This window comes from Streptomyces sp. NPDC047014, assembly GCF_040644195.1.
Classification (GTDB): domain Bacteria; phylum Actinomycetota; class Actinomycetes; order Streptomycetales; family Streptomycetaceae; genus Streptomyces.
Genome location: NZ_JBEYVX010000051.1, coordinates 1 through 41767, shown reverse-complemented (window position 1 = coordinate 41767; position 41767 = coordinate 1). Strand labels below are relative to the sequence as shown.

The 41767-nt window shown below is 74.0% G+C and carries 37 protein-coding genes; 19 read left to right on the top strand and 18 right to left on the bottom strand.

The window, feature by feature from the left end; translation table 11 throughout:
• The 6 genes from ABZ873_RS23720 to pulA form a co-directional block, all read left to right on the top strand.
• Positions 1–1031: sugar ABC transporter permease (locus ABZ873_RS23720; RefSeq protein WP_360875456.1), on the top strand; the 1031-nt coding region annotated here is incomplete at its 5' end.
• Positions 1032–1033: 2 nt separating this feature from the next.
• Entirely contained in the window at positions 1034–1882 is an 849-nt protein-coding gene (locus tag ABZ873_RS23715) for a carbohydrate ABC transporter permease (protein WP_360875455.1), read from the top strand.
• Positions 1883–1932: 50 nt separating this feature from the next.
• Positions 1933–3582 (top strand): glycoside hydrolase family 13 protein, encoded by a 1650-nt coding sequence (locus ABZ873_RS23710; protein WP_360875453.1) that lies wholly within the window; start codon positions 1933–1935, stop codon positions 3580–3582.
• Positions 3579–4583, top strand: coding sequence for a LacI family DNA-binding transcriptional regulator (locus ABZ873_RS23705; RefSeq protein ID WP_360875451.1), 1005 nt, complete (start codon positions 3579–3581; stop codon positions 4581–4583). The genes ABZ873_RS23710 and ABZ873_RS23705 overlap by 4 nt, the downstream gene beginning before the upstream one ends.
• A 262-nt stretch (positions 4584–4845) precedes the next feature.
• Positions 4846–6576, top strand: a complete 1731-nt coding sequence (locus ABZ873_RS23700) for a carbohydrate-binding module family 20 domain-containing protein (RefSeq protein ID WP_360875449.1) — start codon at positions 4846–4848, stop codon at positions 6574–6576.
• Positions 6577–6622: 46 nt separating this feature from the next.
• Positions 6623–11971, top strand: a complete 5349-nt coding sequence (gene pulA, locus ABZ873_RS23695; RefSeq protein WP_360875447.1) for a pullulanase-type alpha-1,6-glucosidase — start codon at positions 6623–6625, stop codon at positions 11969–11971.
• Here the strand turns inward: pulA and ABZ873_RS23690 are convergent.
• From ABZ873_RS23690 to ABZ873_RS23655, 8 genes are all read right to left on the bottom strand, one after another.
• Positions 11958–12494 (bottom strand): GNAT family N-acetyltransferase, encoded by a 537-nt coding sequence (locus ABZ873_RS23690; protein WP_360875445.1) that lies wholly within the window; start codon positions 12492–12494, stop codon positions 11958–11960. The two genes, pulA and ABZ873_RS23690, sit on opposite strands and share 14 nt — an antisense overlap.
• Before the next feature lie 25 nt (positions 12495–12519).
• Entirely contained in the window at positions 12520–13236 is a 717-nt protein-coding gene (locus tag ABZ873_RS23685; protein WP_360875443.1) for a TetR/AcrR family transcriptional regulator, read from the bottom strand.
• A 52-nt stretch (positions 13237–13288) separates the two neighbouring features.
• Entirely contained in the window at positions 13289–14335 is a 1047-nt protein-coding gene (locus ABZ873_RS23680; RefSeq protein WP_360875441.1) for a PDR/VanB family oxidoreductase, read from the bottom strand.
• A complete protein-coding gene (locus tag ABZ873_RS23675) occupies positions 14332–15228 on the bottom strand; it encodes a metal-dependent hydrolase (RefSeq protein ID WP_360875439.1) in 897 nt (298 codons plus the stop codon). Before ABZ873_RS23675 ends, ABZ873_RS23680 begins: the two co-directional genes overlap by 4 nt.
• A 77-nt stretch (positions 15229–15305) precedes the next feature.
• Positions 15306–16739, bottom strand: a complete 1434-nt coding sequence (locus ABZ873_RS23670; protein WP_360875437.1) for a hypothetical protein — start codon at positions 16737–16739, stop codon at positions 15306–15308.
• A gap of 167 nt (positions 16740–16906) precedes the next feature.
• Positions 16907–18847, bottom strand: coding sequence for a hypothetical protein (locus ABZ873_RS23665; RefSeq protein ID WP_360875435.1), 1941 nt, complete (start codon positions 18845–18847; stop codon positions 16907–16909).
• A gap of 125 nt (positions 18848–18972) precedes the next feature.
• Positions 18973–19767: a tyrosine-protein phosphatase gene (locus ABZ873_RS23660; RefSeq protein WP_360875433.1), complete on the bottom strand. Its 795-nt coding sequence runs from the start codon at positions 19765–19767 to the stop codon at positions 18973–18975.
• Positions 19764–20384 (bottom strand): rhomboid-like protein, encoded by a 621-nt coding sequence (locus ABZ873_RS23655; protein WP_360875431.1) that lies wholly within the window; start codon positions 20382–20384, stop codon positions 19764–19766. The genes ABZ873_RS23660 and ABZ873_RS23655 overlap by 4 nt, the downstream gene beginning before the upstream one ends.
• A 63-nt stretch (positions 20385–20447) precedes the next feature.
• On the opposite strand from ABZ873_RS23655, the gene ABZ873_RS23650 reads away from it, so the two are divergent.
• Together ABZ873_RS23650 and ABZ873_RS23645 are read left to right on the top strand one after the other, a co-directional pair.
• A complete protein-coding gene (locus ABZ873_RS23650; protein WP_360875429.1) occupies positions 20448–21257 on the top strand; it encodes a hypothetical protein in 810 nt (269 codons plus the stop codon).
• Positions 21258–21322: 65 nt separating this feature from the next.
• Positions 21323–22771, top strand: a complete 1449-nt coding sequence (locus tag ABZ873_RS23645; protein ID WP_360875427.1) for a PepSY domain-containing protein — start codon at positions 21323–21325, stop codon at positions 22769–22771.
• Positions 22772–22862: 91 nt separating this feature from the next.
• On the opposite strand, the gene ABZ873_RS23640 is transcribed toward ABZ873_RS23645, so the two are convergent.
• The 3 genes from ABZ873_RS23640 to glnII form a co-directional block, all read right to left on the bottom strand.
• Positions 22863–23465 (bottom strand): winged helix-turn-helix domain-containing protein, encoded by a 603-nt coding sequence (locus ABZ873_RS23640; RefSeq protein ID WP_360875425.1) that lies wholly within the window; start codon positions 23463–23465, stop codon positions 22863–22865.
• Between the two features lie 354 nt (positions 23466–23819).
• On the bottom strand, positions 23820–24149 hold the full coding sequence (locus tag ABZ873_RS23635; RefSeq protein WP_360875423.1) for a hypothetical protein: 330 nt from the start codon (positions 24147–24149) through the stop codon (positions 23820–23822).
• Between the two features lie 90 nt (positions 24150–24239).
• On the bottom strand, positions 24240–25259 hold the full coding sequence (gene glnII / locus ABZ873_RS23630; protein ID WP_360875422.1) for a glutamine synthetase: 1020 nt from the start codon (positions 25257–25259) through the stop codon (positions 24240–24242).
• Between the two features lie 258 nt (positions 25260–25517).
• On the opposite strand from glnII, the gene ABZ873_RS23625 reads away from it, so the two are divergent.
• Positions 25518–26447 (top strand): Gfo/Idh/MocA family oxidoreductase, encoded by a 930-nt coding sequence (locus tag ABZ873_RS23625; RefSeq protein WP_360875420.1) that lies wholly within the window; start codon positions 25518–25520, stop codon positions 26445–26447.
• A gap of 25 nt (positions 26448–26472) precedes the next feature.
• Here the strand turns inward: ABZ873_RS23625 and ABZ873_RS23620 are convergent, their stop codons facing one another.
• The 3 genes from ABZ873_RS23620 to ABZ873_RS23610 all read right to left on the bottom strand — a co-directional run bounded on the left by ABZ873_RS23620 (position 26473) and on the right by ABZ873_RS23610 (position 29055).
• Positions 26473–27024 carry a hypothetical protein gene (locus ABZ873_RS23620; RefSeq protein WP_360875418.1) on the bottom strand — a complete coding sequence of 184 codons (552 nt, stop codon included), beginning with the start codon at positions 27022–27024 and terminating at the stop codon, positions 26473–26475.
• A gap of 106 nt (positions 27025–27130) precedes the next feature.
• Positions 27131–28510: a PLP-dependent aminotransferase family protein gene (locus ABZ873_RS23615; protein WP_360875462.1), complete on the bottom strand. Its 1380-nt coding sequence runs from the start codon at positions 28508–28510 to the stop codon at positions 27131–27133.
• Positions 28511–28620: 110 nt separating this feature from the next.
• Complete coding sequence (locus tag ABZ873_RS23610) at positions 28621–29055, bottom strand: MarR family transcriptional regulator (RefSeq protein WP_360875460.1); 435 nt, start codon at positions 29053–29055, stop codon at positions 28621–28623.
• A 113-nt stretch (positions 29056–29168) separates the two neighbouring features.
• Here ABZ873_RS23610 and ABZ873_RS23605 point away from each other — a divergent pair, with 113 nt between their 5' ends.
• Positions 29169–30020 carry an alpha/beta hydrolase family protein gene (locus ABZ873_RS23605; protein WP_360875416.1) on the top strand — a complete coding sequence of 284 codons (852 nt, stop codon included), beginning with the start codon at positions 29169–29171 and terminating at the stop codon, positions 30018–30020.
• Positions 30021–30051: 31 nt separating this feature from the next.
• Here ABZ873_RS23605 and ABZ873_RS23600 read toward each other — a convergent pair whose 3' ends face one another.
• Positions 30052–30669: a hypothetical protein gene (locus tag ABZ873_RS23600; RefSeq protein ID WP_360875414.1), complete on the bottom strand. Its 618-nt coding sequence runs from the start codon at positions 30667–30669 to the stop codon at positions 30052–30054.
• A 169-nt stretch (positions 30670–30838) separates the two neighbouring features.
• Positions 30839–31213, bottom strand: a complete 375-nt coding sequence (locus ABZ873_RS23595; RefSeq protein WP_360875412.1) for an ArsC/Spx/MgsR family protein — start codon at positions 31211–31213, stop codon at positions 30839–30841.
• Between the two features lie 106 nt (positions 31214–31319).
• Here ABZ873_RS23595 and ABZ873_RS23590 point away from each other — a divergent pair, with 106 nt between their 5' ends.
• Positions 31320–31571, top strand: coding sequence for a hypothetical protein (locus ABZ873_RS23590; RefSeq protein WP_360875410.1), 252 nt, complete (start codon positions 31320–31322; stop codon positions 31569–31571).
• Here the strand turns inward: ABZ873_RS23590 and ABZ873_RS23585 are convergent.
• A complete protein-coding gene (locus tag ABZ873_RS23585) occupies positions 31558–32703 on the bottom strand; it encodes a PP2C family protein-serine/threonine phosphatase (RefSeq protein WP_360875408.1) in 1146 nt (381 codons plus the stop codon). The genes ABZ873_RS23590 and ABZ873_RS23585 overlap by 14 nt on opposite strands.
• An 89-nt stretch (positions 32704–32792) precedes the next feature.
• Between ABZ873_RS23585 and ABZ873_RS23580 the strand changes: the two genes are divergently transcribed.
• From ABZ873_RS23580 to ABZ873_RS23570, 3 genes are all read left to right on the top strand, one after another.
• Positions 32793–33506 (top strand): VIT family protein, encoded by a 714-nt coding sequence (locus ABZ873_RS23580; RefSeq protein WP_360875407.1) that lies wholly within the window; start codon positions 32793–32795, stop codon positions 33504–33506.
• Between the two features lie 594 nt (positions 33507–34100).
• Complete coding sequence (locus ABZ873_RS23575; protein ID WP_360875405.1) at positions 34101–34991, top strand: TIGR01777 family oxidoreductase; 891 nt, start codon at positions 34101–34103, stop codon at positions 34989–34991.
• Positions 34992–35168: 177 nt separating this feature from the next.
• Positions 35169–36440: an FAD-dependent oxidoreductase gene (locus tag ABZ873_RS23570; protein ID WP_360875403.1), complete on the top strand. Its 1272-nt coding sequence runs from the start codon at positions 35169–35171 to the stop codon at positions 36438–36440.
• Positions 36441–36519: 79 nt separating this feature from the next.
• Here ABZ873_RS23570 and ABZ873_RS23565 read toward each other — a convergent pair whose 3' ends face one another.
• On the bottom strand, positions 36520–37962 hold the full coding sequence (locus ABZ873_RS23565) for a regulator (RefSeq protein WP_360875402.1): 1443 nt from the start codon (positions 37960–37962) through the stop codon (positions 36520–36522).
• Between the two features lie 173 nt (positions 37963–38135).
• Here ABZ873_RS23565 and ABZ873_RS23560 point away from each other — a divergent pair, with 173 nt between their 5' ends.
• From ABZ873_RS23560 to ABZ873_RS23540, 5 genes are all read left to right on the top strand, one after another.
• Positions 38136–38417: a hypothetical protein gene (locus tag ABZ873_RS23560; RefSeq protein WP_360875400.1), complete on the top strand. Its 282-nt coding sequence runs from the start codon at positions 38136–38138 to the stop codon at positions 38415–38417.
• A 75-nt stretch (positions 38418–38492) separates the two neighbouring features.
• Positions 38493–39284 (top strand): lipoyl(octanoyl) transferase LipB, encoded by a 792-nt coding sequence (lipB, locus tag ABZ873_RS23555; protein ID WP_360875398.1) that lies wholly within the window; start codon positions 38493–38495, stop codon positions 39282–39284.
• Positions 39285–39403: 119 nt separating this feature from the next.
• On the top strand, positions 39404–40357 hold the full coding sequence (gene lipA, locus ABZ873_RS23550; protein ID WP_360875396.1) for a lipoyl synthase: 954 nt from the start codon (positions 39404–39406) through the stop codon (positions 40355–40357).
• Positions 40358–40642: 285 nt separating this feature from the next.
• The gene (locus tag ABZ873_RS23545; RefSeq protein ID WP_360875458.1) at positions 40643–40840 is read left to right on the top strand and encodes a hypothetical protein; all 198 of its coding nucleotides are present in this window, start codon (positions 40643–40645) and stop codon (positions 40838–40840) included.
• Between the two features lie 9 nt (positions 40841–40849).
• Positions 40850–41548, top strand: a complete 699-nt coding sequence (locus tag ABZ873_RS23540) for a DUF4191 domain-containing protein (RefSeq protein WP_360875394.1) — start codon at positions 40850–40852, stop codon at positions 41546–41548.
• The last annotated feature ends 219 nt before the right edge of the window (positions 41549–41767 follow it).

Below are 41767 nucleotides of genomic sequence, written 5' to 3'. Positions count from 1 at the left end.
GCGGAGTCGGGAACGACTCCGCCGTCCGCGGCCGGACCCGCAGGACTGACAGCGGGAACACAGGCACGACGGGCAAGGCGGGCAAGGCCGGCGGGCAGGGCTCCAAGGGCGGCCTGAGCCGCGCCCTCGCCACCCACTGGTACGCCTGGGCCATGGTCGCCCCGGTGGTGCTCGTCCTCGGCGTGATCATCGGCTGGCCGCTGGTCCGCGGCGTCTACCTGTCGCTGACCGACGCCAACGAGCGCAATGTCGCCCGCGACATCGGCGCCCGCCACATCGACGCCACGTACGAGTTCATCGGACTCGACAACTACACGGCGGTGCTCGGCGACCCGGTGTTCCTGCAGCGGCTGGTGTGGACGGTGGTGTGGACGGTCGCCTGCGTGTCCATCACGTTCGCGCTCGGACTGGGCCTCGCCACCATGCTGAACCGGCAGTTCCGGGGCCGCGCCGCCTACCGGATGGCGCTCATCCTGCCCTGGGCCGTGCCCGGCTTCGTCTCCGTCTTCGCCTGGCGGTTCCTCTTCAACCGCGACAACGGCATCCTCAACAAGGTCCTCGACGGGGGCGGCATCGCCGCCGTGCCCTGGCTCGACGACCCCACCTGGGCGAAGTTCTCCGTCATCGCCGTCAACGTCTGGCTGGGCATCCCCTTCATGATGGTCGCCCTCCTCGGCGGCCTCCAGTCCATCTCCGGAGAGCTCTACGAGGCCGCCGAGATGGACGGCGCCGGCCCCTGGCAGCGCTTCCGCCACATCACCCTGCCCGGGCTGCGCGCGGTCAGCATGACGGTGATCCTGCTCTCCACCATCTGGACCTTCAACATGTTCCCGGTGATCTTCCTGCTCACGCGGGGCGGACCGGGCGACTCCACCGAGATCCTGGTGACCCAGGCGTTCCGGGAGGCGTTCATCACCAGCCCGCGCGACTTCGCCGTCTCCGCGACCTGGGGTGTGCTGATCCTCCTGCTGCTCATGATCTTCGCGCTGGTCTACCGGCGCTCGCTGCGCAAGCAGGGAGAGGTGTGGTGACCATGACCACGACCCGCACGCGGACCCGGGGCAGCCGCTCCCCCCTCGCCTCCGCCGGCCTGCACGCCACGCTCCTCGTGGCCGCCGTCATCGCCGTCTTCCCGGTCCTGTGGATCCTGCTGACCTCGCTCAAGCCCGCGCAGTACGCGATCAGCACGGACTTCGTGAAGGAACCGACCTTCGCCAACTACCGCTACCTGCTGGAGTCCAGCCACTTCATCGACTGGTTCCTGAACTCCGTCCTGGTCGCCGGCGTCACCACCGTCCTCGGTGTGTTCATCGCCGCCACCACCGGATACGCGGTCAGCCGCTTCAAGTTCCCCGGTATGCGGCCGCTCATGTGGACCCTGCTCATCACGCAGATGTTCCCCATGGCCATCCTGATCGTCCCGCTCTACAACCTGATGGGACAGCTCGGTCTGCTCAACCAGCCGATCGGCCTGATCATCACCTACCTCACCATCGCCGTGCCGTTCTGCGCCTGGATGATGAAGGGCTTCTTCGACACCATCCCGGTGGAGATCGACGAATCCGGCCGCGTCGACGGGCTCAACCCCTTCGGCACCTTCTGGCGGCTCATCCTCCCGCTCGCCAAGCCCGGCCTGGCCGTCACCGGCTTCTACGCCTTCATCACCGCCTGGGGCGAAGTCGCGTACGCCTCCGCCTTCATGGTGGGCGAGGAGAACCTGACCCTGGCCGGCGGCCTCCAGACCTTCGTCACCCAGTACACCTCCAACTGGGGTGCCATGAGCGCCGCCTCGGTGCTCATCGCCATCCCCGCGGCGATCTTCTTCGTATTCGCCCAGCGTCACCTCGTCGCCGGGATGACGGCAGGCGCCACCAAGGGCTGACCACCCGCGCCCGCCCGCTCCCCTCCCGGCCCGATCTCTCCAAGGACGACATGACCCAGCACCTCGCCGACGCCCTCCCCACCTCAGCCGGTACCACGCCCGGCTGGTGGAGAGACGCGGTGATCTACCAGGTCTATCCGCGCAGCTTCGCCGACTCCGACGGGGACGGCATGGGGGACCTCGAAGGGATCCGCAGCCGGCTGCCCTACCTCAAGGAGCTGGGCGTCGACGCCGTCTGGCTCAGCCCCTTCTACGCCTCCCCGCAGGCCGACGCCGGCTACGACGTCGCCGACTACCGGGCCATCGACCCGATGTTCGGCACCCTCCACGACGCCGACGCCGTGATCCGCGAGGCCCATGGCCTGGGCCTGCGCATCATCGTCGACCTCGTCCCCAACCACTGCTCCGACCAGCACGAATGGTTCAAGCAGGCACTGCGCGAAGGCCCCGGTTCCCGGCTGCGGGAGCGCTTCCACTTCCGGCCGGGCCGGGGCGCGGACGGCTCCGAGCCGCCGAACGACTGGGAGTCGATCTTCGGCGGGCCCGCCTGGACCCGGGTCGCGGACGGCGAGTGGTACCTGCACCTCTTCGCGCCCGAGCAGCCCGACTTCAACTGGGACCACCCGGCCGTCCGCGACGAGTTCCGCTCCATCCTGCGGTTCTGGCTGGACCTCGGCGCCGACGGCTTCCGCGTCGACGTGGCCCACGGCCTGGTCAAGGCCCCCGGCCTGCCCGACCTCGGCGCCCGGGACCAGCTCAAGCTGCTCGGCAACGACGTCATGCCCTTCTTCGACCAGGACGGCGTGCACGAGATCTACCGCTCCTGGCGGCGGATCCTCGACGAGTACGAGGGCGACCGCGTCCTCGTCGCCGAGGCGTGGACCCCGACCGTGGAGCGCACCGCCCGCTACGTCCGCCCCGACGAGATGCAGCAGGCGTTCAACTTCCAGTACCTGACCAGCGACTGGGAGGCCGGGGCGCTGCGCGAGGTCATCGACGGCTCGCTGGCCGCGATGCGGCCCGTCGGCGCCCCCACCACCTGGGTGCTGTCCAACCACGACGTCACCCGGCACGCCACCCGCTTCGCCAACCCCGCCGGGCTCGGCACCCAGCTCCGCGAGCCCGGTGACCGCGCACTCGGCCTGCGGCGGGCCCGCGCGGCCAGCCTGCTGATGCTGGCGCTGCCCGGGTCGGCGTACGTCTACCAGGGCGAGGAGCTCGGCCTGCCCGACGTCACCGACCTGCCGGACGAGGTGCGCCAGGACCCGTCGTTCTTCCGCGCGGCGGGCCAGGACGGCTTCCGCGACGGCTGCCGGGTGCCGATCCCGTGGTCCGGTACGCAGGCCCCGTACGGCTTCGGCACCGGCGGGAGCTGGCTCCCGCAGCCGGACTCCTGGGCCGGGCTGAGCGTGGAGGCGCAGACCGGCGACCCCTCCTCCACCCTGGAGCTGTACCGCACCGCCCTGCGGCTGCGCCGCGAGCACCCGGACCTGGGCGCGGGCGAGTCGGTGGACTGGCAGGAGGCCCCGGAGGGCGTCCTGGTCTTCCGGCGCGGCCGGTTCCTGTGCGCGGCCAACACCACGGGCGCGGCGGTACGGCTGCCCGTCTCCGGCGAGGTGCTGCTGTCCAGCGGCGCCCCGGCCGAGGACGGCGTACTGCCGGCCGACACCACGGTGTGGTGGCAGGTGACGTCGGGGTGACCTCGCCCTTGCGGCTGACGGACATCGCCGCGCAGGCCGAGGTCAGCGAGGCGACCGTCAGCCGTGTGCTCAACGGCAAGGCGGGCGTCGCGGCCGGCACCCGGCACAAGGTGCTGGCCGCGATGGACCTGCTGGGCTACGAGCGGCCCGTACGGCTCAAGCGGCGCAGCAACGGGCTGGTCGGGCTGCTGATCCCGGAGCTCACCAATCCGATCTTCCCCGCCTTCGCCCAGGTCATCGAGCAGGCCCTCGCCGGGCACGGCTACACGCCGGTGCTGTGCACGCAGACGCCCGGCGGGGCCACCGAGGACGAGCTGGTGGAGCAGCTGGAGGAGCGCGGTGTCACCGGCATCGTGTTCCTGTCCGGCCTGCACGCCGACGCCCACGCGGACCCGGCCCGCTACCAGCGGCTCGCGGCGCGGGGGCTGCCGTTCGTGATGATCAACGGCTTCAACGAGCACGTGAACGCCCCCTTCATCTCCCCGGACGACCGGGCGGCCGCCGACATGGCCGTCCGGCACCTCCAGGACCTCGGGCACCGGCGGATCGGGCTGGCCATCGGGCCCACCCGGTACGTGCCCTCCGCCCGCAAGGAGCAGGGCTTCCGGGCGCTGCTGCCCGAGGCGGAGGAGCAGGGGCTGATCCAGCGCACGCTGTTCACGGTCGAGGGCGGCCACGCGGCCGGTGTCGCCCTCCTCGACCGGGGCTGCACCGGCATCGTCTGCGGCAGCGACCCGATGGCACTCGGCGTGATACGGGCCGTGCGCGAGCGGGGGCTGCGGGTGCCGCAGGACGTCTCGGTGGTCGGCTTCGACGACTCCCCGCTGATCGCCTTCACGGACCCGCCGCTGACGACGGTCCGCCAGCCGGTCCGCGCGATGGCGACGGCGGCGGTGGGCGCCCTCCTGGAGTCGGTCTCCGGCACGCCGGTCCAGCGCACGGAGTACGTATTCCAGCCGGAGCTGGTGGTGCGCGGCTCGACGGGAGAGGCACCGGCGTAGGGGGCTGAGCGGCCGGCCGCCGCTCGGCCCGCGGCCCGCGGCCCCGGTCTCCAGCGCAAGCGGGGCCGGGGCGCCTTCATGTCCGCGTGCCTACAGGCGCGTTGAACGGCTCATCGAGCAACATCCCTCCCGGAAGCGGCACAAGGCGGCCGCCGGCGGCGAAACAATTCTGCAATCTCTTGCGCAAGGTCTTGCAACAGTCTGGGGTGCCGCCCTACGGTCGCCTGCAATCCCCACACCTCTTCCGCCAGGAGGACCCCCCATGTCTGTCAGAGCCGCCAGACCCGCAAGAGCATCCAGAACCGCCCGCGTCGCCGCCCTCGCGGCCCTGGCCGCCCTCGCCGGCGGGGTGCAGGCGCCGCAGGCCGTGGCCGCCGCGCCCGGGACCAAGGACGTGACCGCCGTCCTCTTCGAGTGGCGCTTCGACTCCGTCGCCAAGGCGTGCACCGACTCGCTCGGGCCCGCCGGATACGGCTTCGTGCAGGTGTCGCCCCCGCAGGAGCATGTCCAGGGCAGCCAGTGGTGGACCTCGTACCAGCCCGTCAGCTACAAGATCGCCGGCCGGCTCGGTGACCGGGACGCCTTCCGGGCCATGGTCGGGGCCTGCCACTCCGCCGGGGTCAAGGTCGTCGTCGACTCCGTCATCAACCACATGGCCGGCCCCGCCGACGCGAACGCCACCCTCACCGGGACCGGCGGTTCGACGTATACGAAGTACAGCTACCCCGGCCTCTACTCCGGCGCCGACCTCGACGACTGCCGGGCCACGATCACCGACTACCGCAACCGCGCGAACGTCCAGAACTGCGAGCTCGTCCAGCTCGCGGACCTCGACACCGGCGAGGACTACGTGCGCGGCCGCATCGCCGGCTACCTCAACGACCTGCTCTCGCTCGGCGTGGACGGCTTCCGCATCGACGCCGCCAAGCACATGCCCGCCGCCGACCTCGCGAACATCAAGTCCCGGCTGACCAACCCGTCCGTCTACTGGAAGCAGGAGGCGATCTCCGGCGACGGCGAGGCCGTCTCGCCCACCGAGTACCTCGGCACCGGCGACGTCCAGGAGTTCCGCTACGCCCGCGACCTCAAGCGGGTCTTCCAGAACGAGAACCTGGCCTACCTCAAGAACTTCGGCGAGCCCTGGGGTCATATGGCCAGCGGCAGCTCCGGTGTCTTCGTCGACAACCACGACACCGAACGCCTCGGCGACACGCTCAGCTACAAGGACGGCTCCGCCTACACCCTCGCCAGCGTGTTCATGCTGGCCTGGCCCTACGGTTCCCCCGATGTGCACTCCGGCTACGAGTGGACCGACAAGGACGCCGGCCCGCCCAACGGCGGTACCGTCAACGCCTGTTACAGCGACGGCTGGAAGTGCCAGCACGCCTGGCGCGAGATCTCCTCGATGGTCGCCTTCCGGAACACGGCCCGCGGTCAGGGCGTCGTGAACTGGTGGGACAACGGCGGCGACCAGATCGCCTTCGGCCGCGGCTCCAAGGCGTACGTCGCCCTCAACCACGAGGGCTCGGCCCTCACCCGGACCTTCCAGACCTCCCTCCCGGCCGGCGGCTACTGCGATGTGCAGAGCGGACGCACGGTCACCGTCGGCGCGGACGGCCGCTTCACCGCCACCCTCGGCGCCGGCACCGCGCTCGCCCTGCACACGGGCGCCCGTACCTGCTCCGGCACCCCGGCGGGCTCCGCCGGGGCCTCCTTCGCCGCGAACGCCACCACCAGCGTCGGCCAGAACATCTTCGTCACCGGTGACCGGCCCGAGCTCGGCGGCTGGAACACCGGCAGCGCCCTCAAGCTGGACCCGGCCGCCTACCCCGTGTGGAAGCTCGACGTCGCCCTGCCGCCCGGCACGGTCTTCGCGTACAAGTACCTGCGCAAGGACGCCGCCGGGAACGTCACCTGGGAGGGCGGGGCCAACCGGACCGCGACCGTCCCCGCGAGCGGCAGGGTCACGCTGAACGACACCTGGCGCAACTGACTCCCCGCCCCACCACCCGCGCGACACGTACCCAAGGAGACCCGCCTTGATACGCCCTGCCGCAGGAGTGCTCGCCGCCGCCCTGGCCGTGACGCTCCTGCCCGCCCTCCCGGCCGCCGCGGCCCCCGCGAAGCCGCCCGCCCCGCCCTCGGACGCGAAACTGGCCTCCGAGCCCGCCCGGCACGACCTGACCCGCGAGCAGTTCTACTTCGTGCTCCCGGACCGGTTCGCGAACGGCGACCCGCGCAACGACCGGGGCGGTCTGACCGGCACCCGTCTGGAGACCGGTCTGGACCCCACCGACAAGGGCTTCTACCAGGGCGGTGACCTCAAGGGGCTCACCGACCGGCTGGACTACATCAAGGGGCTCGGCACCACCGCCATCTGGATGGCGCCGATCTTCAAGAACCAGCCGGTGCAGGGCAAGGGCGAGGACGTCTCCGCGGGCTACCACGGCTACTGGATCACCGACTTCACCCAGGTCGACCCGCACTTCGGCAGCAACGCCGACCTGGAGCGGCTGATCGACAAGGCCCACGCCAAGGGCATGAAGGTCTTCTTCGACGTCATCACCAACCACACCGCCGACGTCGTCGACTACCGCGAGGCGTCCTACTCCTACCTGTCGAAGGGGGCGTTCCCCTACCTGACCAAGGAGGGCGTCCCCTTCGACGACCAGGACTACGCCGACGGGAGGACCACGTTCCCCAAGGTGGACGCGGAGTCCTTCCCGCGCACCCCCTTCGTGCCCGACGCGAAGAAGAACCTCAAGGTCCCGGCCTGGCTCAACGACCCGGCGATGTACCACAACCGCGGGGACTCCACCTTCGCCGGGGAATCCTCCGAACAGGGCGACTTCTTCGGCCTGGACGACCTGTGGACCGAACGCCCCGAGGTCGTCAGCGGCATGGAGAAGATCTACGAGAAGTGGGTCCGCGACTTCGGCATCGACGGCTTCCGGATCGACACCGTGAAGCACGTCAACACCGAGTTCTGGAACCAGTGGGCCACCGCCCTCGACGCCTACGCGGCCAAGCGCGGCCGTGAGGACTTCTTCATGTTCGGCGAGGTCTACTCCGCCGACACCGCCGTCACCTCCCCCTACGTGACCCGCGGCCGCCTGGACGCCACCCTCGACTTCCCGCTCCAGGACGCGATCCGCGCGTACGCCTCCCAGGGCGCGGCGGCCTCCCGGCTGGGCTCCGTCCTCGCCGACGACTACCGCTACACCACCGACAAGGCCAACGCCTACGAGCAGGTCACCTTCCTCGGCAACCACGACATGGGCCGCTTCGGGACCTTCCTCGAGCAGGACCACCCGCAGGCCACCGAGCAGGAGCTCCTGGACCGCTACCGGCTCGCCAACGAGCTGATGTTCCTCTCCCGCGGCAACCCGGTGATCTACTCCGGCGACGAGCAGGGCTTCACCGGAGCCGGCGGGGACAAGGACTCCCGCCAGCCGCTCTTCGCCAGCCGTGTCGCGGACTACCTGGACGACGACCAGCTCGGTACGGAGCGCACGCACGCGAGCGACGCCTACGACCCGGGCCACCCCCTCTACCGGCAGATCAGCGCCCTGTCGAAGCTGACCAAGGCCCACCCGGCCCTGCGGGACGGCGTCCAGAGCGAACGCCTCTCCGACGGCTCCGCCTACGCCTTCGCCCGTACCGACCCCCGGACCCGCACCGAGTACCTGGTCGCCGCCAACAACTCCGCCGCCTCCCGCACCGTGGAGATCGACGCCCCGGCCGGCGCCCAGTACCGCACCCTGTACGGCGGCACCGCGCTGCTCCGCGCCTCCGCGGCCGGGAAGCTCACCGTCGTCGTCCCCGCCCTCGGCTCCGCGGTCCTCCAGGCCGTCACCCCCGCCGCCAAGCCCGCCACCAAGCCGAATCTGACCCTCAAGGCCCCGGCCCCCGGCGCCACCGGCACCGTCGAGCTGTCCGCCGACGTCAGCGGCGGCGGCCTCAACCGGGTGGTCTTCGCCGCGCAGACCGGCAACGGCCCCTGGCAGGTCCTCGGCTCCGCCGACCACGCCCCCTACAAGGTCACCCAGCACCTCGACGCGAAGACCCCGGCCGGAACCGCCCTGCGCTACAAGGCCGTCGTCATCGACTCCGCCGGCCGCACCGCGAGCGCCCTCGCCGCCTCCGCCACCGGCCAGGCCCCGCCCCCGGCGGTCCCCACCGCCACCCAGCGGGACTACGCGGTCGTCCACTACCACCGCCCCGACGGCGATTACACGAACTGGCGGCTCTACGCCTGGGGCGACCTCGCCGAGGGCGAGGCCACCCCCTGGCCCGAGGGCCACGCCTTCACCGGCCGGGACGCCTACGGCGCCTTCGCGTACGTCCGCCTCAAGCCCGGCGCCTCCTCCGTCAACTACCTCGTCATCGACAAGGACGGCACCAAGGACGTCGCCGCCGACCGCACCATCGACGTGACGAGGACGGGCGAGATCTGGCTGGAGCAGGGCAAGGAGCCCGCCCGCACCGACCGCCCCGCCCACCCGCCGCAGGACCAGGGCAAGGCCGTCCTGCACTACCAGCGCCCCGACGGCGCCTACGACGGCTGGGGCCTGCACGTCTGGACCGGCGCCGCGAACCCGACCGACTGGTCGAAGCCGCTGCTCCCCGCCCGCTCCGACGCCTACGGCGCGGTCTACGAGGTCCCGCTCGCGCCCGGCGCCACCAGCCTCAGCTACATCCTGCACAAGGGCGACGAGAAGGACCTCCCCTCCGACCAGTCCCTGGACCTCAAGGCCACCGGCCACGAGGTGTGGATGCTGGGCGGCCGGGAGAAGTACCTCCTGCCGCAGCCCGCCGGATCCTCCGCCGCCCTCGACCTCGGCAAGGCCGAGGCCGTCTGGATCGACCGCGACACCGTGGCCTGGAACGCCCCCGCGGCCGCCGCCTCCGTCCAGCTCCTCGCCTCCCGCGAAGGCGCCGTCAAGGCCGACAACGGCACCCTGACCGGCACCGCCGCATGGCTGCGGCTGAACCGGACCGAGCTGACCGCCGCCCAGAAGCAGAAGTTCCCGCACCTGGCCGCGTACGCCGCGTACTCCGTCGACGCACGCGACCGCGACCGGGTACGGGAGGCCCTGCGCGGGCAGCTCGTCGCCAGTGCCCGCGCCGCGAACGGCGCCTTCCTCGCCGCCACCGGGGTCCAGCTCGCCGGGGTCCTCGACGACCTGTACGCGACGACCGCAGCCCTCGGCCCCGTCTTCAAGGACGGCCGCCCCACCCTCTCCGTCTGGGCCCCCACCGCCCAGCAGGTCGCCCTCGAACTCGACGGCCGCACCGTCGCCATGCGCCGCGACGATGCCACCGGCGTCTGGTCCGTGCGCGGCGAGCGCTCCTGGACCGGCAAGCCCTACCGCTTCGCCGTGACCGTCTGGGCGCCCAGCACCCGCCAGGTGGTCCGCAACCTCGTCACCGACCCCTACTCCACCGCCCTCACCGCCGACTCCGTCCAGAGCCTGGTCGTCGACCTCGCCGACCCCAAGCTGGCCCCGCCCGGCTGGAAGACGCTGCGCAAGCCCGCGCCCGTCCCCTTCACCTCCGCGCAGATCCAGGAACTCCACATCCGCGACTTCTCCGTCGCGGACCGCACCAGCGGCCACCCCGGCCAGTACCTCGCCTTCACCGACACCGGCTCCGCGGGCATGCGGCACCTGCGCGGGCTGGCCGAGGCGGGCACCTCCTACGTCCACCTGCTGCCCGCCTTCGACATCGGCACCATCCCGGAGAAGGCCGCCGACCGCACCGAACCCGCCTGCGAGCTCACGGTGTACGCCCCGGACTCGCAGGAGCAGCAGGCGTGCGTGGCCGCCGCCGCCGCGAAGGACGCGTACAACTGGGGCTACGACCCGCTGCACTACACCGTCCCCGAGGGCAGCTACGCCAGCGACCCCAACGGCACCGCGCGCACCGTCGAGTTCCGCAGGATGGTCCAGTCACTGAACGGCGCCGGGCTGCGCACCGTCATGGACGTGGTCTACAACCACACCGTCGCCGCCGGGCAGTCCGACAAGTCGGTGCTCGACCGCATCGTCCCCGGCTACTACCAGCGCCTGCTGGCCGACGGCTCCGTGGCCACCTCCACCTGCTGCGCCAACACCGCGCCCGAGAACGCCATGATGGGCCGCCTCGTCGTGGACTCCCTCGTCACCTGGGCCAAGGAGTACAAGGTCGACGGCTTCCGCTTCGACCTGATGGGCCACCACCCCAAGGCCAACATCCTGGCCGTCCGCGCCGCCCTGGACGCCCTGACCCCCGCCAAGGACGGGGTCGACGGCAAGCGGATCGTCCTCTACGGGGAGGGCTGGAACTTCGGTGAGATCGCCGACGACGCCCGCTTCGTCCAGGCCACGCAGAAGAACATGGCCGGCACCGGCATCGCCACCTTCTCCGACCGGGCCCGCGACGCCGTCCGCGGCGGCGGCCCCTTCGACGAGGACCCGCGCGTCCAGGGCTTCGCCTCCGGCCTGTTCACCGCCCCGAACGCCTCGCCCGCCAACGGCACCCCCGAGCAGCAGCGGGCCCGCCTCCTGCACGCCCAGGACCTGATCAAGGTCGGCCTCTCCGGCAACCTGGCCGGCTACACCTTCACCGACAGCATCGGCCGCCGCGTCAAGGGCTCCGAGGTGGACTACAACGGCGCCCCGGCCGGCTACGCGGCCGCCCCCGGCGACGCCCTCGCCTACGCCGACGCCCACGACAACGAAACCCTCGCCGACGCCCTGAGCTTCAAGCTCCCGGCCGGTACGAGCCCGCGCGACCAGGCCCGTATGCACATCCTCGCGATGGCCACGGCCACCCTCTCGCAGGGCCCGTCCCTCTCCCAGGCGGGCACCGACCTGCTGCGCTCCAAGTCCCTGGACCGCAACTCCTACGACAGCGGCGACTGGTTCAACGCCATCCACTGGGACTGCCGCGACGGCAACGGCTTCGGGCGGGGCCTGCCCCCGGCCGCCGACAACGCCTCCAAGTGGAGCTACGCCAAGCCCCTGCTGACCGGCCCGGCCCCCGGCTGCGCCGAGACCGGCGCCACCGCCGCGGCCCACCGCGACCTGCTGAAGATCCGTACCACCGAACCGGAGTTCCGCCTCGGCACCGCGGAAGCCGTCCAGTCCCGGCTGGCCTTCCCGCTCTCCGGCACCGCCGAAACCCCCGGCGTGATCACCATGACCCTGGGCGACCTGGTCGTCGTCCTCAACGCCACCCCGCAGACCCAGGCCCAGCGCATCCCCGCCCTCGCGGGCACCGCCCACCGCCTGCACCCGGTCCAGGCGGCCGGATCCGACCCCGTCGTCCGGCAGTCCGGATACGACCGGCAGACAGGAGAGTTCACCGTCCCCGCCCGCACCGTCGCCGTCTTCACACGGCGCTGAGCCGGTCCAGCCGCCTCTCCAGCAGGATCACCCCGTAGGTCCTGCCGTCCTTCCCCTCCTTGTGGGGGAACTCCCCGACCACCCGGTAGCCCGCGCCCCGGTAGTACGTGAGCAGCCGGGGGTTGGTGGAGAGACAGTCCAGCCGCGCCCGCTCCCGGCCGGTCCTGGCGATGCGCCGCTCGGCATGTCCGAGCAGCCGTCTGCCGGTTCCGGCGGGAGCGGTCTCGCGTGCCACCATCAGCCGGTGCACATAGCCCGCGACGGGCGGCTGGATCCCCCAGGCGTCCTCGTCGGACCACCACAGCTCGTACGCCCCGCAGACCCGGCCGTCCTCGTCCGCGCCGAGCCACACCTCGCCCGCGCGCATCGTCGCCCGGAAGTGCGCGGCGTCCTTCTCCCCGGGCTTCCACTGGTCGATCCCGTGCTTGCGCATCCAGCGGGCGGCCTGGTCGTACAGCCGCACCAGCGTGCCGGCGTCCTTCTCCTCGGCCTGCCGGAACACGATCCCGTCATCAATGATCACGCGGGCATTATCGCCACACGCCCGGTCAACGGGGGCCGGGCACCCCGCCCGTGACCAGCAGCGCCAGCCGCGACACCAGCTCCCCGAAGGGACCGTCCGCCGGCTCGTCCGCCAGGATCCGTACGAGGATCCCCGCCATCTCCTCGTCATAGGCGGCGCTCACCCCCGCCAGCGCCGCGAAATCGTGCACGAGCTGCAACTCCAGCTCGGCGCGCGGGATCCGGCGGCCGTCCAGCCAGATCAGCGCGGTGGACTCGGCGAGCGAGACCCAGGAGCGCACCACCAGCTCCATGCGCGCCGGCGGGTCCTCCAGGCCGATGCCCAGATGCGTGAGGATCTGCTCGTAGGCCGCCTGCCGGACCTCGTCGATCATCGCGTTGGCCCGGCTGCTGCCGCCCGCCGGACCGCCGCGCATCAGCGCCGAGAAGCCCGGACCGTGATCGTCGACGAAGGCGAAAAAACGTCCCATCACACGCAGCAGCCGCGCCCCGAGCGGCCCCTCGTGGGGCTCGACGAAGCGCAGCGCCAGGTCGTCGGCGGCCCGGCGCAGCGCGGCCTCGTACAGACTCAGCTTGCCGGGGAAGTAGTGGTAGACCAGCGGCCGGGATATCCCCGCCGCCGCCGCGATCTCGTCGATCGACACGTCGTCCGGGGACCGGTGGCTGAACAGCTCCAGGGCGACCCCGATCAGCTGCTGCCGCCGCTCCTCGACACCCATCCTGCGTCGCACCCCGGTCGTCATGCGGAACACCCTACTGGGGAGCGTGCGGAGGTCCAGGCCGCGGAGGGCGGGCTCAGAGGTCCAGGACCAGGCGGTCCCCCTCCGCGCGCGAGACGCACAGCAGCATCGAGTCCTCGCGCTCCTGGTCGGTGAGGAGGGTGTCGCGGTGGTCCACCTCGCCCGCCAGCACCCGGTGCTGGCAGGTCCCGCAGAAGCCCTGCTCGCAGGAGTACGGGGTGTCCGGCAGCTCCCGGCGCACCGCGGCGAGCGCGCTCTCGCCCGCGGCCACCTCCACCACCCGCTCCGAGCGCCGCAGTTCGACGGTGAAGGGCCGCGCGGGGGCGGGCCCGGCGGCCGGGGCGAAGCGTTCCAGGTGCACGGCGTCCGGGTCCGGGGTGGCGGCGGTGACGGCCCGCATGAGGGCTTCCGGGCCGCAGCAGTAGACGGCCGTACCGGGAGCCGCCGAGGCGACGGCGGCCAGGTCGGGCAGGCCCGTCTCCTCCTCCGGGAAGAGCCGCACCCGGTCGCCGTAGCGGGCGAGTTCGTCCAGGAAGGGCATCGTGGCGCGCGAGCGGCCCCCGTAGAGCAGGGTCCAGTCCGCGCCCGCCGCGCTCGCGGCCCGCAGCATCGGCAGCACCGGGGTGATGCCGATGCCCCCGGCGACGAACAGGTAGCGGGGCGCCGGGACCAGCTCGAAGCGGTTGCGCGGCGGGCGCAGTTCCAGTTCGGCGCCCTCGACCAGCTGGAGGTGCGCCTCGCGGGAGCCGCCCCGGCCGTCCTCCACCCGCCGGATCGCGACGGTGTACCGGCCGTGCTCCGCCGGGTCCCCGCACAGGGAGTACTGGCGCACCAGCCCCGAGGGCAGGGTGAGGTCCACATGCGCGCCCGGGGTCCACGCGGGCAGGTCCGGCGCCTCCAGGACCAGCCGCAGCACGCCCTCGGCCGGCTCGGTGCGCGAGACGATCAGCGCGCGCAGGGTGCGGCGCGGCGAGTGGCCCGACACCGGCTCCTCCAGGGCGGGCAGCGGCCACAGCGGAGAGCCGCCGATGCGCCGGTTCAGGGCCCGGCGGGCCGTCCAGGCCGCCGCGGCGACCGCCGTGACCGCGAGCAGGCGCCTCATGAGCGCACCCCGCCGTTGGCGCCGGGGGAACTGGCCAGGTAGGCCACCGCCTGCTCCGTCGAGCCCTCCTGCGAGGGGTGGTACGTACGGGCCAGGTACTTGGGGATGGAGCGGAGCATCGCGCCGGAGGTGGGGAGCACGCCCTGCCGTCCGGCGCGCAGGAACTGCCCGAAGGAGGCCCGGCCGTCCACCAGATGGGGGTCGTTCTCCATGAAGAAGCGGACCCCGCGCTGCCAGAGGAAGACCAGGGCGGAGAAGGCGGTGGCCCAGGTGCGGGCCCGGCGCCGGTAGCCGCCGTCCAGGTGCATGAAGAGGTCGAAGGCCACCGAGCGGTGCTCGACCTCCTCCGCGCCGTGCCAGCGCAGCAGGTCCAGCATGGTGGGGTCGGCGCCGCGCCGGTCGAGGGCCTCGGCGTTGAGCACCCAGTCGCCGAGGAAGGCGGTGTAGTGCTCGATGGCCGCGATCATCGCGACCCGTTCCATGAGCCACCAGTGCCGGGCCCGGCCGGGCGGCAGGGTGCGGTCCCCGAGCAGCTTCTCGAACAGCCAGTCCACCTGCGCGGTGTAGGGGGTCGGGTCCAGCCCCAGCCGTTTCAGGTGCGGGAGCACGTCGTCGTGGGCGGCGGCGTGCATGGCCTCCTGGCCGATGAAGCCGACCACGTCCTCGCGCAGCCGCTCGTCCGTGATGTGCGGGAGCGCCTGCTTGTAGACGTGGACGAACCAGCGCTCGCCCGCGGGGAGCAGCAGGTGCAGGACGTTGATCATGTGCCCGGCGAAGGGTTCGCCGGGCAGCCAGTGCAGGGGGGTGTCCTTCCAGCCGAAGGACACGTTCCGCGGCCGGAGGTCCACGTGTTCCGACGCCACGGGGGCGGGCGCGAGCGGCGTATTAGACATGGCGTCAATGTACTGATGGGTACAGGAGGTGAGAAGCCCCCTGCACGGAGTTCTCGCGCACGCCCCCGGCGGGTCCGCTACTGCCCGGCGCGCCCGCTCGCCAGCGGCCACTCGCGGTTGAGGCTGCCGAGCGGGATGCGCCGCTCGAACAGGGGCGTACCGAATAGCGACAGCTGGAGCTGGAGGTTCCCGCTCAGGTCGAAGCCGCCGTAGAGGGCCCACGAGCCGGTGAGGGAGGTCTTGCCGTCGCTGGACGCGGTGGCCTTGGCCTCCGCCTCGCCGCGCACGTAGGGGGCGAAGTCACCGGTGACGCCGACGGCCCCGTACAGGCCGACCGAAGCCTCGGCGCCGAGCGCGCCCTTGACCCGCCCGGAGGCGGTGACGGCCGCGCGGACCGGGGTGCTCTTCACGTTGGACGCGCTCACCGGGGTCCAGCCCTTGCCCACCGCGTAGCTGCCGCCGACCGTGAAGTCGCCCTTGACGTCCTGCTGGACCTCGACGGTGACCTTGCCGTCGGCCTCCACCTGGATGTAGCAGGTCAGGTCGAGGTTGACCACGACCGGCACCGGCCCGACCTGGATCACCGGCGAGCTGTGCAGCTTGGCGAAGGGGATCCGCTTGGGGGCGCCGGTGCTCGCGGCGGCCCGGCCCTGGAGCTTCCACTGCGAGGACCAGTCGCCGCTCATCCCGAGGAAGGCGCCGCGCGGGCCGGAGCCGCCGCCGGGCGCGCCGTCGTACGCGAACTCCACGCGCGGGGCGAGCTGGACGAAACCGGAGACGGAGGCGCCGGCCGAGGCGGGCGCGTCGGGGGCGGTGTCGACGGCGGCGTTCACGTCGAGCCGCAGGTTGCCCAGGGGCAGCTTGGCGCCCTCGGGACCGAATTTCAGGCCCTCGCTCTTCGCCCAGGAGAGGGTGACGCCCTTCATCAGGGGCTCGACGCTGACGGCGGAGGGGTCGACGGGGACCTTGCCGTCGGCCTTCTCGTCGTTGAGGACGGAGGCCAGGGTGGTGGAGGCGGTCTTCACCTCGGTGCCGCGGTCGGTCTTGCCGACCACCTCGGTGACCTTGGCGAGCAGGCCGTTCGGAGCGCCGGGGGCCGGCGCGCTGGCTATCACGTCACCGACGGCCACGGGCTTGTCGGCCTCGGGGGAGCCGCCGGGCGAGGGGGCCTGGGAGGGGTCCTTCGAGGGGCCCTTCGAGGGCTTGGCCGGTGCCTTCGGGGCGTCGGCTATGACGGCCCGTCCGCTGGCCGCGTCGTAGGAGGCGACCTTGAGCGCGGACTTCTCGGTACGGCCCTTCGCGCCGCCGCGGGCCACGGCGGCGGGCGTGGACGCGTCCTGCGGGGCGGCGGCCACCTCCAGCCGCTGCGAGACGCCGTCGGCGGCGGGCGTGGGGGAGGCGGGCGCGGCGGGTGCGGCCGCGCCGGTGTGGGGTGAGGAGGAGCAGCCGGTGGCGGTGAGCGCGAGGGCGGTCAGGCCGGGGAGGAGGAGGCTGCGGGCAAGCGTGCGCACGTGAGGGACCTTCGAGGGGGCGTGGGGTGTGGGGGATTACCGAGCGGTAACCGGAATCTGATCATGCCATGTACGCCCGGTGTCCGTCATGCCCGGATCCCGCCAACTGCCCTTGGCCACTTGGTCGTTGAAAATTCACCCGACCAGGTGGCCCCCGGCCCCCGCCCTCAGCGCAGCACGCCCGCCTTCGTCCCGTCCGTCAGCTTCCCCGACAGGTCCACCTGCGCGCCCACCGGAGCCTTCACCGCCAGGCGGTTGCCGTTCGCCGAGCCGTTCACCCCGCCGCCCGACACCGACAGCGAGGCGAACTGCGCGCTGCCCGCCGCCAGTACGTACCACTGGCCCGCGCGGGACTTCCACAGCACGCCCGCGAGCACCCGCGGCTCCCGGGTGCCGCAGGCCGCCGAACCCTCCGCCGTGGCCGCCTGCGCCGCCGTACCGGAACCCGGGGCGAGGAACTGGGCCTGCACCCGGTCCGCCGCGCCGTGCCAGGTCTCCGCCCGCGTGCACAGCCACGCCGCCGTACCGTCGCCCTCGGGCAGCGGCTGCTTCGCGTACGTCCACGCGTTGACCGCGCGCACCCCGTGCGAGCGGACCGACGGCAGCAGGCAGGCGATCCGAGACCAGTCCCCGAGCTCCGCCGCCTCCGTCACGTCCCGCTCCGCGCCCGGCGCGCCCGAGGTCAGCCGGGCCGGGGTCAGCTCCCCGAGGTCGGTGATCAGCCGGGTGGCGCCGTCGCCGGTCAGTGCCAGCGCGTTCCAGCTGGTGCAGTCGCCCTTCGGGGCCGGGCCCGGCACCGGCGGGGTCACCCCGTCCGGCGTCGGCTTGAGCACGGCCGGCGCCACCGTCGGCCTGAGCAGGTCCCGCAGGGCCGCGCCGGTGATCCAAGGGGCCGTCAGATAGCGGACGTTGCCGTCCACCCGGCTCAGCACCAGCGCCGTGGCGGTGTCCGCCGAGGCCCCGTCGGTGCGGGCGAAGTCCAGGGCCGCGCCCGCGGATCCGGAGCGCGGCTCGGCGTAGCGGACCACGCGCAGCCCGTCGTGCAGCAGGACCACCACCGCCTGGTCGACCACCCCCGCGTACAGCAGCTGCGCGGGCCCCATCGGCGGCCCGGACGGGGTGCCCGGCGTGGCCGACACCACCACCGAGGCGCCGGGCCGGGCCCACACCGCCAGCGCCCGGCGCAGCAGCGCGGTGTCCTCGGCGCGATCGCCCCGGGCGGGCCAGGTGGAGAAGCCCGTACGGGAGGACGTACGCCAGAGCGCCGGAGCGGCCCGGACCAGCTTCGCCGGGTCCAGCGCCTGCTCGGCCGCCGCGTTGCGCGCGTACGGCGGGGCGGCGGCCCCGTCCGCGCCCCAGCCCCCGCCCGGCAGCGCCAGCAGCGCCCCGCACACGGCGAGGGCCGCCGCGGCGGCCAGGCCGGCCCGGGTCAGCCGGCGGCGCCGCAGCAGATCGGTGGGCCGGGCCTGGAGCACGCACGGGTCGAACTCGGGGGAGGCGAACAGGGCGTCATGCGCCGGATCCCCGGACTCCGCGACCGCCGCGGCCGGATCCGGCACCCCGGCCTCGTCCAGCACCCGCACCACCTCCGCCTCGGGCAGCCGCTCCAGGGCCCGCAGCACACAGGCGGCCCGGCCGGGCCCGTCCAGGGTGGCCAGCCACTGGTCGAGGGCCAGCTCCTCGGCGCCGCCCGCGCGGGGGAACAGCCGCAGCCCCCACACCTGCGGCAGCGCCGGCGGGAGCTGCGCACGCCGGGGCAGCGCGCGGAAAGTCAGCGGAAGCCCCGCCTCCAGGGCGGCGCGCAGCACGCGGAGCCGGACGTAGGCGTACCCCGACTCGTCCAGCGCGCCCCGCTGGCCCGGCACCCCGCCCTGCACGGCGGCGGCCCCCGCGGCCGCGTCCCGGCGCCCGCCCCGGGGCAGCGCCCGCTGCACCAGCGCATGGGCGGTCAGCACCCGGCGGCTGCGGCCGAGGGCGGGGGGCAGCACCAGATAGGCGAGCCGCACCAGCCGCGGGTAGTGCTCGACGATGGCGGCCTCGGCCTGCTCGACATCGGGCGGTACGGAGGCGGGCGGCAGGGGGCGGGTGGTGGTGTCCGGCGCAGTCACGTTCAGCAGAACGAGCGAATCCGCGGATGGTCACCCGCCCGGCGGGCCGCCGAACGGGTCCGCGGGACCGGCGGGATCCGGCTCCGTGGGGGCCGGCGGGATCCGGAGGGGCCGGCCCGCCCCGGTCAGGCCACCAGACGGGCGCGCAGGGCCTCGACCGTGCCGTCGGGGACGCCGAGCCCTTCGCGTACGTACTTCTCCATCGAGCCGTAGCGGACCTCGACCTCCTCCAGGGCGGCCCCCAGATAGGAGGGGAAGACCCCGATCAGTGCGAGCGCGATCTCCGGGTCGCCGCCCGCCGCCGTGAAGCCCTCGATCATCGGGGCGAACGCCAGCTTCACCGCCGGGTTCACCGAGAGGTATTCCGCCATCAGGGTGTCCTCGTCCGCGCCGAGCAGGGACAGCAGCACCGTCGCGCCCCAGCCGGTGCGGTCCTTGCCGGCCGTGCAGTGGAACAGCAGCGGGCCCGCCTCCGGATCGGCCGCCTCGGTGAGCAGCGTCCGGTAGGCCGCCTGCGCGGAGGCGGTGTTCACGAAGGCCCGGTAGGTGTCGGCGAAGAGCAGCTGCGCCTTGCCGCCGCCCAGGTGCCGTTCGGCCACCACCGGATCCGACATCAGGTCCTTGAGCTGGGCCGCGGCGGGCATCCGGCCCGCGCGCAGCTTGTCCGCGAGCACGTCCTCGACCAGCAGCCGGGCGCCCGGCGGTATGCGGTCGGGGTAGTCGGCGCGCTCGGCGTCGGTACGGAAGTCGATGACGGTACGCACACCCAGCGCGGCCACCACCGGATCGGCGCCGAGGTCGAGCCGGTCGAGCTGGCCGGAGCGCAGCAGCAGACCGGACCGGACGCTGCGGCCGCCCGCGAGGGGGGTGCCGCCGAGGTCGCGGAGGTTGGCGACGGTGGTGGAGGGGGTGGCGGTCATCGTGGCGGCTCCAGCGAGGTGCGAGGGATGTATGTAATTTTCGGACGCTTTGTACCGGAAAGGTAATCGAAGGCCAGCGAGAGGCCGACGCCGATCCCGAGGGCCGCGAGGTGCCCCGCGTCCGTGAAGGTCCGCCCGCGCTTCACCACCGGCGCCGCCGCGAGCGCCAGCAGCCCCGCCCGGGCGGCGGTACGGACGGCTCCGCGCGGGAGGGCGGAGGTCAGCGCGCCGAGCACCGCGTTGAACCCGTAGCTGGTGCCCACGTCCAGGGCGGCGCGGGTGGCCGGACCGGCCGTGCGGCGCAGCACCCCGTAGACGAGCAGGGTGGCCGAGGCGTGCCCGAACAGGAACACCGCGGCCGCCCACCAGGCGCCGTACGCGTACTCGGCGTACCCGAGCACCGCGAGCAGCAGCAGGGCGTACGGCAGCGGCATCGGCTCCTCGACGACGAGGGCGCTGCTGACCAGGGTCTCCCAGCGGCCGGCGGCCAGATTGTCGACGTTCGTCGAGCAGCCCCGGAGCAGCCGCTCCCGCGCCACCGCGTCGCCGCGTTCCAGGGCGAGGGCTCCGAGCTGGACCCCGCCGACATACACCGCTCCCCACGGAATGTGTTTCACCTGCTCATGATCGGACAAGGCCCTGGCGGAGCCGCAGGCACCCCGTGCGAACATGTCCCGGCCATGTTCGAATCTTTCGCGCCGATGCGCGCCACCCGGGCCGCGATGTTCGCGGCGATGTGCGTCGCGCTGGGCGCGGTGGGACACGCGCACATGTCCGGGACGGACATCCCCCTCTCCGGCCTCCTGGCCGCCTTCGCGGTGACCGCCGGGCTCGCCTGGCTCGCCGCGGGGCGCCGCCGGGGGCCGGTGGGCATCAGCGCGGCGGTGCTCGGGGTCCAGGGGGCCCTGCACCTGGTCTTCTCGGGGACGGCGAGCGTGGCGCCGCCCGCTGGCGCGGGCGCCGGGGCGCACCACCATCACCGCATGGCGGCGGACGCGGGGGCGATGGCCGACGGCATGGCCGGCACGGGCGGCATGGCCGACGGTGCCGGGGCCATGGCCGCCGGGCCGCCCATGGCCGCCGCCGACATGGCGGCCATGGGCGGCCCGGACGGCATGAGTGGCATGAGTGGCATGGCCGGGATGACTGACATGGCCGGGCACGGTGGCGGTCTCGGGATGGTCGCCGCGCATGTGCTCGCCGCACTGCTCTGCGCCCTCTGGCTGGCGCGCGGCGAGGCCGCCGTCTTCCGGCTGGCCCGCGCCCTCGGCGCCGCCACCGTGCACGCCGCCCGGCCGCTCGCCCGCGCGCTCGCCCTGGCCGGGGCGCGGACCGCCGCCGTACCGCCACGGCCCGCGCCCCGGCCCCCGTACCGGCGGCCGCGCCGGCTGCGCGGGGCCGTGCACGCGCATGCCGTGGTGCGCCGTGGGCCGCCCGGGGCCGGAGCTGTTCTCCGCCGCACGGCCCCCGGTCGTCCTGCCCGCGCCTGAACCGGCGCGTCCGGCGAGACCCGGGGCCGCGATCCCCCCTGTCTTCGCCAACCCCTAGGACCACCATGTCCCTCGACGAGGTTCAGGACGTCCCCACCCGGGACGCCGACACCACCCCCGCCCCGACCCCGGCCGGCCGGCCCGGCGGCTGGGCCGCCCTGCGCCCGCTGCTGCTGCGCATGCACTTCTACGCGGGTCTCCTCATCGCCCCGCTGCTGTTCCTCGCCGCCACCACCGGCCTGCTCTACGCGGGCTCCTGGCAGGCCGAGAAGATCGTCTACTCGCACGAACTGACCGTCGACCGGGTCGGGGAGAGCGCCCTGCCGCTCGCCGCCCAGGTCACGGCCGCCCAGGACGCCGCCCCCGAGGGCAAGGTCGTCGGCGTCTGGCCCGGCCCCGACGCCGAGGCCACCACCCGGATCGTCCTGGAGGCCCCGGGCCTCGCCGAGGGCGAGACGGTCACCGTGTTCGTCGACCCGTACACCGCCGAGGTGCGCGGGCAGCTCGTCACCGCGGGCGACGCGCTGCCGCTGCGGGCCTGGCTGAGCACCTTCCACTCCAACCTCCACCTCGGGGAGTTCGGCCGGAACTACAGCGAACTCGCCGCCAGCTGGATGTGGGTGGTCGCCCTCGGCGGGCTCGCCCTGTGGATCGGCCGCCGCCGCAAGCGCCGCGCGCAGCTCGTCCTGCCCGACCGCAAGGCCACCGGCCGCCGGCGCACCCTGTCCTGGCACGGCAGCGTCGGCCTGTGGGCCGTCGCGGGGCTCGTCGTACTCTCCGCCACCGGCCTGACCTGGTCCAAGTACGCCGGGGAGAACATCGGGCAGCTCCAGGACAGCCTGGGCGGGGCCACCCCCGCCGTGGCCGCCCAGCTGCCGGGCGCGGCCGGGGCCGCCGGGTCGGACGAGCACGCCGGGCACACCATGCCCGAGGGCATGCCGATGCCCGCGCCCGCGCCGACCGCCGACATCGGCATCGACGCGGCGGTGGCCGCCGCGCGGGCGGCCGGGGTCACCGAGGAGATCCGGGTGTCCCTGCCCGCCGAGGGCAAGGGCTACGTCATCAAGGAGCAGGACAAGACGGTCCCGGTCCACCTGGACGCCGTGGCCGTCGATCCCGCCGACGGCCGGGTCCTGGACGAACTGCGCTTCGCCGACTACCCGTTGCTCGCGAAGCTGACCCGTTTCGGCATCGATGTGCACATGGGCAAGACCTTCGGGATCGTCAACGAGATCGCGCTGGCCGCCCTGGCCCTCGCGGTGATGTTCCTCGTCTTCTGGGGCTACCGGATGTGGTGGCTGCGCCGCCCGACGAAGGACCGCGCCCTGTCCGTCGGCCGCCCGCAGCCGCGCGGCGCGTGGCGCAAGCTGCCGGTGACCGTGCTGCTGCCGCTGGGCGCGGTGACGGCGCTGGTCGGCTGGTTCATCCCGCTGCTGGGGATCAGCCTGGCGGTCTTCCTGGTCCTGGACGCCCTGCTGGGCGTGGCGGCCCGCCGCCGGGCCGGGGCGGCGTAGCACCCGTCCCCGTCCCCGGCCCCGCATGACCGTGGGCCCGTACCCTCGCGGAGGGGGTACGGGCCCACGTGCGTCCGGGCCTGCCGCCGGATCAGGGGGCGTACTTGTAGCCCACGCGGCGCACGGTCTGGATGACTCCGCGGTGGGCGCCGCCCAGCTTGCGGCGCAGCCGGGCGATGTGGACGTCCACGGTCCGGCCGTCGCCGACGTGGCCGTAGCCCCAGACGGTGGTGACCAGCTGGTCCCGGCTGTGCACGCGGTGCGGGTGCTCCACCAGGTGGGCCAGGAGCTCGAACTCCAGGTAGGTGAGGTCGAGTACGCGGCCCTCCACGGCGGCGGTGCGCTGCGCCGGGTCGATGCGGATCAGCTCGTCGCCGCGGGTCGCCGGGGTCCGGGGCCCGGCGGCGGGCGCCGCGTGCACGGGGCCGGCGGCGGCCACGGCCTGCGGGGCGAAGCCGACCGGGGGCTGCTGGTCGGCCGGTACGAGGACGAGGTAGCCGATCATCGGCGGCTGGCCGGGGAGGGCGGGCAGGGTGTGCTGCGGCGCCGGGAGCCAGGTCGCCCCGGGCGGCAGGAAGTCCACGACCCGGGCCACTTCGTCCCGGTCGACGGACCGCAGCCGGTGGCGGGGACTGGGCGGGTAGGTCAGGGCGGAGGCGGTCGCAGCGGAGGTCAGGGAGCGGGTGTTCGCCATGAGTGGTCAGCTCTTTCACGCGGAGAGGTCGGCAGGGAGACGTGCGTGCGTCATCGATGTCGTACCGCGCAGACCGAAGGCCCCGGGGATAACCGCAGGTTGGGGGAAGATCCCGGAGGCGTTAGAGGGCCGGCGCGTTCTTCGCGCGGCAACACTCACGATCGAAGTCGTGATCCTGCCGGGACGGCCAGAACGGCTCGAGGTCGCTGCGACCTGACGAGGTGTGCGAGTGGCTGGCCATGCCCCCATTCAACCAGACCCCCCGCCCGGAGGGCAGACCACATCTCAGCCACTGGATCCCCATCTCACATCCCGAGCCACCGACCCCCACGAACCGGGGCAAAGTGCCCGGCGTCACGGCAGGTCGAGCCGCTCCCATGCGGGACCGGCGTCCCAGCCCTTCTCCTGCCGGGCCCAGCCCGCCATGACCGCCACCACCTCGGCCGCGGTGGGCAGATACGCCTGGAAGTGCCGTTCGGCCGACCCGTCGCGGTGCTCCAGCTGGTAGGTGTCGCCCGCGTCGTGCCACACCTGTATGTAGACCTCCGGGTCCTCGGTGACCCGCTCGACGATGACGAAGCGGTCCCCGTCCGCGCCGATGCGCTCCACGAGTGCGGACAAGGTGCCGAGGGCGGGCCGCTCGTAGGACTCGCCGCGCTCCGTCTCAATCCTGATCGCCAACATGTCCCCACCGTGCCACGCGACACTGACAACGCCCGCCGGGCCGGGGGCTCGACGGGCGTTGGGGGTGCTGGGGGTGCTGGGGGGCTGGCGTCAGATCAGGTTGTCCTTTTCGAGGCCCGTGCAGCAGGTGTCCGTGATGAGGCGGGTCACCACGTACGGGTCGACGTTCGCGTTCGGGCGGCGGTCCTCGATGTAGCCCTTGCCGTCCTTCTCCACCTGCCACGGGATGCGGACCGAGGCGCCGCGGTCCGAGACGCCGTAGCTGAACTCGTTCCAGGGGGCGGTCTCGTGCAGACCCGTCAGGCGCTCGTCGATGCCCGCGCCGTAGTTCTTCACGTGGTCCAGCGGCTTGCTGCCCTCGCCCAGTGCCTCGCACGCCGAGATGATCGCGCGGTAGTCCTCGCGCATCGCCCTCGTTGAGAAGTTGGTGTGCGCGCCGGCACCGTTCCAGTCGCCCTTCACCGGCTTCGGGTTCAGCGTCGCCGAGACGTTGAAGTCCTCCGCCGTGCGGTACAGCAGCCAGCGGGCGATCCACAGCTGGTCGGAGACCTCCAGCGGGCCCAGCGGGCCGACCTGGAACTCCCACTGGCCGGGCATGACCTCGGCGTTGATGCCGGAGATCTCCAGCCCCGCCGCCAGGCAGTGGTCCAGGTGCTTCTCGACGATGTCGCGGCCGAAGATCTCGTCCGAGCCGACACCGCAGTAGTAGCCGCCCTGCGCCGCCGGGAAGCCGCCCACCGGGAAGCCGAGCGGCCGGACCCCGTCGAAGAAGGTGTACTCCTGCTCGATGCCGAAGATCGGCTCCTGCCCGGCGAACTTCTCCGCGACCGGCCGCAGCAGGGCCCGGGTGTTCGACTCGTGCGGGGTCATGTCGATGTTCAGGACCTCGCACAGCACCAGCACGTTCGTGCCGCCGCGGATCGGGTCCGGGCAGGAGAACACCGGCTGGAGCACGCGGTCGGAGGCGTGGCCCTCGGCCTGGTTCGTGCTCGATCCGTCGAAGCCCCAGATCGGCAGCTCCGCACCGTCCGCCAGGATCTTCGTCTTGGAGCGAAGCTTCGCCGTCGGCTCGGTGCCGTCGATCCAGATGTACTCAGCCTTGTAGCTCACGGGCCCCATCCTCAGACTCTGCGGGTGCTGCTGGTCGCTGCCGGCCGCGCTTCGTCGCTGCGGCGATGTCCGCAGCGTGCCCGCCCGCGATTTCTCTTCCGTTGCCCGTGTGTGAACCCCGTGTTACCGAGGTTTACCCTGCTGGTCGGGCGGGGTGTGCGGCCTCGCGGTCGAGCACCCGTCCGAGTGCGGCAGACTGGCCGCGTGAGCGTTTCGCCCGATCTGAGCCCCGCCGCAGACCCCGCAGGAGATGCCGTCGTGAACACCGCCGCAAGCACCGCCGGTCAGGCCCCCGCCGGGCCCCTGCCCCGGGTCGGGCTCCTCGGCACCGGCCCCTGGGCGCAGCGCGCCCACGCCCCCGCCATCGCCGCCCACGCCGGTTCCGAGTTCGCCGGCGTCTGGGGCCGCCGGCCCGAAGCCGCCGCCGCGCTGGCCGGTGAGTACGGCGTGAAGGTGTACGAAGACCCCGACGCGCTCTTCGCCGACTGCGACGTCGTCGCCTTCGCGCTGCCGCCGGACGTGCAGGCCCCGCTCGCCGTGCGCGCGGCCGCCGCCGGCTGCCATCTGCTGCTCGACAAGCCCGTCGCGACCACCCCGGAGGAGGCCCGCACCGTGGCCGGGGCCGTCGCCCGGCACGGGGTCGCCTCCGTCGTCTTCCTCACCCTCCGCTTCGCCGAGCCCACCGCCGGCTGGGTGGCCGAACAGGCCGCCCGTACCGGCTGGTTCACGGCCGCCGCGCACTGGCTGGGCGCGGTCTTCCCGCCCGACGGCACCCCCAGCGCCTACGCCGACTCCCCCTGGCGCAAGGCCAAGGGCGGGCTGTGGGACGTCGGCCCGCACGCCCTGTCCGTCCTCATCCCGATCCTGGGCGACGTCACCGAGGTCAGCGCCACCCGGGGCCCCGCGGACGTGGTCCAGCTCGCCCTGCGGCACGCTTCCGGCGCGGCCAGCACCGCCGTGCTCAGCCTGGGCGCCCCGCAGGCGGCCGCCGGGGTGGGCCTGGAGCTGCGCGGTACCGAGGGCGTGCACAGCCTGCCGGGCTGGAGCGACGTACCGGGTGCGTACGGGCGGGCCCTGGACGCGCTGCTCGACGCGGCGCGGACGGGCGTGCCGGATCCGCGCGGCGCGGAGTTCGGGGCCCGGCTGACGGAGATCCTGGCGGAGGCGGAGGCCGGGCTGGCGGGGTGAGGCCGCCCCCCGGCCGGGGGGCGCGCTACTTGATCAGGGCGTTGGCGACGATGATCGCCAGGCCGATGGTGGCGTCGGCCACGCCCCTGAGCAGGGCCCGGCGGAGCCGGTGGCCCACCCGGAGGGCCACCACCGCCCCCCAGGCGAACAGCAGGCCGGTGTTCAGGCCGAGGCCGCCGGCCGTCACGTCGTAGGCGTCCCAGTCGCCGATCCCGGCGGCGGTCAGCAGCAGGACGGTGGGCAGGGTGGCCACGACGAGGGGCCACTCGCTCCACAGGGCCCGCGCCAGCAGCCGCCACCGGTATCCCTCGGAGCACTGCCGGGGGGAGGCCATGTGGTGGGAGTAGCCGTGCGCGAGCCCGGCCGTGGCCGCCGTGACCAGCACCCAGCTGGCGTCGTAGAAGGGCGTGAAGTCCTCGCCCTCCTGGTGCAGCGCGGCCATCAGGGCGCTGGCCAGGACGGTTCCGTAGACGCCGCCGAACATCCAGTCGGTGTGGCAGGGCGGGGGCTGGTGGGCGGGCTGGTGCGGGCGGGCGGTGGTCGGGCTCTCTTCCTGCGGCTGCTGCTGCTCGGTCACAACGGGTCCTTTTAGTGCGATATGTCCTCTTTCGTACTCCGGGCCACCTTACGAGAGTGTGGTGTCGGGGCGAGATGAAGGGGCCCCGGCCCCGCCCCTGGTGCGGCTACCGCTCCGCCGCCCCGCGCGCCGCGATGTCCGCCAGCAGCTCCAGCGCCCGGCCGAAGGCTGCCTCCGCGGGTGCCGCGTAGCCGACCACCAGACCCTCGCGCGGGCCCTCGCGCGGGGCCGTCCGGGCGGCCGGGTGCCGGTAGGACGAGAGCCCGTCCAGGGCCAGGCCCGCCGCCCGTGCCGCCGTGAGGACCGGCGCCTCGCGCCCCGCCGGCAGTTCCACGACGGCGTGCAGCCCGGCCGCGATGCCGGTCACGCGGAGCCGCGGGGCGCGTTCCGCCAGTACGGAGACCAGCCGGTCGCGGCGGTCGCGGTAGCGCAGGCGCATCCGGCGTACGTGGCGGTCGTACGCACCGCACTCGATGAAATCGGCCAGGGCCAGCTGGTCCAGCGCACTCGCCCAGGACTCCCGCTGCCCCTTGGCGGCGAGGACCCGCTCGACCAGGTGGTCGGGGAGGACCAGCCAGCCGAGGCGCAGGGCGGGGGAGAGGCTTTTGCTCAGGGAGCCGGCGTGGACCACGTGGCCGGGGGCCAGTCCTTGAAGCGCGCCGACGGGCTTGCGGTCGTAGCGGAACTCCCCGTCGTAGTCGTCCTCCACGATCAGCCCACCGGTGGCGCGGGCCCATTCCACGGCGGCGGCGCGGCGGGCGGGGAGCAGGCGGGCGCCGGTGGGGAACTGGTGGGCGGGGGTGAGCAGCAGGGTGCGGGCGCGGGCGGGTATCTCCTCCGTGCGGGCGCCGTCCTCGTCCACGGGGAGGGGGTGCGGGCGGACCCCGGCGGCGTCGAGGATGCCGTGGTGGAAGGGGAGCCCGTACGCCTCCACGGCCCAGTCCCGGGGGCGGAGGGAGGCGAGGAGGCGCAGGCCGTTGGCGAAGCCGGAGCAGACGACGATGTTCTCCGGGCCGCAGCGCACGCCGCGTGCGCGGGCGAGGTACCCGGCCAGGGCGCGGCGCAGCTCGGGCCGCCCCTGCGGATCGCCGGGCCCGAACGCCTCGGTGGGCGCCGCCGCCAGCGACCGCCGCGCGCTCGCGGCCCAGGCCGCGCGCGGGAAGGAGGCGGGATCCGGCTTGCCCTGGAGCAGGTCGTACGCCACCCGCTCACCCCCGGCCCGCACCGCCGGCGCTTGCGCCCCGGCGGCGGCCACCCCCTCGGCCACCCGCGTCCCGGACCCCTGCCGCGCGACGAACCACCCCTCGGCGACCAACTCGGCATAGGCATCGGCGACCACACTCCGGGCCAGCCCCAGATCGGCGGCAAGACTCCGATAGGCGGGCATCCGCATCCCCCCGCCCCACCGCCCGCTCCGCACGCCCTCCCGCAGTGCCTCCGCGAGGACCCCCCGCCGGGGCCCGTCGGCAGGCAGGTCGAGGTGCAGATCGGCCCCGGCGGGGGCGGGGGAGTCCTGCGCGGGGCTCGCGGGCGCGGCGGGCCGGGCGGTCGCGGTCCCGGGGGCGGTCCCGGGGGCGGTCTCACGGGCTGCGGGCGTCACCGGTGCGGCTCCGGGGTGAACGCGGTGCGGGCGGAGGTGAGGAAGTGGCGGATGGTGGATTGTTCGGGTGGGGCGAAGGAGCTGATCACCGCGAGGAGGTCGGTGATCAGGGGGTCGAAGAACGTGTGGCCGAGGCGGAGGGCCCCGGGTTCGATCTGGAGGAGGACGCGGCGGCGGTCGTGCGGGTCGCGGGTGCGGGATACGTGGCCCAGGCGTTCCAGGCGGTCGATCACGGCCGTGGTGCCCGCCGAGTTGAGGCCGAGGCGGGTGCCGAGGAGGCCCGCCGTGGCCGGTTCGTCCGCGCGGGCCGCGTCCAGCAGGCAGATCAACGCCCGCACGTCGGTGGGGTGCATGCCGTTGCGGGCCGCGAACTCAGCCTGGCGCAGGCCGAATTCGACCGACACCGCGCGGAGGAGGTGGACGATGTCCATCGTGTGCGGATCGCCGCCCGGCGGGTTCGGGGGTTCGGTGTCGTGCATGTCGGCTCCCGGGTAATGTCTCGTTCAGCGAGATTATTGTCTGGCGAGACAGTGAGGTGCCCACCGTGTCCCGCACAGCAGCACCGACCGCCTTTCGGTCCGCCTACGAGGACGCGCTCGCGCGGTGGCCCGAGCGGGTCGAGCCGTTCGACGTGCCCACCCCCTTCGGCCGCACCCGCGTCAACCGCTGCGGGCCGCCCGGCGCACCGCCGCTCGTGCTGCTGCCCGGCGGTGGGGCCTCCTCCGCCGTGTGGGGGGAGTGCGTCGGCGCCGGGCTGGCCCGTACCCATCGGCTGTGCGCCGTGGATCTGGTGGGGGAGCCCGGCCTGAGCAGCCCCGTCCCCGGGCGTCCCCTCCGTACCGTCGCCGATCTGGGCGGCTGGCTCGACGCCGTCCTCGACGTGCTCGCCCCGGACGGGCCGGTGGTGCTCGGCGGGCATTCGTACGGGGCCTGGATCGCCGCCCATTACGCCGCCCGGCGGCCCGAGCGGGTCGGCCGGCTGCTGCTGCTCGACCCGACGCAGGTCTTCGCCGGGCTCCGCCCGCGCTATGTCCTGCGGGCCCTGCCCATGCTTCTGCGGCCCACCCCCGGCCGGATCCGCTCCTTCCTCGCCTGGGAGTCCGGCGGCGACGCCACCGCCCTCGACCCTGAGTGGCTGCGGCTCCAGGAGTGCGCCGCCGCGTTCCCCACCGTCCGGCCCGTCACCGGCCCGCGGCCCCGGCTCGCCGGACGGGCCGGCCCGCGCGTGGACGTGCTCCTCGCCGCCCGTGCCCGCTGCCACGACGCCGCCCGCGTGGCCCGTGCCGCCCGGGACGCCCTCCCCGGCGCCCGCGTGGAGGTGGTGCCCGGCGTCTCCCACCACGCGTTCCCGCTCACCGCGGCCCCCCGCGTCGCCGCCCTGCTCGCAGCGGACTGACCGGCTCCGGCTCGCTCCGGCTCGCTCCGGCTCACTCCAGGTACTCGTGCGCCAGCGCCGCCGCGCCCACCGCCGGCGGCAGGGTCAGGCCCAGCACCAGGACGAGCAGCAACGTCGCGAGCGCGCTGTCCGGTTCCTCCGGCCGGCCGCCCAGCCGGGGCGCCGCCCGGCCGTCGGGATCCCGGGTGACCTGGACGGACGTACCGATCCTCGGGGCCGTTCCGCCCGCCAGCTCTATGGTCGTGCGGGCGCCGCCGGGCAGATGCAGGACCACCGCCGTGACCTTGTCCTCGACGCCGCCCACCGGGTCGGAGGTGTGCACCCACTCCGTGACCCGCGCCTGCTCGCTCACCCCCCGCTCGTGCAGCGCCCGGTCCTCCCGCAGATCCGCCTGGAGCCCGACGAGCAGGATCCACGGCAGGCTCAGGAACACCGCCAGCAGCCCGGCCACCGTGAAGGCCGTCTCCCGCCGCCTGGCCAGCGTGATGCCCACCGCCCAGTGCGCGGCCACGACCCCCACCGCCAGGGCGATCGTCCACAGCCCGCCGCGCGGGCCCTCCCAGCAGGCCCGCGCCGCCCCGTACGACCCGGCGGGCAGCCCCACCAGCACCGCGCCCGCCGCGAGATCGCACCGCCGGACCGCAGCCATGAGCCCCCCTCACGCCCCCGACGGCAGCCCCCCTGCCGCGCCCTCCCTGGGCTACCCGGCCGGGACGGCCCGTACCCGGCGGGCCGGGGGCGCACAGGAGGTGCGGGGCGCTGAACCGCCGGCGGTCACGCCCACCCCCGTCACCCCCACCCCGTCACGCCGCCCGCCGTCAGGCCCGTCCGCGGGACAGCGCCTCGCGGACGGCCTCCTCGGAGCGGGCCACCACGGCGGTGCCGTCCTCGGCGGTGATGATCGGCCGCTGGATCAGCTTCGGGTGCGCGGCCAGGTGGGCGATCCAGCGGGCCCGCGCCTCGTCCGTCTCCTCGCGCGGCAGGTCCCGTACGCCGCTCTCGCGGGCCAGCGGGTCCGACGTACGGGTGATGTCCCACGGCTCCAGCCCGAGCCGGCCGAGGACCGCGCGGATCTCCTCCTCGGAGGGCACGTCCTCCAGGTAGCGGCGCACCGTGTAGTCGGCGCCCTCCGCGTCCAGCAGGGTCAGCGCGGCGCGGCACTTGGAACAGGCGGGATTGATCCAGATCTCCATGCTCCCGACCCTAACCGGACCCGTCCGACCAGGGGCTTCTGTCAGTGCTCCCCGGTAAAATCGAAGGAGTACGACAGGAAGCCAACTACTGTTTGGGAGGCTGTAGATGGCCACTGCCACCACCGTTCACCCCGTCAAGAAGAAGCCGCTGCCGGCGGGCCTGCCCCGCGAGTGGTACGAGAGCCACAACCGCCGCCTGAAGGCCATGCGGCTGGCCATATCCCTGCTCGACTCCGGGACCTACGACGCGCAGCGCGCCACCAACCGGAAGATACGGACGATGGCCGTCCGGACGGGCATCCACCGCCCGTCCAATGTCACCTGCCGGATGGTGCGCGCGTTCATCAAGGCGGCGTAGCGGCCCCGGCCGCCGAGGTTCCGCCCGGGGGAGGACCGCCGGGGCCGCGCGGGCCCCGGCCGTCCAGGGAGAGCAGCAGCAGGGCCACGTCGTCGCCGGGACCGCCGTGGGTGAAGGAGAGCAGGTCCCGCCAGACCGCGTCGACCAGGCCCGCCGGGTCCCGCGACAGCACGGACACCCGGGTCGCCAGGGGGTAGAAATGCCCCGTCGCGTCCCGGGCCTCCGTCGCGCCGTCGGTGTGCAGCAGGAACTGGTCCCCGGGCCGCACCGGAAGCTCCGCCACCGAGGGCGGGTCCGGGCCCGCGAGCCCCAGGCCCAGCGGAGGCCCCGGCTCCACGGCCACCTCCTCCACCGCCGTGCCGCGCAGCCGCAGGACCGGCGGATGCCCGCAGGACACCATCCGTACGACGTCCAGCCCCGGCGGGAACTCCACCAGTACGGCCGTCGCGAAGAGCTCCGCGTGCTGGTCGGAGGCCGCCGCCGCGTCCGCCAGCAGCCGCCGGTCCAGCCGGGCGGCGACCCCGGCCAGCCCGGTGTCGTCGAGCACCCCCTCGCGGAAGGCGCCGAGCAGCGCCGTCACGGTGGCCACCGCCTCCAGACCATGCCCCTGCACGTCCCCGACCAGCGCCCGTACGCCGAAGGGCCCGGCCCGTACGTCGTACAGGTCGCCGCCCACCAGCGTGCCGCGCTGCGCCGCCCGGTACAGGCCCGCGCAGTGCACGGGGCCCACCCGGCCGGGCACCGGCGGCAGCACCGCCAGCTGGGCGGCCTCCGCCACCGTGCGGACGCTGACCAGCTGGGCGTCCCGGCGCTGGCGCACCCAGGCGATCACCACGCTGAGCAGTCCGACCGCGGCCACCGTGGCCAGGTCCGTACCGCGGGCATGGCCCACGCCGAGGGCGGGCAGGCCGAGCAGGACCAGCACGACGGCGGCGAACACGGCGGTGCCGCCCGCGCCGTAGGCGAAGGCCGCCACCGGGGGCAGGCCCGCCAGGAAGAAGCCGAGCTCGGCGTCGGGGGTCAGCGCCTGGGCCAGCACCAGCGCCACCAGGGCCGCCGCGGGCGCGATCCGGGCCCAGCGCGGCGGCGGCTCCCCGCGCAGCCTGCCCGGCTCCTCGCGTCCGCGTCTCACCCCTCCACCCTGGTACGGGGGCGGGACCCGCGCACCCCGGACCGGCCCGCCGGGTGGCCGGGCGGGGCGCGGGCCGTGACAGTGGGGGCGTGACGGGAGACGAGGCCGCGCGGGGCGGGGAGGGCGACGGGGCGCTGAGCACGCGGCTGAACTGGCTGCGGGCGGGGGTGCTCGGCGCCAACGACGGGATCATCTCCACGGCGGGCCTGGTGGTCGGCGTGGCCGGCTCCACCACCTCGCGGGCGACGATCCTGGCGGCGGGGGTCGCGGGGCTGCTGGCGGGGGCGCTGTCGATGGCGGCGGGGGAGTACGTCTCGGTCAGCTCGCAGCGGGATTCCGAACGGGCGGCGCTCGCGCTGGAGCGGCGGGAGCTCGACGCGCGGCCGGAGGCGGAGCTGGCGGAGCTGACCGATCTGCTGGCGGCGCGGGGGCTGAGCCGGGAGGTGGCGCGGGAGGCTGCGGAGCAGCTGACGGCGCGGGACGCGCTGCGGGCTCACGCCCGGGTGGAGCTGGGGATCAATCCCGACGAGCTGGCCAACCCCTGGCACGCGGCCTTCGCGAGCCTGCTCGCCTTCACGGTGGGGGCGCTGCTGCCGCTGCTGGCGATCACCCTGCCGGGGGCGTCGGGGCGGGTCCCGGTGACGGTGGCGGCGGTGCTGGCGGCGCTGACCCTGTGCGGGGTGCTGAGTGCGCGGCTGGGCGGAGCCCCGGCGCTCCGCGCGGTCCTCCGCAACGTAGCGGGCGGCGCCCTGGCCATGACCACCACGTACGCGGTAGGCACGTGGCTGGGCACGACCCCGTAGCCCCCCGCCTCAATCGCCGGCGAGGCTGAATGGGCGAACCCGCGCCCCCGGCGAAGCCCAAGCCCCGGGGCTCCGCCCCGCACCCCGCGCCTCAATCGCCGGCGAGGCTGGGTTGGGCCGGTGGGCCTGGAAGTGGTGGGCGCGCGCCCTCGCCCCTGGCAGAGCTCAAGAATCGGGGCTCCGCCCCGGACCCCGCGCCTCAAACGCCGGCGGGGCTGGGTGTGGGCCAGCGACGCTGGACAAGGCAGCCAGGCCAATGGACCCGCAGGCGAAAGAGGCGGGGGCACACATCAAGCCCCGCCGGCGATTGAGGCGCGGGGTCGGGGGCGGAGCCCCCAACCCAGCCTCGCCGGCGTTTGAGGCGCGGGCGCGGAGCGCCGTACAGGAACGCCCGCCCAGCAGCCGCGCCCCGCGAAGGGCCAGGGCGAGCCCCGCCCGGGATACGCGCCCCGCGAGGGCAAGCGCGGGCCTAGCCCGGCAGCCGCGCCCCGCGAAGGGCAAGCGCGGGCCCCGCCCGGCAGGGCGGCGCGGCGCGGCTCGCGCCACGCAGTCCGGTCCGCCCGAGCCAGCGCAGCGACCCGGCAGGATGGCCCCATGCGAATCGCCATCACCGGCTCGACCGGCCTCATCGGCAGTGCGCTCGTGCGGTCCCTCCGTGCCGACGGCCATGACGTGGTCCGCCTCGTCCGGCGCGAGCCGAGGCCAGGACGGGGCGAGGCCCGGTGGGACCCCGACACCGGATACGTCGACCCCGCCCCCCTCGCCGGCTGCGAAGCCGTCGTGCACCTCGCCGGCGCCGGCATCGGCGACCACCGGTGGACCGACGCCTACAAGCGGAAGATCCGCGACAGCCGAGTCCGCGGCACCGCCACCCTCGCCCGCGCCCTCGCCGCCCTCGACACCCCGCCCGCCGTCCTCGTCAGCGGTTCCGCCGTCGGCTACTACGGCGACACCGGCGACCGCGTCGTCGACGAGGACAGCCCCGCGGGCCACGGCTTCCTGCCGTCCGTCTGCGTCGAGTGGGAGGCCGCCGCCGCCCCCGCCCGGGCGGCCGGGATCCGGACCGCGTTCGCCCGTACCGGACTGGTCGTCGCCAAGGACGGCGGGGCCTGGGGGCGGATGTTCCCCCTCTTCCGCGCCGGACTCGGCGGCCGGCTCGGGGACGGCCGCCAGTACTGGCCGTTCATCTCGCTCCGCGACGAGGTCGGCGCCCTGCGCCACATCATCGACACCCCCGCCCTGCACGGCCCGGTCAACCTCACCGCCCCCGAGCCCCTGACCAACCGCCAGATCACCGCCGCCATGGGCCGGGTGCTCAAGCGGCCCGCCGTACTGCCCGTGCCGGCGGCCGCGCTGCGGATCGTCCTCGGGGAGTTCTCCCAGGACGTGCTCACCGGTCAGCGGGCCCGCCCGGCCCGGCTGCTGGAGTCCGGCTACGTCTTCCGCGACCCCGGCATCGAGCAGGCCATCCGTGCCGCCCTCTAGGGAGCAGAACCCCCGCCGGATGATCGCTGTGCGACCTTTCGTGCCCCACATGCGACCGCTGTGCGACCACCGTGCGACCGGACTTGACCGCAATAGCACACCGAACTCGGTTTCCCCCGGAGCCGGTTGAGGGAAGGAGGATCCCCACACAGCCGCGCCGACCTCGGGGAGGGGCACGTGCTCAGCAGCGCACACCATGCCGCACACCATGCGGACGTCGTCATCGTAGGAGCCGGAGTCGCAGGACTCGCGGCCGCGCACCACCTGATCGCAGCCGGGGTCACCGTCACCGTCCTGGAGGCCGCCGACGGCCCCGGCGGGCGGATGGCCACCGACTCGGCCGACGGATTCCGCCTGGACCGGACCGGCCCCCTGCTCAACACCGCGTACACCGAACTCGCACGCACCCCCGCCCTGCGGGCGCTGACCCTGCGCCCCTTCACGCCAGGGGTCCTCGTCCACACCGACGGCCGCCAGCTGAGGGCCGGCGCCCTCACCCCGGCCCGCGCCCTCGCCAGCGGCTCCCTCGACCAGGCCCGGCTCAGCGCCGCCCTCGGCCGGCTCGCCGCCCTGCCCGAGGAGAAACTGCTCGCCCGGCCCGAACGCACCGCCCGCGCCGCCCTGCGCTCGCGCGGGCTGCCCCCGCGCACCCTCAACGGGGTGCTGCGGCCCCTGCTCTCCGCCCTGCTGCGCGACCCGGAGCTCACCACCTCCAGCCGCGTCGCCGACCTCGCCCTGCGGACCTTCGCCCGCGGCCGGCTCGCCGTACCGGAAGGAGGCGCCGCCGCCCTGCCCGACCTGCTCGCCGCCGGACTGCCGCCCGGCACCCTGCTGACCGGCATCCGGGTCCGCTCGGTGGCCACCAACCTCGTCACCACCGAGGAGCACGGCGACTTCCGCTGCCGCTCCGTCCTGCTCGCCACCGGCGCCCGCGCCGCCGCCGAGCTGCTGCCCGGGCTGCGGGTGCCCGCCTTCCACGAGGTGACCCTGCTGCACCACGCCACCGCCGGCCCGCTGCCCCGGGACGCCTCGCTGGTCCTGGACGGCGACCCCCGCTGGCCCGTCTGCCACACCGCCGTCATGAGCGCGGTCGACCCGACGCGGGCCCCGGCCGGCCGCAGCCTGGTCACCACCACCGTGCTCGGCCCGCCGCCCCCGGCGCGCACCGTCGCCGCCCGGCTGGCCCGGCTCTACGACACCCCCACCCGCGCGTGGGAACTGCTCGCGGTGCACCACACCCCGGACGCGGTCCCCGCCATGCCCCCGCCCTACGACATGCGGCGCCCGGTCCGCGTCCTGGCCGGGCTGTACGTCTGCGGCGACCACCGCGACGCCAACACCGTCCAGGGCGCACTCCATTCGGCCCGCCGGGCCGGCGGCGCCATCCTGCGCGACTTCGGCATCCCGCTCCCGGTCGCCCCGGAGCCCGCACTCCCGGTGGCGGCCTGAGAACCACAGACGACCCAGGGACCCGGTCCTCCCGCCTCGGGACCGGGCCCCTGCCGCACGCCCGGCCGTGCGGACCGCCTCAGGACAGGGCCGCCACCCGGTCCCGGTAGGTCCGCACGGCCGAGGCGTCCCGGTACGGCTCCAGCCGCCGCTCGAAGTCCCGTACGTACTCCACCGCGCGCACCGACCGCATCTCCATCGCCTGCTGCGCCGCCTCCGCCCCCAGCGCGCACGCCTGGTCCAGCTCGCCCAGCCCCAGCCGCGCCGTGGCCAGCACCACCCGGCAGAACAGCCGCGACCGGGCGTACGCCGCCCCGCGCAGCTGGAGGGAGCGCTCCGCGTGCTGCGCCGAGGCCCGGTACTGCTGGAGGTCCCGGTGGCAGTGCCCGAACTCGTCCGCGAGCTGCGCCTCGTCGAAGGGGCGCGCCCAGTGCGGTACGTCGTCCCCCGGCCGGGCCGCGCCCAGCGCCCGCTCGGCCCGCACCAGCGAGGCCGTCGCCGCCCGGACCTCACCGAGGACGGCGTGCCCGCGCGCCTCCGCCGCGTGCAGCAGCGCCTGCACCACCGGCGGCGGCCCGGAGCCCACGCCCTGCTGGGCCACCCGGGCCAGCTGCACGGCCTCCCGGCCGTGGCCGAGGTACACCGCCTGACGGCTCATGGTGACCAGCACATAGGCCCCGTAGGGGCGGTCCCCGGCGGCCTGCGCGAGCCGCAGCGACTGCACGAAGTACCGCTGGGCGAGCCCGTGCGCGGCGATGTCGTACGAGGTCCAGCCCGCGAGCCGGGTCAGATCGGCGGCGGCCGCGAACAGCCGCCGGCCGGTGCTGTCCCCGTAGGTGCCGCGGAGCATCGGCTCGGCCTCGTGCTCCAGGTACCGCACCAGCGCCTGGCGTGCGTGCCCGCCGCCGTAGGTCTGGTCCAGGGTGCGGAACAGCTCGCTCACCGATCTCAGCGCGGCGATGTCCCCGGCCGTCACGCGCTGGCCCGGCCCCCGGTCGATCTGCCGCTGGCGCGGCACCGAGGTCCGGCCCTGGAGCGGGACCCGGGCCGCCGCCGCGGGCTCCGCGCCCCGGCCCACGCGCTCGTCGGCCCGCCCGATCAGCCAGTCCCGGCTGGGCACCACCAGCCCGGCCGGGGTGAAGGCGATCTTCCGGAGCTCCGCGTGCGAACCGGAGTCCTTGCGCCACAGGCCGCTCGCGATGTCCACGGCCTCCTCGGGGGTGGCGGCGAACTCCAGCCCGGCGTACACGGGCGCGCAGGCGTCCAGCCCCAGGTCCTGGGCGGAGAGCCGCCGGCCGAGCCGGCGGGTGAACACCTCCGCGATCAGGGCGGGGGTGGTGCCGCGCGGCTGCTGCCCGCGCAGCCAGCGGGTCACCGAGGTCTTGTCGTACCTCAGATCGAGACCGTGTTCGAGCCCGAGCTGGTCGACGCGGCGGGCGAGCCCGGCGTTGGAGAACCCGGCTTCCGCGATCAGCGCCGCGAGTTGCCTGTTGGGGACGCGCTGGGCAGGTCGTTCCGTCATCGGCTCCACGGTTTCCTGACGTGACGGACCGGTGCCCCGGCCCTGTGGACGGCGTGAATGTAGCGGCGAACTTCGCCCGGCCCGCCCTCTCTGCCCCATATTCATCCGATCGTGTGCAGAATCAGTAGGGCTCTTTACGGACCGGCGCTTCCGGCCCGCGTACGCTGCGCCCCATGAACCGCACGCCCCGCGGAGCGCACCGTCCCGAGGAGCGCGCCGAATCCACCGCCCCGCTGCCCCCGCCCGAGATCACCGAGGCGGAATGCCGCCGCTGCGGCACCCTCATCGCGGGGCTCGACGGGCGGTACGCGTGCGGGGTGTGCGGCTGGGTGAACGACCACTCGGAGGGCCACCGGCGGCTGCCGCGCGCGGACGAGGACCCGGACCGGCCGCCGCGGAGCAGGCGGCGGGGGCCCGAGGCGGGCCGGGCGCCCGAGGCGGGCCGGGGGGCCTGAGGGGGCCGCACGGGCCGCCGTACCCTTGCCGGGTGAGGTACGTGCACACAGCAGGTTCAACGAGGAGGCGCTGCGGTGGCTGAGCTTGGGTTTGTCCATCTGGGCTTCGGACCGGAATCCGTCGAGTACACCCGGGCCTGGGACGAGCAGCGCAGGGTGCACGCCGCCCGCTTCGCGGACGAGATCGAGGACACCTGCCTGCTGGTGGAGCACCCGCCCGTCTACACCGCGGGCCGCCGCACCGACCCGAGCGAGCGCCCCCTCGACGGCACCCCCGTCATCGACGTGGACCGCGGCGGCAAGATCACCTGGCACGGCCCCGGCCAGCTCGTCGGCTACCCGATCATGAAGCTGCCCCGCCCGGTGGACGTCGTCGCGCACGTGCGCCGCCTGGAGGAGGCCCTGATACGCACGGCCGCCGATTTCGGCCTGGAGACCACCCGGATCGAGGGCCGCTCCGGGGTCTGGGTGCTCGGGGACCCGGTCGAGGAGCGCCCGCAGCTGGGCGGCCTCTCGCTCGACTTCGACCCCCGGCTGGCCGACGAGGAGTTCGACCCCCGGCTGAACGGCCCCGAGTACGCCCCCTCCAACGCCGGCCAGCGCCGCGAGGACCGCAAGCTCGCCGCCATCGGGATCCGGGTGGCCAAGGGCGTCACGATGCACGGCTTCGCGCTCAACGTGAACCCGGACAGCACCTGGTTCGACCGGATCATCCCCTGCGGGATCCGGGACGCCGGTGTGACCTCCCTCTCGTACGAACTGGGCCGGGAGATCACCGTGTCCGAGGTGGTACCGGTGGCCGAGAAGCACCTCAGGGACGTGCTGGAGCACGCCGAGCTCCGGCCGCGCGAAATCGAGACCGCATAGAGACCTCACGGCTGCGGGAATGAGTCCGGCCGCTCGCAGGTTGGTCGGCGTAAGAGCGTACGAAATTACGGGCGTACCCTGGGGGGCGCCCGAACAATCGAAGTCACAGGGAGCCGGTCGTGTCCGCAGTCGCACCCGACGGACGCAAGATGCTGCGCCTGGAGGTCCGGAATGCCCAGACCCCCATCGAGCGCAAGCCCGAGTGGATCAAGACCCGGGCGAAGATGGGTCCCGAGTACACCAAGATGCAGGCCCTGGTGAAGGGCGAAGGACTGCACACGGTGTGCCAGGAGGCCGGCTGTCCCAACATCTACGAATGCTGGGAGGACCGCGAGGCCACCTTCCTCATCGGCGGTGACCAGTGCACCCGGCGCTGTGACTTCTGCCAGATCGACACCGGCAAGCCCGAGGCGCTGGACCGCGACGAACCGCGCCGCGTCGGCGAGTCGGTCGTCACGATGGACCTGAACTACGCCACCATCACCGGCGTCGCGCGCGACGACCTGGCCGACGGCGGCGCCTGGCTGTACGCGGAGACCGTGCGCCAGATCCACCAGCAGACGGCGGGCCGCGAGACCGGCCACACCAAGGTCGAGCTGCTGGCCCCCGACTTCAACGCGGTGCCGGAGCTGCTGGAGGAGGTCTTCGCCTCCCGCCCCGAGGTCTTCGCGCACAACGTGGAGACGGTGCCGCGGATCTTCAAGCGCATCCGCCCCGGCTTCCGCTACGAGCGCTCGCTCGACGTGATCACCCGGGCCCGCGCCTACGGCCTGGTCACCAAGTCGAACCTGATCCTCGGCATGGGCGAGGAGCGCGAGGAGGTCTCGCAGGCGCTCAGGGACCTGCACGAGGCCGGCTGCGAGCTCATCACCATCACCCAGTACCTGCGGCCCTCGCCGCGGCACCACCCCGTGGAGCGGTGGGTGAAGCCGGCCGAGTTCGTGGAGCTGGCGAAGGAGGCCGAGGAGATCGGCTACTCCGGCGTGATGTCGGGCCCGCTGGTCCGGTCCTCGTACCGGGCGGGGCGGCTGTACCAGCAGGCGATGGAGAAGCGCGGGCGCGTCGAGGCGTGAGCTCTCGCCCTGCGCCGGGCGCGTGATGGCCGGATGTATCCGGATGCATAAGGCCGGGCGTGTGAAGTCCGGCACAAAGATTACCAATCAGTAATACCGCGCCGACGCGGCCCCTAGGCTCTTCAGAGGGAGAGTCCGGCGGGCCGCGTCGGCGTATGCGACGCGTCAACGACATTTGACCGCCCGGTCACGCCCTGGTAACACCAGTCAGTGACGCTGGGTCCACGCACCGCACACACCGCCCCCATCACCCCGGATGCGGGCATCGTGAAAGGGATCGTCAACATGCAGGCCGCGCCCGTACGCGCCATCGCCATCCCGACCCTCTCCGACGCCTTCCGCGGCATCGAGTCCCTGCTGATGAGCGGGGCCCGCCGCAACGCCTGGGCCGCCGTCCTGGAGGACCGCCGCCGGGCCAAGGACCGCGTGGAAACCGAACACGTACTTGAGGCCGCGGCTACCCGAACCCCGCAGGCCACGTAAACTCTGGGTATGGCGAGGAAGTCAAACGCAGAGACTGCTGCGAACCCCGGGCGACTGAAGCAGATCGCCCTTACGTACAAGATGACGCGCAAGGCCGACCCGAAGGTCGGTCTGATCGTCGCGGGCGTGGGAATCGTCACCTTCGGTGTCTTTCTTGCGATCGGCTTCCTGATCGACCACCCGGTCTACCTGGGCATCCTGGGCTTCCTGGTGGCGTTCCTCGCGATGGCGATCGTCTTCGGGCGGCGGGCCGAGCGGGCTGCCTTCGGGCAGATGGAGGGACAGCCGGGCGCGGCCGCGGCCGTACTGGACAACGTCGGACGGGGCTGGACGACCACCCCGGCCATCGCGATGACCCGGCAGCAGGACATCGTCCACCGCGCCGTGGGCAAGGCCGGCGTGGTGCTGATCGCCGAGGGCAACCCGAACCGGGTGAAGCCGCTGCTCGCGAACGAGAAGAAGAAGATGGCCCGGATCATGCCGGACGTCCCGGTGCACGACTTCATCGTGGGTACGGGCGAGGGCGAGGTGCCGCTCAAGAAGGTGCGCACCACCCTGCTCAAGCTGCCGCGCGTGCTGGCCGGACCGCAGATCACCCAGGTCAACGACAAGCTGCGGGCCATGGGCGACCTCATGAGCAATATGCCGCTGCCGAAGGGCCCGATGCCCAAGGGCATGCGGATGCCGCGCGGCGGGAAGATGCGCTGACGCCGCCGACGGCGGATCCGCTCACCTGATTTTCGTATACGGGCACGACGCACGACAGGGGCGCTTCCCGAGCTACCGGCTCGGGGGGCCCCCCCCTGGGGGGGGGGGGGGGATTGGGCGGCCGGGGGCAGGAGCGGCGGGGTCGAGCGCCTTGCGGGGGCTTGGCCGTACGGGCAGGGGCGGCGGGGCCGAGCGCCCTGCGGGGCCGCGGCTCCGGCC

Excerpts from the sequence above, each read along its gene's own strand:
- ABZ873_RS23600 (WP_360875414.1), bottom strand. The coding sequence starts at position 30,669 with ATGGCTGCGGTCCGGCGGTGCGATCTCGCGGCGGGCGCGGTGCTGGTG.
- ABZ873_RS23610 (WP_360875460.1), bottom strand. The coding sequence starts at position 29,055 with ATGGACATCGTCCACCTCCTCCGCGCGGTGTCGGTCGAATTCGGCCTG.
- ABZ873_RS23710 (WP_360875453.1), top strand. The coding sequence starts at position 1,933 with ATGACCCAGCACCTCGCCGACGCCCTCCCCACCTCAGCCGGTACCACG.
- ABZ873_RS23590 (WP_360875410.1), top strand. The coding sequence starts at position 31,320 with ATGGCCACTGCCACCACCGTTCACCCCGTCAAGAAGAAGCCGCTGCCG.
- ABZ873_RS23545 (WP_360875458.1), top strand. The coding sequence starts at position 40,643 with ATGCAGGCCGCGCCCGTACGCGCCATCGCCATCCCGACCCTCTCCGAC.
- ABZ873_RS23540 (WP_360875394.1), top strand. The coding sequence starts at position 40,850 with ATGGCGAGGAAGTCAAACGCAGAGACTGCTGCGAACCCCGGGCGACTG.
- ABZ873_RS23575 (WP_360875405.1), top strand. The coding sequence starts at position 34,101 with ATGCGAATCGCCATCACCGGCTCGACCGGCCTCATCGGCAGTGCGCTC.
- ABZ873_RS23560 (WP_360875400.1), top strand. The coding sequence starts at position 38,136 with ATGAACCGCACGCCCCGCGGAGCGCACCGTCCCGAGGAGCGCGCCGAA.
- ABZ873_RS23660 (WP_360875433.1), bottom strand. The coding sequence starts at position 19,767 with ATGACCGCCACCCCCTCCACCACCGTCGCCAACCTCCGCGACCTCGGC.
- ABZ873_RS23640 (WP_360875425.1), bottom strand. The coding sequence starts at position 23,465 with ATGGCGAACACCCGCTCCCTGACCTCCGCTGCGACCGCCTCCGCCCTG.
- ABZ873_RS23645 (WP_360875427.1), top strand. The coding sequence starts at position 21,323 with ATGTCCCTCGACGAGGTTCAGGACGTCCCCACCCGGGACGCCGACACC.
- ABZ873_RS23650 (WP_360875429.1), top strand. The coding sequence starts at position 20,448 with ATGTTCGAATCTTTCGCGCCGATGCGCGCCACCCGGGCCGCGATGTTC.
- ABZ873_RS23595 (WP_360875412.1), bottom strand. The coding sequence starts at position 31,213 with ATGGAGATCTGGATCAATCCCGCCTGTTCCAAGTGCCGCGCCGCGCTG.
- ABZ873_RS23635 (WP_360875423.1), bottom strand. The coding sequence starts at position 24,149 with ATGTTGGCGATCAGGATTGAGACGGAGCGCGGCGAGTCCTACGAGCGG.
- ABZ873_RS23675 (WP_360875439.1), bottom strand. The coding sequence starts at position 15,228 with ATGTCTAATACGCCGCTCGCGCCCGCCCCCGTGGCGTCGGAACACGTG.
- ABZ873_RS23715 (WP_360875455.1), top strand. The coding sequence starts at position 1,034 with ATGACCACGACCCGCACGCGGACCCGGGGCAGCCGCTCCCCCCTCGCC.
- ABZ873_RS23565 (WP_360875402.1), bottom strand. The coding sequence starts at position 37,962 with ATGACGGAACGACCTGCCCAGCGCGTCCCCAACAGGCAACTCGCGGCG.
- ABZ873_RS23700 (WP_360875449.1), top strand. The coding sequence starts at position 4,846 with ATGTCTGTCAGAGCCGCCAGACCCGCAAGAGCATCCAGAACCGCCCGC.
- ABZ873_RS23680 (WP_360875441.1), bottom strand. The coding sequence starts at position 14,335 with ATGAGGCGCCTGCTCGCGGTCACGGCGGTCGCCGCGGCGGCCTGGACG.
- ABZ873_RS23685 (WP_360875443.1), bottom strand. The coding sequence starts at position 13,236 with ATGACGACCGGGGTGCGACGCAGGATGGGTGTCGAGGAGCGGCGGCAG.